Origin of the sequence: Cupriavidus sp. KK10 (assembly GCF_018223725.1) — a bacterium.
Lineage (GTDB): Bacteria > Pseudomonadota > Gammaproteobacteria > Burkholderiales > Burkholderiaceae > Cupriavidus > Cupriavidus necator.
Window position 1 is genome coordinate 6,617,725 of the sequence record NZ_CP073677.1, and the last position, 57,671, is coordinate 6,675,395.

General features: G+C 67.9%; 47 protein-coding genes (2 of these 47 only partly in view). 30 read left to right on the forward strand and 17 right to left on the reverse strand.

Annotated features, from left to right (window positions below):
• A protein-coding gene (gene fmt / locus KB879_RS30870; protein WP_211980456.1) for a methionyl-tRNA formyltransferase crosses the window boundary here: on the reverse strand, nt 1-720 show its 5' portion. The gene continues 294 nt to the left of window position 1, outside the view; only the first 720 of its 1,014 coding nucleotides appear in the window; the start codon lies at nt 718-720; its stop codon lies off the left edge, out of view.
• A gap of 152 nt (nt 721-872) precedes the next feature.
• Nucleotides 873-1,379 (reverse strand): peptide deformylase, encoded by a 507-nt coding sequence (gene def, locus KB879_RS30875; RefSeq protein WP_013958444.1) that lies wholly within the window; start codon nt 1,377-1,379, stop codon nt 873-875.
• Between the two features lie 160 nt (nt 1,380-1,539).
• Between def and KB879_RS30880 the strand changes: the two genes are divergently transcribed.
• The 5 genes from KB879_RS30880 to KB879_RS30900 all read left to right on the forward strand — a co-directional run bounded on the left by KB879_RS30880 (nt 1,540) and on the right by KB879_RS30900 (nt 6,914).
• Nucleotides 1,540-2,721 (forward strand): LysM peptidoglycan-binding domain-containing protein, encoded by a 1,182-nt coding sequence (locus KB879_RS30880; protein WP_211980457.1) that lies wholly within the window; start codon nt 1,540-1,542, stop codon nt 2,719-2,721.
• A 53-nt stretch (nt 2,722-2,774) separates the two neighbouring features.
• The gene (locus KB879_RS30885; protein WP_249221217.1) at nt 2,775-3,299 is read left to right on the forward strand and encodes a DNA-processing protein DprA; all 525 of its coding nucleotides are present in this window, start codon (nt 2,775-2,777) and stop codon (nt 3,297-3,299) included.
• A gap of 29 nt (nt 3,300-3,328) precedes the next feature.
• Complete coding sequence (locus KB879_RS39550; RefSeq protein WP_249221218.1) at nt 3,329-3,700, forward strand: hypothetical protein; 372 nt, start codon at nt 3,329-3,331, stop codon at nt 3,698-3,700.
• On the forward strand, nt 3,675-4,079 hold the full coding sequence (locus KB879_RS30895) for a thioredoxin domain-containing protein (RefSeq protein WP_153956046.1): 405 nt from the start codon (nt 3,675-3,677) through the stop codon (nt 4,077-4,079). The genes KB879_RS39550 and KB879_RS30895 overlap by 26 nt, the downstream gene beginning before the upstream one ends.
• A gap of 147 nt (nt 4,080-4,226) precedes the next feature.
• A complete protein-coding gene (locus KB879_RS30900) occupies nt 4,227-6,914 on the forward strand; it encodes a DNA topoisomerase III (protein WP_211980458.1) in 2,688 nt (895 codons plus the stop codon).
• Nucleotides 6,915-6,987: 73 nt separating this feature from the next.
• On the opposite strand, the gene KB879_RS30905 is transcribed toward KB879_RS30900, so the two are convergent.
• Nucleotides 6,988-7,935, reverse strand: a complete 948-nt coding sequence (locus KB879_RS30905) for a LysR family transcriptional regulator (protein WP_013958449.1) — start codon at nt 7,933-7,935, stop codon at nt 6,988-6,990.
• A 200-nt stretch (nt 7,936-8,135) separates the two neighbouring features.
• On the opposite strand from KB879_RS30905, the gene KB879_RS30910 reads away from it, so the two are divergent.
• Nucleotides 8,136-8,390 carry a hypothetical protein gene (locus KB879_RS30910; RefSeq protein WP_211980459.1) on the forward strand — a complete coding sequence of 85 codons (255 nt, stop codon included), beginning with the start codon at nt 8,136-8,138 and terminating at the stop codon, nt 8,388-8,390.
• Between the two features lie 294 nt (nt 8,391-8,684).
• Here the strand turns inward: KB879_RS30910 and KB879_RS30915 are convergent, their stop codons facing one another.
• The 3 genes from KB879_RS30915 to KB879_RS30925 all read right to left on the reverse strand — a co-directional run bounded on the left by KB879_RS30915 (nt 8,685) and on the right by KB879_RS30925 (nt 11,645).
• On the reverse strand, nt 8,685-9,134 hold the full coding sequence (locus KB879_RS30915) for a hypothetical protein (RefSeq protein ID WP_013958451.1): 450 nt from the start codon (nt 9,132-9,134) through the stop codon (nt 8,685-8,687).
• A gap of 223 nt (nt 9,135-9,357) precedes the next feature.
• The gene (locus tag KB879_RS30920) at nt 9,358-9,552 is read right to left on the reverse strand and encodes a YbdD/YjiX family protein (protein WP_013958452.1); all 195 of its coding nucleotides are present in this window, start codon (nt 9,550-9,552) and stop codon (nt 9,358-9,360) included.
• Nucleotides 9,553-9,575: 23 nt separating this feature from the next.
• Nucleotides 9,576-11,645: a carbon starvation CstA family protein gene (locus KB879_RS30925; protein WP_211980460.1), complete on the reverse strand. Its 2,070-nt coding sequence runs from the start codon at nt 11,643-11,645 to the stop codon at nt 9,576-9,578.
• Nucleotides 11,646-12,053: 408 nt separating this feature from the next.
• Between KB879_RS30925 and KB879_RS30930 the strand changes: the two genes are divergently transcribed.
• Nucleotides 12,054-13,460, forward strand: a complete 1,407-nt coding sequence (locus KB879_RS30930; protein ID WP_211980461.1) for a cache domain-containing protein — start codon at nt 12,054-12,056, stop codon at nt 13,458-13,460.
• Entirely contained in the window at nt 13,457-14,131 is a 675-nt protein-coding gene (locus KB879_RS30935) for a response regulator transcription factor (RefSeq protein ID WP_013958455.1), read from the forward strand. Before KB879_RS30930 ends, KB879_RS30935 begins: the two co-directional genes overlap by 4 nt.
• Nucleotides 14,132-14,191: 60 nt before the next feature.
• Here the strand turns inward: KB879_RS30935 and KB879_RS30940 are convergent, their stop codons facing one another.
• Nucleotides 14,192-16,048 (reverse strand): phosphoenolpyruvate carboxykinase (GTP), encoded by a 1,857-nt coding sequence (locus tag KB879_RS30940; RefSeq protein ID WP_211980462.1) that lies wholly within the window; start codon nt 16,046-16,048, stop codon nt 14,192-14,194.
• Nucleotides 16,049-16,509: 461 nt separating this feature from the next.
• On the opposite strand from KB879_RS30940, the gene KB879_RS30945 reads away from it, so the two are divergent.
• The 13 genes from KB879_RS30945 to KB879_RS31005 all read left to right on the forward strand — a co-directional run bounded on the left by KB879_RS30945 (nt 16,510) and on the right by KB879_RS31005 (nt 33,093).
• The gene (locus tag KB879_RS30945; RefSeq protein WP_211980463.1) at nt 16,510-17,535 is read left to right on the forward strand and encodes a D-2-hydroxyacid dehydrogenase family protein; all 1,026 of its coding nucleotides are present in this window, start codon (nt 16,510-16,512) and stop codon (nt 17,533-17,535) included.
• Between the two features lie 226 nt (nt 17,536-17,761).
• A complete protein-coding gene (locus KB879_RS30950; protein WP_041228251.1) occupies nt 17,762-18,934 on the forward strand; it encodes an MFS transporter in 1,173 nt (390 codons plus the stop codon).
• A gap of 138 nt (nt 18,935-19,072) precedes the next feature.
• A complete protein-coding gene (locus KB879_RS30955; RefSeq protein WP_249221219.1) occupies nt 19,073-19,738 on the forward strand; it encodes an MOSC domain-containing protein in 666 nt (221 codons plus the stop codon).
• 260 nt (nt 19,739-19,998) lie between these two features.
• Nucleotides 19,999-21,237 carry an efflux RND transporter periplasmic adaptor subunit gene (locus KB879_RS30960; RefSeq protein WP_211980464.1) on the forward strand — a complete coding sequence of 413 codons (1,239 nt, stop codon included), beginning with the start codon at nt 19,999-20,001 and terminating at the stop codon, nt 21,235-21,237.
• Nucleotides 21,238-21,240: 3 nt separating this feature from the next.
• Complete coding sequence (locus KB879_RS30965) at nt 21,241-24,438, forward strand: efflux RND transporter permease subunit (protein WP_211980465.1); 3,198 nt, start codon at nt 21,241-21,243, stop codon at nt 24,436-24,438.
• Between the two features lie 163 nt (nt 24,439-24,601).
• On the forward strand, nt 24,602-25,450 hold the full coding sequence (locus KB879_RS30970) for a ChaN family lipoprotein (RefSeq protein WP_211980466.1): 849 nt from the start codon (nt 24,602-24,604) through the stop codon (nt 25,448-25,450).
• Between the two features lie 326 nt (nt 25,451-25,776).
• Entirely contained in the window at nt 25,777-26,745 is a 969-nt protein-coding gene (locus KB879_RS30975; protein WP_013958464.1) for a tripartite tricarboxylate transporter substrate binding protein, read from the forward strand.
• Between the two features lie 215 nt (nt 26,746-26,960).
• Nucleotides 26,961-27,434: a tripartite tricarboxylate transporter TctB family protein gene (locus KB879_RS30980; protein ID WP_153955222.1), complete on the forward strand. Its 474-nt coding sequence runs from the start codon at nt 26,961-26,963 to the stop codon at nt 27,432-27,434.
• Nucleotides 27,435-27,466: 32 nt separating this feature from the next.
• Nucleotides 27,467-28,981 carry a tripartite tricarboxylate transporter permease gene (locus tag KB879_RS30985; RefSeq protein WP_013958466.1) on the forward strand — a complete coding sequence of 505 codons (1,515 nt, stop codon included), beginning with the start codon at nt 27,467-27,469 and terminating at the stop codon, nt 28,979-28,981.
• Nucleotides 28,982-29,105: 124 nt separating this feature from the next.
• A complete protein-coding gene (locus KB879_RS30990; protein ID WP_013958467.1) occupies nt 29,106-30,164 on the forward strand; it encodes an AbrB family transcriptional regulator in 1,059 nt (352 codons plus the stop codon).
• 50 nt (nt 30,165-30,214) lie between these two features.
• Nucleotides 30,215-30,637 carry a PaaI family thioesterase gene (locus KB879_RS30995; RefSeq protein ID WP_211980467.1) on the forward strand — a complete coding sequence of 141 codons (423 nt, stop codon included), beginning with the start codon at nt 30,215-30,217 and terminating at the stop codon, nt 30,635-30,637.
• A gap of 22 nt (nt 30,638-30,659) precedes the next feature.
• Nucleotides 30,660-31,556: a patatin-like phospholipase family protein gene (locus tag KB879_RS31000; RefSeq protein ID WP_211980468.1), complete on the forward strand. Its 897-nt coding sequence runs from the start codon at nt 30,660-30,662 to the stop codon at nt 31,554-31,556.
• A gap of 67 nt (nt 31,557-31,623) precedes the next feature.
• Nucleotides 31,624-33,093 carry an NAD(P)/FAD-dependent oxidoreductase gene (locus KB879_RS31005; protein ID WP_013958470.1) on the forward strand — a complete coding sequence of 490 codons (1,470 nt, stop codon included), beginning with the start codon at nt 31,624-31,626 and terminating at the stop codon, nt 33,091-33,093.
• A 3-nt stretch (nt 33,094-33,096) separates the two neighbouring features.
• On the opposite strand, the gene KB879_RS31010 is transcribed toward KB879_RS31005, so the two are convergent.
• Both KB879_RS31010 and KB879_RS31015 read right to left on the reverse strand, forming a co-directional pair.
• Complete coding sequence (locus KB879_RS31010; protein WP_249221220.1) at nt 33,097-34,563, reverse strand: sensor histidine kinase; 1,467 nt, start codon at nt 34,561-34,563, stop codon at nt 33,097-33,099.
• A gap of 2 nt (nt 34,564-34,565) precedes the next feature.
• On the reverse strand, nt 34,566-35,240 hold the full coding sequence (locus tag KB879_RS31015) for a response regulator (RefSeq protein WP_013958472.1): 675 nt from the start codon (nt 35,238-35,240) through the stop codon (nt 34,566-34,568).
• A 296-nt stretch (nt 35,241-35,536) separates the two neighbouring features.
• On the opposite strand from KB879_RS31015, the gene KB879_RS31020 reads away from it, so the two are divergent.
• On the forward strand, nt 35,537-36,631 hold the full coding sequence (locus KB879_RS31020) for an ABC transporter substrate-binding protein (protein WP_194946867.1): 1,095 nt from the start codon (nt 35,537-35,539) through the stop codon (nt 36,629-36,631).
• Between the two features lie 9 nt (nt 36,632-36,640).
• On the opposite strand, the gene KB879_RS31025 is transcribed toward KB879_RS31020, so the two are convergent.
• On the reverse strand, nt 36,641-37,384 hold the full coding sequence (locus KB879_RS31025; protein WP_153955225.1) for a TetR family transcriptional regulator: 744 nt from the start codon (nt 37,382-37,384) through the stop codon (nt 36,641-36,643).
• Between the two features lie 617 nt (nt 37,385-38,001).
• Here KB879_RS31025 and KB879_RS31030 point away from each other — a divergent pair.
• The 3 genes from KB879_RS31030 to KB879_RS31040 all read left to right on the forward strand — a co-directional run bounded on the left by KB879_RS31030 (nt 38,002) and on the right by KB879_RS31040 (nt 43,960).
• Nucleotides 38,002-39,252 (forward strand): efflux RND transporter periplasmic adaptor subunit, encoded by a 1,251-nt coding sequence (locus KB879_RS31030; protein ID WP_211980469.1) that lies wholly within the window; start codon nt 38,002-38,004, stop codon nt 39,250-39,252.
• A gap of 65 nt (nt 39,253-39,317) precedes the next feature.
• The gene (locus KB879_RS31035; protein ID WP_211980470.1) at nt 39,318-42,470 is read left to right on the forward strand and encodes an efflux RND transporter permease subunit; all 3,153 of its coding nucleotides are present in this window, start codon (nt 39,318-39,320) and stop codon (nt 42,468-42,470) included.
• Between the two features lie 2 nt (nt 42,471-42,472).
• Nucleotides 42,473-43,960 (forward strand): efflux transporter outer membrane subunit, encoded by a 1,488-nt coding sequence (locus KB879_RS31040; protein WP_013958477.1) that lies wholly within the window; start codon nt 42,473-42,475, stop codon nt 43,958-43,960.
• 64 nt (nt 43,961-44,024) lie between these two features.
• Here KB879_RS31040 and KB879_RS31045 read toward each other — a convergent pair whose 3' ends face one another.
• The 7 genes from KB879_RS31045 to KB879_RS31075 form a co-directional block, all read right to left on the reverse strand.
• Nucleotides 44,025-44,864: an OmpW family protein gene (locus tag KB879_RS31045; protein ID WP_013958478.1), complete on the reverse strand. Its 840-nt coding sequence runs from the start codon at nt 44,862-44,864 to the stop codon at nt 44,025-44,027.
• Between the two features lie 87 nt (nt 44,865-44,951).
• Nucleotides 44,952-46,232, reverse strand: a complete 1,281-nt coding sequence (locus tag KB879_RS31050) for a DUF2957 domain-containing protein (RefSeq protein WP_211980471.1) — start codon at nt 46,230-46,232, stop codon at nt 44,952-44,954.
• Nucleotides 46,233-46,269: 37 nt separating this feature from the next.
• The gene (locus tag KB879_RS31055) at nt 46,270-47,622 is read right to left on the reverse strand and encodes a DUF2957 domain-containing protein (RefSeq protein ID WP_211980472.1); all 1,353 of its coding nucleotides are present in this window, start codon (nt 47,620-47,622) and stop codon (nt 46,270-46,272) included.
• Between the two features lie 249 nt (nt 47,623-47,871).
• Nucleotides 47,872-48,768 (reverse strand): DUF1571 domain-containing protein, encoded by an 897-nt coding sequence (locus tag KB879_RS31060; RefSeq protein ID WP_211980473.1) that lies wholly within the window; start codon nt 48,766-48,768, stop codon nt 47,872-47,874.
• 206 nt (nt 48,769-48,974) lie between these two features.
• Nucleotides 48,975-49,949: a TetR/AcrR family transcriptional regulator gene (locus KB879_RS31065; RefSeq protein WP_211980474.1), complete on the reverse strand. Its 975-nt coding sequence runs from the start codon at nt 49,947-49,949 to the stop codon at nt 48,975-48,977.
• 268 nt (nt 49,950-50,217) lie between these two features.
• A complete protein-coding gene (locus KB879_RS31070) occupies nt 50,218-51,813 on the reverse strand; it encodes a GMC family oxidoreductase (protein ID WP_211980475.1) in 1,596 nt (531 codons plus the stop codon).
• Between the two features lie 8 nt (nt 51,814-51,821).
• The gene (locus KB879_RS31075; protein ID WP_211980476.1) at nt 51,822-52,427 is read right to left on the reverse strand and encodes a hypothetical protein; all 606 of its coding nucleotides are present in this window, start codon (nt 52,425-52,427) and stop codon (nt 51,822-51,824) included.
• 115 nt (nt 52,428-52,542) lie between these two features.
• Between KB879_RS31075 and KB879_RS31080 the strand changes: the two genes are divergently transcribed.
• The 5 genes from KB879_RS31080 to KB879_RS31100 form a co-directional block, all read left to right on the forward strand.
• Complete coding sequence (locus tag KB879_RS31080; protein WP_211980477.1) at nt 52,543-53,616, forward strand: AraC family transcriptional regulator; 1,074 nt, start codon at nt 52,543-52,545, stop codon at nt 53,614-53,616.
• Nucleotides 53,617-53,875: 259 nt separating this feature from the next.
• Entirely contained in the window at nt 53,876-55,450 is a 1,575-nt protein-coding gene (locus tag KB879_RS31085) for an NAD(P)/FAD-dependent oxidoreductase (RefSeq protein ID WP_211980478.1), read from the forward strand.
• 61 nt (nt 55,451-55,511) lie between these two features.
• Entirely contained in the window at nt 55,512-56,402 is an 891-nt protein-coding gene (locus KB879_RS31090; RefSeq protein WP_211980479.1) for an SDR family oxidoreductase, read from the forward strand.
• Entirely contained in the window at nt 56,399-57,361 is a 963-nt protein-coding gene (locus KB879_RS31095; protein ID WP_211980480.1) for an alpha/beta fold hydrolase, read from the forward strand. Before KB879_RS31090 ends, KB879_RS31095 begins: the two co-directional genes overlap by 4 nt.
• A 47-nt stretch (nt 57,362-57,408) precedes the next feature.
• On the forward strand, nt 57,409-57,671 hold the beginning of the coding sequence (locus tag KB879_RS31100; RefSeq protein ID WP_211980481.1) for a metal-dependent hydrolase. The gene runs 613 nt beyond the window's last position; the window shows 263 of its 876 coding nt (coding positions 1-263); it begins with the start codon at nt 57,409-57,411; the stop codon falls past the right edge of the window.

Sequence of the window (57,671 nt, forward strand, 5' to 3'; positions counted from 1 at the left end):
CACCTGGTTGGCCAGCGCCGCGGCCGGGCGGCGCAGGTCCAGCGGCGCCTCGTCCTTGGCGATCTTCTCGGCGTAGGTGACGCCTTCGGCCGGCTGCGGCGTGGCGGCCAGCGCGCGGCCGGCGGCCAGTTCCTGCAGCGCTGCCACGGTCATGCGCGCGCCCAGCGCGGCCAGGGTGTCGTGCAGCTTGCCGGTGGTGTCGTCCGGGCCGATCGGCACGGCCTCGCGCGTGAGCATGTCGCCGGTGTCCAGGCCTTCGTCCATCTGCATCAGCGTGATGCCGGTCTCGGCATCGCCCGCTTCGATGGCGCGGTGGATCGGCGCTGCGCCGCGCCAGCGCGGCAGCAGCGAGCCGTGGATATTCAGGCAGCCCAGGCGCGGCAGGGTCAGCACCTCGGCCGGCAGGATCAGGCCGTAGGCGGCCACCACCATCACGTCGGGGGCGGTGCCGGCGAGCGCGTCGATGGCCGCGGCGGCGTCTTCCGGGTACTTGCCCTGGCGGCGCAGCGAGCGCGGCTGCAGCACTGGTCCAAGGCCGCTGGCGGCGGCAAACTGCTTCACCGGGCTGGCCTGCAGTTGCATGCCGCGGCCGGCGGGGCGGTCAGGCTGCGTCAGCACCGCCACGACGGGAAAACCGGCGGCGTGGATGGCTTCCAGCGCGACGCGCGCGAACTCGGGCGTGCCGGCAAAGGCGACACGCAGGGGTCTGGCTTGGGACATGGCAGGTTCCGTGGCCTGAAGCAGCACCGGCCGCTATCGCGGCCGGTGCTTTTGTTCTTCGGAAGTCATAAAGATAACAGACCCCGCGCGGGTGCCGCGCGCTGGCGCCGGGATTCCGGGCGGGCTGTTACATCTTTGTGGTAGGACGCCGCTTACATGCGGGTGCGCTCGCGCTTCTGCAGCCTGCTCTTGATGCGGTTGAGCTTGAGCGGCGACAGGTACTCGACAAAGACCTTGCCGCGCAGGTGATCGATCTCGTGCTGGATGCAGACCGCCAGCAGGTCGTCGGCTTCGAGCTCGAAGCTTTCGCCCTTCTCGTTGAGCGCGCGCACGCGCACCCGGTCGGGGCGCTCGACGCGGTCATAGACCTCGGGCACCGACAGGCAGCCCTCTTCCCACACCTTGCGGTTGTCGCTGGCCCAGATGATCTCCGGGTTGATAAAGACCTGGAGCTGGTCGCGCGTTTCCGAGACGTCGATCACCACCACCTGCTCGTGCACGTTGACCTGCGTGGCGGCCAGCCCGATGCCGGGCGCTTCGTACATGGTTTCAGCCATGTCCTTCACCAGCTGGCGGATACGGTCGTCCACCGCCGCAACGGGTTTGGCAACGGTGTGCAGGCGGGGATCGGGGTAGGTCAGGATATCGAGTTTTGCCATGATGCTCAGGCGCAACGCCGGCTGCTGCCGGCAACCGGACCGCGTTGCGGCGGCCGGTGTTTACATGCAGAATCGGGGCGCAAGTACAAAAATTCAAGGCGCGCCGCAACAGGCGCGCTCTCCCGGGTCAATCCGGCCGAACCACCGGCCGGTCAGGAAAATGCGCGATCTTACCAAAGAACACCAGGCGGCGTCGGGCCGCAGGCTGCACGCGTTCACCCCTAAGTTTGCTTGTGCGTTGTTGAGTGCTGCTGGCTTCACTGCCGCGGCCACGCTTCCGGCCCTGGCCGCGGACCTGACGGTCACGCCGGCACAGCAGGCCGAAGCCCAGCGCACGGCCCAACAGGGTATCCCCGTTTCAGAACTGTCTCCCAATGCGCCGTCGCAGTACACCGTGCGCATGGGTGACACGCTGTGGGGGATCTCGGGCCGCTTCTTGCGCCAGCCATGGCGCTGGCCTGAGCTATGGGGCATGAACCGGCAACAGATCCGCAACCCGCACCTGATCTATCCGGGACAGATCCTGTACCTGATCCAGCGCGACGGCCGTGCCTGGCTGTCGACCACGCCGGGCGGCAGCGGCACGGTGCGCCTGTCGCCACAGATGCGCGGCGGCGCCGCCGATGGCGCCGCCATCCAGAGCATCGCGGCCGCCGATATCGAGCCCTTCCTGATCCGGCCGCTGGTGGTCGACCAGGACACGCTGGCCACCTCAGCGCGCATCGTCGCCGTGTCCGAGTCGCGCGTCATCCTTGGCCGCGACGACACCGGCTACGCGCGCGGCATCCCCGCCGACGCGCCGCAAGGCAGCGACTGGCAGGCCTACCGCCCGGTCACCCCGGTGCGCGACCCCGTCACCAATGCCGTGCTCGGCTACGAGGCCGAATACGAAGGCAACGTGCGCCTGGCGCGCGGCGCGCAGGGCCCGGACGCGGTCTCGACTATGCAGGTCACGCAGGCCAGGCAAGAGATGGGCGTGGGCACGCTGCTGATGCCGCAGCCCGCGCGCGAAGCGCTGCGCTACGTGCCGCACGCGCCCGATACGCAGTTCGACGGCCGCGTGGCCAAGGTCTATGGCGGGGTCGAGTTCGGCGGCGCCAGGCAGGTGGTGGTGCTCAACCTCGGCAGCCAGGCCGGGGTGGAGCCCGGGCATGTGCTGGCGCTGTCGCGCGCCGGCGAGACCGTGGCCGACAAGACCGACAGCAACCGCGCCATCCGCCTGCCCGACGAACGCTACGGCCTGGCCTTTGTCTTCCGCGTGTTCCCGGGGGTGTCGTATGCGCTGGTCACCGACGCCTCCAACGTGATCGCGGTCGGCGACCGGGCGACCTCGCCGCGCTGAGCCGGTCTTGGCGACATCGCAGGCGGCCCCGGCGGCCGCCGCTTCCCTTTGCCATGCCGGCGCTGCCGGCACTGGTCGAACGCACCCTCGCCTGGCTCGGCACACCCGGCAACCATGTGGTCACGATCGGCGACGACACCTACCCTGCCCGCCTGTTCGACCTGCCCGACCCGCCGCCGCTGCTATATATCAAAGGCGATCCCGCGCTGCTGGCGCGTCCTTCGGTGGCCATCGTCGGCGCGCGCGGCGCCACCGAGCAGGGCAGGCGCGATGCGCAGGCCTTCGGGCGGGCGCTGTCCGAGTCGAGGCTGGCGGTGGTTTCGGGGCTGGCGCTGGGCGCGTCGATGCCGCCGCCCATGCCGGCGGGCTGCAGGGCTGCGGCGGTACCGTCGCTGTTACGGGTACGGGGGCCGGCCGGGTCTATCCGGCCGAGAACCTGGCGCTGGCGTACCAAGTGGCCCCGCGCGGCGCGCTCGGGCTCGCTGATCACCGCACGGCTTGCGGCGAGCTGGCGCGCGAGGTATTTGCGGTCCCGGGCTCGATCCACGCGCCGCTGTCAGCAGGCTGCCACCTGCTGATCCGCCAGGGCGCCAAGCTTGTAGAGCGCGTGGAGGACGTGCTGAAAGAGATCAACCTGCTGCCGGCACCTGCCTGCCCGGCTGCCAGGCGCGTTTCCGCGTCCGTACCGGAGCAACCAGATCTTTCTGACTTTGCTGGCTACGCCGACCCCCTGCTGGCCGCTCTCGGCTACGATCCGGTTACGCTGGATGCACTGTGCGAGCGCAGCGGCCAGCCGCCGGAAGCCGCCGCGGCGCGCCTGCTGGAACTGGAACTGGCCGGGCCGCCGAGCGTCTACCGGGAAACCTGTTCCGGCGGCTTGGGTGAGCCGCAGCGCAATACCGATACAATCGCCGGCAGCCCGCGTGTCGCGGGCGCCTCATGTTTCCGATGCCATGACCGTTTACTTTCCAGAACGTGACGCCGGCGCCATTGCCGGGTGCCTGGCGGCGCGGCCGCAGGGCCGTCTGGTGGCCTGCCTGTGCGCGCAGTGGTGCGGCACGTGCCGGGACTACCTGGCGGCGCTGACGGCGCTGGCCGCGCGCCATCCAGAGGATTGCTTCGTCTGGATCGACATCGAGACGCATGCGGATGCGCTTGGCGATATCGATATTGAGAATTTCCCGACGCTGCTGGTGCAGCCTGCGTCGGGTGGCACGCCCCAGTTCTATGGCACCCTGCTGCCGCACATCGAGGTGCTGGAACGCATGCTGAGCCGCAGTGCGGCGATGCCGGCGAGTGCCGAAGACGTGCCGCAGGTGCTGGACTGGTTGCTTGCCGGGGGGAGCAGCGCCGCCTAGGCGGCGCCAAGGGCGGCGGCGGAGCTTGCTTGCACCGCCGTTGAAACCGCGCTTATTATTGGCGCCTCATAGCCCCCCGGCGTTCTGATTACTTCGTTTGTAGTGCAATTCGCGGGTTGCCGGATGCAGCTCGCAAGGACCCTTCCCATGTCAAAAGCCCTCATCATCGCGGAAAAACCGTCGGTCGCGGCGGATATCGCCCGTGCCCTCGGGGGGTTTACCAAGCACGACGAGTATTTCGAGAGCGACGACTACGTGCTGTCCTCTGCCGTCGGCCACCTGGTCGAGATCGCCGCGCCGGACGAATACGAGGTCAAGCGCGGCAAGTGGAGCTTCGCCAACCTGCCGGTGATCCCGCCGCATTTCGACCTGCGCCCGATCGCCAAGACCGAGTCGCGCCTGAAGGTGCTGAACCGGCTGATCAAGCGCAAGGACGTCACCGCCCTGATCAACGCCTGTGACGCGGGGCGCGAAGGCGAACTGATCTTCCGGCTGATCGCGCAACAGGCCAAGGCCAAGCAGCCGGTGCGCCGGCTGTGGCTGCAGTCGATGACGCAGCAGGCGATCCGCGATGGGTTCGCCAGCCTGCGCGAAGACGAAGACATGCTGCCGCTGGCCGACGCCGCGCGCTGCCGCTCCGAGGCCGACTGGCTGGTCGGCATCAACGGCACCCGCGCCATGACTGCCTTCAACAGCAAGGGCGGCGGCTTCTTCCTGACCACCGTGGGCCGCGTGCAGACGCCGACGCTGTCGATCGTGGTAGAGCGTGAAGAGAAGATCAAGCACTTCGTGCCGCGCGACTACTGGGAAGTGCGGGCCGAGTTCATCGCCGCCGCCGGCTTATATGAAGGCCGCTGGTTCGACCCCAAGTTCAAGAAGAGCGAGTTCGATCCCGAGGCGCGCGAATCGCGCCTGTGGAGCGAGGCCGAGGCCAAGAGCATCGTCGCCGCCTGCCGCGACAAGACCGGCACGGTCACCGAGGAATCCAAGCCGTCGACGCAGCAGTCGCCGGCGCTCTTTGACCTGACCACGCTGCAGCGCGAGGCCAACTCGCGCTTCGGCTTCTCGGCCAAGAACACGCTGGGCCTGGCGCAGGCCCTGTATGAGAAGCACAAGGTCCTGACCTACCCGCGTACCGATGCGCGCGCGCTGCCCGAGGACTACCTGGACACGGTCAAGCAGACCATGGACATGCTGGCCGACAGCTCGCCCAACTACCTGCCGCACGCCAAGAAGATCCTGGCGCAGGGCTGGGTCAAGCCGAACAAGAAGATCTTCGACAACAGCAAGATCAGCGACCACTTCGCCATCATCCCGACGCTGCAGGCGCCCAAGAACCTGTCCGAGCCGGAGCAGAAGCTGTACGACCTGGTGGTGCGCCGCTTCCTGGCGGTGTTCTTCCCGGCGGCCGAGTTCCAGGTCACCACCCGCATCACCGAAGTCGCCGGCCACCACTTCAAGACCGAAGGCAAGGTGCTGGTCAACCCGGGCTGGCTGGTGATCTACGGCCGCGAGGCGCAGGGCGACAAGGACGCCGCCAACCTGGTGCCGGTGGCCAAGGACGAGAAGGTCAAGACCGACAAGGTCGAGAGCGTCGGCCTGACCACCAAGCCGCCCGCGCGCTACAACGAAGCCACGCTGCTGTCGGCAATGGAAGGCGCCGGCAAGCTGGTGGACGACGACGCGCTGCGCGAAGCTATGGCCGGCAAGGGCCTGGGCACGCCGGCGACGCGCGCGGCCATCATCGAAGGCCTGCTGACGGAAAAATACCTCGTGCGCGAAGGCCGCGAGCTGATTCCGACCGCCAAGGCGTTCCAGCTGATGACGCTGTTGCGCGGCCTGGGCGTGCTGGAACTGACGCAGGCCGAGCTGACAGGCGAATGGGAGCACAAGCTCTCGCAGATCGAACGCGGGCGCATGAAGCGCGACGAGTTCATGCTTGAGATCGCGCAGATGACGCAGCAGATCGTCAAGCGCGCCAAGGAATACGACAGCGACACCATCCCGGGCGACTACGCCACGCTGGACACGCCGTGCCCGCAATGCGGCGGGCAGGTCAAGGAGAACTACCGCCGCTTTGCCTGCACCGCGTGCGAGTTCTCGATCAGCAAGATCCCGGGCGGGCGCCAGTTCGAGATCGAGGAGGTCGAGGAGCTGCTGCTGAAGAAGGAAATCGGTCCGCTGCAGGGCTTCCGCAGCAAGATGGGCCGTCCGTTCGCCGCCATCCTCAAGCTGGGCAAGGACGACGAAGGCCATTACAAGATGGAATTCGACTTCGGCCAGAACGACGACGACAACGACGGCGAGCCGGTCGACTTTAGCGGCCAGGAGCCGGTGGGCACCTGTCCGAAGTGCGGCGGCTCGGTGTTCGAGCACGGCATGAAGTATGTCTGCGAGAACAGCACGACCAGCCCCAAGAGCTGCGACTTCACCACCGGCAAGATCATCCTGCAGCAGGAAATCAGCCGCGAGCAGATCGGCAAGCTGCTCACCGACGGCAAGACCGACCTGCTGACGGGGTTCAAGTCGTCGCGCACCGGCCGCAACTTCAAGGCCTTCCTGGTCAAGCAGCCGGACGGCAAGATCGGCTTCGAGTTCGAGGCGCGCGAGCCCAAGGCGGGCGCCAAGACGGCGGCGAAGACCACGGCCAAGGCGGCGTCGAATGGCACGGCCGAGGCGGCGCCGGCAACCAAGACGGCAGCGAAGGCCGCGGCCAAGACGCCGGCCACCAAGGCACCGGCCACCAAGGCACCGGCCAAGAAGGCGGCGGCCAAGAAGGCTCCCGCCAAGACCGCCGCGGCCAAGAAGTCGCGCGCGGCAGCCGCCGGCGAGTAAGCGTCAGCGCGTCACGGCAAAACGCCCGGCATCGCCGGGCGTTTTGCTTTGGGTGGCTCGGCCAGGCAGGCGCTCAGGTGCGCACGGCTTGCGCGCCGTGGCTGGCGGATGGCGCCGGCTGCGCTTCCTTGCCCCGTACCTGCCCTTCTTCGAGAAGGAAGTCGATAAAGGCGCGCACCTTGGTCGGCAAGAACTTGCGGCTCGGATAGACCACGCTGACATCGCGCCGCGGCAGCTGGTATTGCGGCAGCACGTGCACCAGCTTGCCGGATTCGATATTGGGGCGCGCCAGGTAGGACGACAGCATGGCCACGCCCATGTCGGCCAGCGCCGCCTGGTGGGCCAGCTCGGCATTGCTGCACATCAGCCCGGGGCGGATCGGCACGGTCACCTCGCCTTCCGGGCCCAGCAGCGTCCATTCGTGCTCGGCGCTGGGCAGGCGCATGGCAATGCAGCGGTGGTGGCTGAGTTCATGGGCATGGCGGATCGGCGCATGCGCCGCCACGTAGCCCGGCGACGCGCACAGGATCACCTCGGCCGACAGCAGCGGGCGCGCCACCAGGTGCGAGCCCAGGCCCAGGTCGGACAGCATCACGGCGACGTCGCGGCCTTCTTCGACGATATCGACGTTGCGGTCCGACAGGATCACGTCGAACACCACGTCCGGGTACAGCCGCTGGAAGCGCGCCAGCAATTCCGGCAACAGGTGCAGGCCGAACATCACCGGGGTGACCAGCCGCAGCGTGCCGGACAGCGACTGGCTGCGCGCCGTGACTACGCTTTCGGCTTCTTCCACGTCTTCCAGGATCTGCTGGCAGCGCTGCAGGTAGGTTTCGCCGGCGTCGGTCAGCGACAGGCTGCGGGTGGTGCGGTTGAGCAGGCGCGTGCCCAGATGACTCTCCAGGTCGGCCACGTAGCGCGTCACCACTGCGTTGGACATTTCCAGCTGCTGCGCTGCACGCGCGAAGCTTCCCAGTTCCACCACCTTGGAAAACACACGCATCGATTGCAGGCGATCCATGACACAGTCTCCCGGTTCTGCGCTGAATTCTTACGTAATCAGCCTATTTTATTGTTCGAATCAAAACTAATCATTGTGGATCCTGATATTTATTGATATGAGGGAAATGCCTAATATCTAGCCATCGGATGCCGCAACGCAACATAGTCTTTCGTAGAAGTGACGGTTAAGGCATCCATGCAATAGAGAAGGCCTGAATCATGAAAACCAACCGCTACGCCCTGATCGCTGTCGCCACCCTCGCCGCCGCCCTGTCGGCCGCACCGGCTTTTGCCAAGAACGGCAAGTTCGATGTGTTCACCGACGGCGCCAAGGCAGCCAAGTTCGATCCGTACACCGACGGTGCCCGCGCCGGCAAGTTCGACACGTTCGCCGAAGGCGCCCGCACCGGCAAGTTCGATACCTTCGCCGAAGGCGCCAAGTACGACACCACTACCGATCGCGCGCCGCTGTAAGGCTGCCTGGCTGCCTCTGGCCCGCCTCCCCGGGCGGCCTGGCAGCGCGATCCCGGGGCCGCTTCCTCCCCTTGTGCGGCCCCGCCTGCTTCAAACCTGGTCTCCACAGGTCCTTGGGGGAGCGCCTCGCAGCCTCTCCGCCTCTATTGGAGAAGAAGCCCGCACCGGTTCCGGTTGCGGGCTTCTTTGTTTCTGCATCCGGCGGGTTTGCAACCACTGGCGAATGATTATGCCAGACGCCGCAAATGAAAAACGGGCCATGACGGCCCGTTTTGATGACCCACCTACGACTTCTTAGTCGTCGTAGTGGTGATGATGCTTGTGCTTCTTGCGCTTGTAGTTGCTGTTGTAATAGCGGCGGTCATTGTCGTACGAGTTGCTGCGCGAGACATTGCCGCCCAGCGCCGCACCCGCGCCGCCGCCAAGGCCGGCGCCGATCAGGCCACCGGTGCGGCCGCCCATGGCGTTGCCAGCTGCGGTGCCGGCACCACCGCCCAGCGCGCCGCCGATGATGGCACCGGTGCGCTCGCGGCGGTTGGAGGTCACTGCGCCACCGGCGCCGCCGCCTACTGCACCACCGATCACTGCGCCGGTGCTGCCGCCCAGCGCGCCGCCCACCGCGGCACCGGCGACGCCGCCGAGTGCGCCGCCCAGGGCGTTGTTCATGTCGCTCGCGACGGCCGGCAGCGCGCAGGCCGCCAGGGCGAGGGCAATGGTCAGGTTGCGAACGGGATGGCGAGTCATATCTTTTTTCCTCTAATTGCCATGATGTGTCGCAAGTGTAGAGAGGGAGCCGCGCCCTTGCTGTAACCACCTGTAAAGGCCTGTAACCCGCTACAGAAACGGTATCCGTGCATTACAAAAGCGCGGCAAACACGCAACACTTCATAAAAAGACAGGCGATCATGTGATCGCCTGTCTGCTTTGTATGCCGCCAGCCCGCAGGACGGCTGCGTTCAGCGTGTGCTCAGCAGCACTTGCCCTGCCCGCCGCCGTAGCGTGCCTCCTGGCGCTCGCGGAAGAAGGCTTCGTAGCTCATCGGCTCGCGGTCCGGGTGGGTGCTTTCCATGTGCGCGACATAGGTCTGGTAGTCGGGCAGCCCGACCATCAGCCGCAGCGACTGCCCAAGGTAGCGTCCCATGGTTCCGAGTTGTTCCAGCATGGCGGGCTCCTGTGATCCCTGGGTTACTGGGCCGAGGCGCCCGAAGGCAGCGGCTCGAACGGCGTTTCCTTGGCCGTCGGGCGGGCGGCGGCGCGCGCCTGCATCGCTGTCTTGAAGCCGTAGAACACGATCGACAGCACCACCAGCATGAACAGCGCGCACAGGCCGGCGTCCAGGTAGTCGTTGAAGACGATGCGGTGCATCTGCTCCATCGACTTGGCCGGGGCCAGCACCTTGCCTTCGGCGATGGCGGCGCTGAACTTGGCGGCGTGGGTCAGGAAGCTGACCTTGGGGTCGGCGTGGAACAGCTTCTGCCAGCCGGCGGTCAGCGTGCAGATCAGCAGCCAGATGGTCGGCACCAGCGTGACCCAGGCGTACTGGCCGCGCTTCATCTTGACCAGCACGCAGGTGCCCAGCACCAGCGCCACCGCGGCCAGCATCTGGTTGGAGATGCCGAACAGCGGCCACAGCGTGTTGATGCCGCCCAGCGGATCGACCACCCCTTGGTACAGGAAGTAGCCCCAGGCCGCCACGCACAGCGCGGTGGCGGTCAGGTTGGCAACCAGCGAGTCGGTCTTGCGCATCGACGGGATAAAACTGCCCAGCAGGTCTTGCAGCATGAAGCGGCCGGCGCGGGTGCCCGCATCGACGGCGGTCAGGATGAACAGCGCCTCGAACAGGATGGCAAAGTGATACCAGAACGCCATCATGGCCTGGCCGCCCACCACCTGGTGCAGGATGTGGGCGATGCCCACCGCCAGCGTGGGCGCGCCGCCGGCGCGCGAGATGATGGTGTTCTCGCCGACATCCCTGGCGGTCTGCACCAGCACGTCCGGGGTGACCACGAAGCCCCAGGTCGAGACCGCGTGCGCCACCGCTTCCGGCGTGGTGCCGATCACGGCGGCCGGACTGTTCATGGCGAAGTACACGCCCGGCTCGATCACCGAGGCGGCCACCAGGGCCATGATGGCGACGAAGGACTCGGCCAGCATCGCGCCGTAGCCGATAAAGCGCGCGTGCGACTCATTCTCCAGCAGCTTGGGCGTGGTGCCCGACGAGATCAGCGCGTGGAAGCCCGACACCGCGCCGCAGGCGATGGTGATGAACAGGAACGGGAACAGGTTGCCCGACCACACCGGCCCGCCGCCCTTGGCGAACTGCGTGAAGGCCGGCATCTTCAGCTCCGGCGCGACGATCAGGATGCCGATGGCCAGCGCGATGATGGTGCCGATCTTCAGGAAGGTCGACAGGTAGTCGCGCGGCGCCAGCAGCAGCCACACCGGCAGCACGGCGGCGATAAAGCCGTAGATGATCAGCATCCAGGTCAGCGCCTTGCCGTCGTACGTGAACAGCGGCGCCAGCGTGGCGCTTTCATGCACGTACTGGCCGCCGATGATGGCCAGCATCAGCAGCACGAAGCCGATCACCGACACCTCGCCGATGCGGCCCGGGCGGATATAGCGCGTGTAGATGCCCATGAACAGCGCGATCGGAATCGTCACCGCCACGGTGAAGGTGCCCCACGGCGAATCGGCCAGCGCCTTCACCACGATCAGCGCCAGCACCGCCAGGATGATGATCATGATCATGAAGCAGCCGAACAGCGCGATCATGCCCGGCACCGTGCCCATTTCGGACTTGACCAGGTCGCCCAGCGAGCGGCCGTCACGGCGCGTGGAGATGAACAGCACCATGAAGTCCTGCACCGCGCCGGCGAACACCACGCCGGCCAGGATCCACAGCATGCCTGGCATATAGCCCATCTGCGCGGCCAGCACCGGGCCGACCAGCGGGCCGGCGCCGGCAATCGCCGCGAAGTGGTGGCCGAACAGCACCGCCTTGTTGGTCGGCACGTAGTCCAGGCCGTCGTTGTGGCGCCAGGCGGGCGTCATGCGTTTGGGATCGAGCTGCATCACCTTGTCGGCGATAAAGCGGCTGTAGTAGCGGTAGGCGATCAGGTAGATGCAGAGCGCGGCAACCACGATCCACAGCGCGCTGACGGCCTCGCCGCGCGCCAGCGCGACGGTGCCGAAGGCAAACGCGCCGAGCACGGCGACGGCCAGCCACACCAGGTGTTCTCCGATGCGATTCATAGTGAAGGTCTCCTCAGACCGGGATGTCTTGGATAGCCTGCGGCGGCGAAGGACTGGTAACAGGCAACTGGCAGGATCGGCAGCGAGGTTGCGCCGAGGGCGGGCAGCGGGGGGCAATCCGGCGGTGAGGGTGTCTCCTGGGATAGCTGCTGCGCGCCCGGTTGTGTCGTCGTTTCCGGATCTCGTCTTGCAGGCAGGCGATGCACCGTCCGGGTGTGGACAGTGCACCAGCTGCGTCCGCGCATGCGCCCTGCTGGGGCGGCGGCGCGTCCGGCGTGTAGTATTGACACCCGCCAAACCCCGCACAAGCGCGTAACTACGCAGCACTTCTGCGTAGTACTACGCAAATCGACGGTGGCATGCCGCCTGCGCGGCATCGGTGTTTACCCCCGGGTCCCCCTCACTTGTATGAAACTCCGCCAGAAGATCCTATTGCTCGCCGTGGCGCCGTTGGCGGTGGCCATGCTGGGCATCGCGCTTGCCGTGCGCTTCCAGGCCACGCAGCTGGCGCAGCATGAACGCGCGCTGGTCGAGGCCGCCTACCTGCAGAGCAAGGAAACTGAGCTGCGCCACTACGTAGAACTGGCGCAGAGCGCGATCGCGCCGCTGGTGCGCTCCGGGCGCAGCGACGCCGCCACCCGGCAGGCTGCGATGGAAGCACTTGCGCGCCTGGACTACGGCCCCGACGGCTACTTCTTCCTGTACGACCTGCAGGGCCGCAACCTGATGCACCCGCGCCAGCCCGAACTGGTCGGCCAGGACCTGTGGACGCTGCGCGACCCGCAGGGTGCGCTGACCATCCAGCAGCTGATCGCCGCGGCCAAGGGCGGTGGCGGCGCGGTGCGCTACCTGTGGAGAAAGCCCTCGTCGCAGCAGCTGGCGCCCAAGCTTGGGTATGTGGTGGCAGTGCCCGAATGGGGCTGGATGCTCGGCACCGGCATCTACCTGGATGACGTGGAAAGCACGCTGCGCCAGCTGGATGCGCGCGCCGAGACCGATATCCGCGCGACCATGGCCTGGATCGGCGTGATCGCCGGCATCAGCATCCTGCTGGTCGCCGCCAGCGGCCTGGCGCTGAACGTCAGCGAGCACCGCGAGGCCGACGCCAAGCTGCGCCAGCTGGCGCAGCGCGTGGTGCAGTCGCAGGAAGAAGAGCGCGCCCGGCTCTCGCGCGAGCTGCACGACGGCATCAGCCAGCTGCTGGTGTCGGTCAAGCTGGTGCTGGAAACCGCCACCAACCGCCTGCGCCTGGCCCCGGCCGAAGGCGCCGCGGTGGCGCCGGTGCTGGGCATGGCGCTGAACCGGCTCGATACCGTCTTCAATGAAGTGCGCCGCGTGGCGCGCAACCTGCGCCCCGCCCTGCTCGACGACCTGGGCCTGTACGCGGCACTGCAGCACCTGGCGCGCGAGATGCAGGGCGGCAGCGGGCTAGAAATTGCAGTGACCGAGAGCGGCACCCCGCGCGAACTGCCCGACGAGCAGGCCACGGCGCTGTTCCGCATCGCGCAGGAAGCCTTGACCAACGTCGAGCGCCATGCCGGCGCGCGCCGGGTCGCGGTGGCGCTGGCCTTTGATGCCGATGCCACGCGCCTCACCGTGCGCGACGACGGGCATGGCTTCGACGTGGCGCGCATGCAGGAGGACCCGCAGCGCGGCATCGGCCTGCGCAACCTGCGCGAGCGCATCGCCGCGCTGTGCGGGCAGTTCGACATCGTTTCGGGCATGGGCGGCACCCAGCTAGTCGCTTCACTGCCGCTGGCCAGGCCCGCGGCCATTGTGCACGATCCCGTTTCAGCAGGACCCTCGCCGTCATGACCCAGCTAGCCGACTCCGCCGAAGTGCCCGCCCGCGTATTGCTAATCGACGACCATGCGCTGGTGCGCGACGGCATGCGCATGCACCTGGCGCTGCAGCCCGGCCTGCGCGTGGTGGGCGAAGCCGACGATGGCGAAGCCGCGCTGGCGTGGCTGGACCGCGCCGGCGCCGCCGAGCTGCCCGACCTGGTCATCACCGATATCGGCATGCGCGGCATGGGCGGCATCGCCCTGGCCGCGGCGCTGCATGACCGCTATCCGGAACTGGCGGTGCTGATCGTGTCGATGCACGACAACCTGGAGTATGTGCGCCAGGCGGTGCGCGCCGGTGCGCGCGGCTATGTGCTCAAGGACGCGCCCGCCGACGAGTTGATGGCGGCGATCCAGTCCGTGCTGGCCGGACGGGTCTTCTACAGCGCCCGCATTGCACGCGGCATGGCCGAGCAGAGCCCCGCCGCAGGGCCGCTGGATGCGCTGACGCCGCGCGAGCGCGACATCCTGCGCGGTATCGGGCGGGGCCTGGCCAACAAGGAGATCGCGGCGCAGCTGGGGGTGTCGGTACGCACGGTGGAGACGCACCGGCTGAACCTGAAGCGCAAGCTTGGGATCGAGGGGCGGGCGGGCCTGGTGAAGTATGCGGTGGAGACGTTGGGGGACAGCGAGAGGGAATAAAAAAACGCCCGTCTCTGAAGAGACGGGCGTCTTTATCGCAAGCTGCGCGAACTGTGGCGATCAGCCGTCCAGCCGCTTGCCCAGCGCCGCGCGCACTTCGGCCAGCGACTGCGGCAGCCGATGCCGCAGCTTGGTGAACAGCTCGTCATGCAGCGCCAGCTCCTGCTGCCACGCATCGCGATCGATCGAGGTCACCTGCGTGAACTGCGCCGGCGTGAAGTCCACGCCATTCCAGTTCAGGTCCTCGTAGCGCGGGGTGGTGCCGAACATGTGCTCGGCGCCCTGCCCCTTGCCTTCGACGCGGTCGATCATCCACGACAGTACGCGCATGTTCTCGCCAAAGCCCGGCCACACGAACTTGCCGTCGGCGTCCTTGCGGAACCAGTTGACGCAGTAGATCTTCGGCAGCTTCGCGCCCGCGGCTTCCAGCTTCTGGCCGAGTTGGAGCCAGTGGCCGAAGTAATCGCTCATGTTGTAGCCGCAGAACGGCAGCATGGCGAACGGGTCGCGGCGCACCACGCCCTGCTGGCCGGCGGCCGCGGCGGTGGTTTCCGAACCCATGGTGGCGGCCATGTAGACGCCTTCGGTCCAGTTGCGGGCCTCGGTCACCAGCGGCACGGTGGTCGAGCGGCGGCCGCCGAAGATGAACGCATCAATGGGTACGCCGGCCGGGTTGTCCCAGTTCTCGTCGATCGACGGGCACTGCGACGCCGGCGCGGTGAAGCGGGCGTTCGGGTGCGCTGCCTTGGCGCCGGTGGCCTTGGCGATTTCCGGGGTCCAGTCCTTGCCCTGCCAGTCGACCAGGTGCGCGGGCGCTTCCTTGGTCATGCCTTCCCACCACACGTCGCCGTCGTCGGTCAGCGCCACGTTGGTGAAGATGACGTTTTCCTTGAGCGTCGCCATCGCGTTGAAGTTGGTCTTCTCGCTGGTGCCCGGGGCCACGCCGAAGTAGCCGGCTTCCGGATTGATCGCGCACAGGCGGCCGTCCTGGCCCGGCTTGATCCAGGCGATGTCGTCGCCGATGGTGGTGACCTTCCAGCCCTCGAAGCCCTTGGGCGGAATCAGCATGGCGAAGTTGGTCTTGCCGCAGGCCGACGGGAAGGCCGCTGCCACGTGGTACTTCTTTCCCTCGGGCGAGGTCACGCCCAGGATCAGCATGTGCTCGGCCAGCCAGCCTTCATCGCGGCCCATGGTCGATGCAATGCGCAGCGCGAAGCACTTCTTGCCCAGCAGCGCGTTGCCGCCGTAGCCCGAGCCGAACGACCAGATCTCGCGCGTTTCCGGGAAATGGACGATGTACTTGGTCGGGTTGCACGGCCAGGCCACGTCCTGCTCGCCGGCGGCCAGCGGCTTGCCGACGGTGTGCACGCACGGCACGAACTCGCCGTTGGAGCCCAGGACGTCGTACACCGCGCGGCCCATGCGCGTCATGATGCGCATATTGACCGCCACGTACGGCGAATCGGACAGTTCCACGCCAATATGGGCGATCGGCGAGCCCAGCGGGCCCATCGAGAACGGAACCACGTACAGCGTGCGGCCGCGCATGCAGCCCTCGAACAGGCCGTTCAGCGTCTGGCGCATCTCGGCGGGTTCGGTCCAGTTGTTGGTGGGGCCGGCGTCTTCCTGCTTTTCGGAGCAGATAAAGGTGCGATCTTCCACCCGCGCCACGTCCGAGGGGTCCGACAGTGCCAGGAAGGAATTCTTGCGCTTGGCCGGGTTCAGCCGCTTCATGGTGCCGGCGGCGACCATCTGCTCGCACAGGCGGTCATATTCTTCCTGCGAGCCGTCGCACCAATAGATATGGTCGGGCTTGGTCAGGGCGGCGATTTCAGCGACCCAGGCCACCAGCTTGGGGTGCTTGACCCAGGCCGGCGCATTGACGGGCGCCGTACCTTGCATCGTGGGGTGGTTCATACTGCAGACTCCAGATTCGTAAAGGGAAGGAAGGGAAGGAATCCTTGCAAAGCCTGGCCAGCGGGCAGATGGGGCCGTCACACCCCCGGAGTGATGTCACACTCGGATCGACACATCCCGTTACAACTCCGCGGCGGCCTCGTTTATGCAAAAGGTCGCGGCGGTCCCTGCGGCTGCGCTACAGTTGCGCTTCGCGCGCGCAGGGGTGGCTGCGCGGGCTGGCCGGACTTTGTCCGGGTGCGATCGCGTGACGGGAGCAAGGCTCGACCGACAATCCGCGGCGGCACCGGAACGGGCAAGGATACCACTGGCGCACCCCCCTGTTTTTTGCTGTGCAACAATCGCTGCCACCGGCCGGCGTGGGGTTTTTCGATATTTCTCAACAATACTGTTGGCCGGCGCGCAGCTTGGTGGCCGCGCGCACCAACCGGCACAAGACCGTTAGACAACCAGAGTTGCCGATGAAGATTGCCGTACTCGACGATTACCAGGATGCCGTGCGCAAGCTGCCTTGCTTCAGCTTGCTGGAGGGGCACGACGTCAAGGTGTTCAACAACACCGTCAAGGGCGTGGGCCAGCTGGCCGCACGCCTGTCAGACGTCGAAGCCGTGGTGCTGATCCGCGAACGCACTCGCATCACCCGGCAACTGCTGGAAAAACTGCCCAAACTCAAGATCATCAGCCAGACCGGCCGGGTCGGCGCCGGCCCCGGCAACCATATCGACCTGGACGCCTGCACCGACCGCGGCGTGGCCGTGCTCGAAGGCGTGGGTTCACCGGTGGCGCCGGCCGAGCTGACCTGGGCGCTGATCATGGCCGCCCAGCGCCGCATCCCCCAGTATGTCGCCAGCCTGAAGCACGGCGCCTGGCAGCAGTCGGGGCTGAAATCGACGACGATGCCGCCCAATTTCGGCCTGGGCCAGGTGCTGCGCGGCCAGACCCTGGGGATCTGGGGCTATGGCAAGATCGGCCGGCTGCTGGCCGGCTATGGCCGGGCCTTTGGCATGAAGGTGCTGGTCTGGGGCCGCGAGGCGTCGCTGGAAGGCGCCCGTGCCGACGGGCTGGGCGTGGCCGAATCCAAGGAGCAGTTGTTTGCCGACAGCGATGTGCTGTCGCTGCAGCTGCGCCTGAACGACGACACCCGCGGCATCGTCAAGCAGACTGACCTGACGCGGATGAAGCCCACGGCACTGTTCGTCAACACCAGCCGTGCCGAACTGCTGGAAGAGAACGCGCTGGTCACCGCGCTGAACCGCGGCCGCCCGGGCATGGCGGCGATCGACGTGTTCGAGTCCGAGCCGATCCTGCAGGGCCACGCGCTGCTGCGCATGGAAAACTGCATCTGCACGCCGCACCTGGGCTATGTGGAGCGCGACAGCTACGAGCTGTACTTCCGCACCGCGTTCCAGAACATCCTGGACGTGCTGGCCGGCAACCATGACTGCATCGTCAACCCGAAGGCGCTGGCGCCGGTGCTGACGCGCTGAGTCACCAGCGGCCGGATTCCCTCCGGACAGCCCGCCCCGACACCACCCCTGTTCCGCCATGCGGGACAGGGGTGTTTCACATCTGGCCGGGCATTTCCTCCGGGAAACGCGATTTCCACGAAACCGCTACACTCCGGACTTCCCTTACCGCCCGGTCAGTCAGCCCGCGGCAGCCCAGACAACAACAAGGCGCCCTCCTGCGCCAACCCCTATTCCCAAGGCCGGCATGGACCCCAGGCTAGTGACGCTCTGCGTCGGCAATTTCGTCATTGGCACCGGTGCGATGATCGTTACCGGCATGTTGAACGACATTGCCGCCGATTTCGGGCTGGGCGCGGCCAGCGCCGGGCAGCTGATCTCGGTGTTTGCGCTGGCCACCTGCATTGGCGCACCGCTGTTCGCCACGCTGGGCTCGCGCATCGACCGCCGGCTGCTGCTGGCCGGGTCGCTGCTGGTCTATGGGGTGATGCACCTGGCCGCCGCGTTCGCGCCCAGCTTTGCGGCGCTGATGGCGATCCGCTTCCTGACCGCGATCGGCGCGGCCATCTATACGCCCCAGACCGCCGCCACGCTGCCGCTGCTGGTCAACGCGCAGACGCGCGGGCGCGCCATCAGCTTCGTGTTTCTTGGCTGGAGCATCGCCAGCGTGGTGGGCGTACCGCTGGGCACGTGGATTTCCAGCACGCTGGGCTGGCGCGTCAGCATGGCGCTGGTCGGTGCCCTGGCGCTGCTGGTGTCGGCGGCGGTCTGGCGCGCGCTGCCGCGGGGGCTGATCGTGCCGCCGGCCGGGCGCGAGGCCTGGGGCGCGGTGCTGCGCCACAAGCCGATCATGCTGGTGGTGCTGACCACCATGATCTCGTCGGCGGGCATGTTCACCGTGTTTACCTATATCGCCCCGCTGATGCGCGATGTGTACGGCATCAGCGGCGGCGCGCTTAGCCTGATGTTCCTGGCCTACGGCGCCTGCGGCGTGTTCGGCAATGCCATGGCGGCGTCGCGCATGGACCGGGTCACGCCCAGCCGGATCGTGCAGGTCACGCTGCTGACCTCGATCACGGCCATGGTGCTGTGGCCGCTGGCCGGGCTGGGCAGCGTGGCGCTGGTGCTGCTGTTCATGCTGTGGGGCGTGGGCGGATTTGCCACCAACAGCGCGCAGCAGGCGCGGCTGGTGCTGCTGGCGCCTGAGCGGGCATCGGTGTCGATCTCGCTGAATTCTTCGTCGATCTACCTGGGCCAGGCGGCCGGCGCCATGGCCGGGGCTGCCATCTATACGCTGGCCGGCGCCGATACGCTGCACTGGGGTGCGGCGGCGCTGATGCTGGTGGCGCTGGCGGTATCGCAGCGCGCCCGGGCGCTGGGCTGCCAGTGGCAGCGGCCGCAGGCGGCGCAGCAGGCGTGATGCCGGGCTGAACCCCGAGGCGGCTCCCCGCCGCCGGGTTCCTTGTGAGGGACCGCACCAAGCACTTGTCCACAGTGTTATCCGCCCCGTTATCCTCAGGCATATCCGCAGCTTATCCACAGCCCTTTCCACAACCGGATGAACAACCACGAAGCGGGGGCGCACGTGAGCGAATCCAGACCTCGGCCGGGCCTTGCGCGTGTGCTGGCGGTCAGCATGGCCAAGGCCATCCCGTTGGTGGTGGCCGGGGCGGGCACCGAGGCGGTGGTGCTGTCGGGCATTCGCAAGCACCCTGTCAGCACCCTGCTGCACCCGTTGCGGGTACAGGTGCAGCCGCTGGGCCTGGCCGGCGACGAACAGGGCGACCTGACCGTGCACGGCGGGCTGGACAAGGCGGTCTACGCCTATCCTTTCGAGCACTACCCGTGGTGGAATGCGCGCCGCCGCGCCTGCGGGCAGCCCGAGTCAGGCCCACCGTTGCCGTTTGGCGCCATGGGCGAGAACCTGACCCTGGAGGGGCTGCTTGAATCCCAACTCTGGATCGGCGACCTGGTGCGCGTGGGCACGGCCCTGCTGCGGGTGGAGTCGCCGCGCAAGCCCTGCTACAAGTTCAACGCCGCGCTGGGCTACCGCCACGCGGTGCGCGACATGATCCAGAGCGGCTACTCCGGGGTCTACCTGAGCGTGGTGCTGAAGGGAGAGGTGCGCGCCGGCGATGTTGTGGTTGTGCAGGCCGGGCCACGCGAACTGTCGGTGGACAGCGTCAATCAGTGGCGCCGCGATGGCCGGCGGCAGCTTTTCTGATAATGTTTGTCTAACCATACAAGCGCCCCGCTACACACATCTCCGGCTTCCCCTGTGGCCCGGACGGCGTTTGCCGGCGCCGGGCATTACCAGACCCTTGCAACCCTGTAACGGACTGTAATACGCGGCGCTGGCTCCGGCGGGCGAAGCGCGGTATCAGTAGAGTCTTTGCGCGACATGCACCGGCAACATCTGGACACAACCAGCCGGGCGATCACGGGGGAGTGGCGCGAAGACGCGGTGCAGAGGGTCCACACAATATGAAATCTGACAGGATCGACCAGCCCAAGGGCTTCGTCGACAGCAACTGGAGGGCGGCCACCGGAACCGGGCGCGGCCGCGTGTCGCCGTGGGCGGTGGTGGCCGTGCTGCTGGTCATTGCCGGGCTGGGCTGGTTTGCGTGGCGTACCTGGTTCGCGCCCAAGCCGGCGCCCAAGGCGCCGGCAGCCGTGGTGGTGTCCACCGCGCGCGTGCAGCAGGGCGACGTGCCGCTGCAGGTCACGGCCAACGGCAATGTCACCGCGCTGTCCACCGTCGAGGTGCGCCCGCAGGTGTCCAGCACCGTGCGCACCGTCCATATCAAGGAAGGCCAGACGGTCAAGCCGGGCGACCTGCTGTTCTCGCTCGATACCCGCATGGACGAGGCCAACCTGGCCAAGGCGCAAGCCCAGCTGCTGCGCGACCAGGCTGACCTGGCCGATGCCCGCCGCACGCTCGCGCGCAGCCAGGAGCTGCTGCAGCGCAACTTCATCTCCAAGAGCGCGGTCGACACGGCCCAGGCCAAGGTGGATGGCTTTGCCGCCACCGTGCGCGCCGACCAGGCCGCCATCGACGCCAGCCGCGTGGCGGTCAGCTACGGCGCCATCCGCGCCACCATCAGCGGCCGCACCGGCGTGATCAACGCCTTCCCGGGTTCGCTGGTGCTGCCCAACAGCACCCAGCCGATGGTCATCATTGCCCAGGTGCAGCCCATCGCCGTCACTTTCAGCCTGCCCGAGCGGCAACTGGGCGCGCTGCGCGAGGCGCTGCACGCGGGTCCGGTGCAGGTCACCGCGCTGCCCAACGACGGCAGCAAGACGCCGGTGACCGGCAGGATCACCTTTGTGGATAACACCGTCGATCCGCAGTACGGCACCATCCGCGTCAAGGCGCAGTTCGACAATGATGAGCAGCGGCTGTGGCCGGGCACCTATGCCAACGTCAACGCCGTGGTGCAGACCCTCAAGGGCGCGCTGTCGGTGCCGCCGCAGGCGGTGGTGACCGGCCCGGAAGGCCGCTTTGTCTATGTGGTCCAGCCCGACAGCAAGGTCGCGCGCGTGCCGGTGCAGGTGGTGACCACCACGGCCGCCGCCGCTGTGGTCGAGGGCGTGCAGCCCGGCGCCCGCGTGGTGGTGGAGGGCACGCAGAACCTGCGCCCCGGCGCGCTGGTGCGCGAAGCCCCGGCCGCCGGTGCCTCGGCCGCCGCCGCCCGCCCGGCCAGCGCCACCGCGGGGCACTGAGCCATGACGCTGTCTGAACTCTGCATCCGCCGTCCGGTGATGACGGTGCTGCTGTGCCTGGCCGTGGTGGTCACCGGCATCGTGCTGTACCCGACCATCCCCATCGCCGCGCTGCCCAGCTTCAATTCGCCGGTGATCCAGGTCACCGCGACCCTGCCCGGGGCCAGCCCCGAGACGATGGCGGCATCGGTCGCCACGCAGCTGGAAAAGCAGTTTGCGACGATCCCGGGCGTGTCGGTGATCAGCTCGTCGAACACGCTCGGCAACTCCAGCGTCACCATTGAATTCAACAACGACCGCGATATCGACGACGCGGCCGTCGACGTGCAGGCGGCGCTGTTCCGCGCCCAGCGTTCGCTGCCGATCGAGATGACGGTGCCGCCGTCGTACCGCAAGGTCAACCCGGCCGATGCGCCGGTGCTGCTGCTGGCGATCAACTCGCCGGCGATGAGCCTGGCGGATCTGAACGCCTTCGGCGACAACCTGATCTCGCCCACGCTGGCCACGCTGCCGGGGGTGGCGCAGGTGCAGATCTTCGGGCAGAAGCGCTTTGCGGTGCGCGTGCGCGCGCACCCGGATGCGCTCGCCGCGCGCGGGCTGACGCTGGACGAGCTGGCCACGGCGCTGAACCGCGCCAACGCCAACACGCCGGTTGGCACGCTCGACAGCGCGCGCCAGACCCTGACCATCCAGGCCAACCGGCAGCTGACCAGCGCCGACGCCTTCCGCAACATCATCGTCGCCAGCCAGCCCAACGGCGCGCTGGTGCGGCTGTCCGACGTGGCCGAGATTGAGGACAGCGTCGAGACCATCAAGACTGGCAGCTGGCTCAACAACGAGCGCTCGATCGTGCTGGCCGTGCTGCGCCAGCCCGACGCCAACACCGTGGCGGTGGTCGATGCCATCAAGGCCGCCCTGCCCCGCCTGATCGCGCAGATGCCGGGCTCGGTCAATGTCGCGGTGGTCAACGACCGCTCGAACTCGATCCGCGAATCGATCCACGACGTGCAGTTCACGCTGGCGCTGACGGTGGCGCTGGTGGTGATGGTGATCTTCCTGTTCCTGCGCCGCGCCGCCGCCACGCTGATCCCCACGGTGTCACTGCCGATCTCGCTGATCGGCACGGTGGCGCTGATGAAGGCGTTTGGCTACAGCCTGGACAACGTCTCGCTGCTGGCCATCACGCTGGCGGTGGGCCTGGTGGTGGACGACGCCATCGTCATGCTCGAGAACATCGTGCGCCATATCGAGGACGGCGTGGCGCCGCTCAAGGCCGCGCTGGTGGGTTCGCGCGAGATGGGCTTCACCATCCTGTCGATCTCGATCTCGCTGGTGGCGGTGTTTATCCCGATCTTCTTCATGCCGGGCGTGATCGGGCTGTTGTTCCATGAGTTCGCGGCGGTGGTGTCGCTGGCGATCCTGGTGTCGGCGCTGGTGTCGCTGACGCTGATCCCGATGCTGTGCGCACGTTTCCTGTCGGCCGAGAACGTGCCGGTGGATGAATCGCACCATGCCTACGGCGACCACGTGCCAGCGCAGCCCGCCATCGCGCAGAAGCAGACCTTCGGCATGCGCTCCACGCAGTGGTTCGAGAACCTGTTCGAGTTCACGCTGCACCGCTATGCGCGCGGACTGGACTGGTGCCTGACGCATCGCCGCACCGTGCTGGCGGTCGCAGGGCTGACGTTCGTGCTGACCGCGGTGCTGTTCGTCACCATTCCCAAGGGCTTCTTCCCCGAGGAAGACATCGGCCAGATCCGCGTCAACGCCGAAGGCCCGCAGGACATCTCCTTCGACGCCATGGCCGAGCGCCTGCGCGACGCCGCCGAGCGCATGCGCGCCAACCCCGCGGTCAAGAGCATCGTGGTCGCCATCGGCGGCGGCCCGTCGCCGGCCATCAACACCGGGCGCATGTTTGTCGAACTGAAGCCACGTGGCGAACGTGAGGTCATGCCCAGGGTGATCGAGTCGCTGCGGCGCGATGTTGCCGGGGTGCCGGGGCTGGCGGTGTACTTTGCGCCGGTGCAGAACCTGCAACTGGGCGGGCGCCAGAGCAAGAGCCGCTACCAGTACACATTGCAGAGCGTGAAGGCCGGCCAGCTGCAGGACTCCTCCGACAAGCTGATGGCGAAGATGCGCGCCGATCCGATCTTCCGCGACGTCACCAGCGATTCGCAGCAGTCCGGGCTGGAGGCGCACCTGTCGATCGACCGCGACAAGGCCAATGCGCTCGGCGTGCAGATGCAGGACGTGCGCACCGCGCTGTATTCCGCTTTCGGCGAGCGGCAGGTGTCGACCATCTACACGCCGATCGACAACTACTACGTGATCCTGCAGGCGGCCGATGTCGACCGCACCGACGAGAGCGCGTTCTCCAAGCTCTATGTGCGCAGCAAGACCGGCCAGATGGTGCCGATCTCCGCCTTCGCCACCACCGAGCGCCGGGTCGGGCCGATCGCCGTCAACCACCAGGGACAGCTGCCTTCGGTGACGGTGTCGTTCAACCTGGCGCCGGGCGCGGCGCTGGGCGATGCTTCGGCGCGCATCGACCGCTACCGGCAGGAGATCGCCATGCCCAGCTCGATCTTCACCAGCTGGGGCGGCGACGCGGCAGTGTTCCAGTCGTCGCAGACCACGCAGATCGTGCTGCTGGTGGCGGCCATCGCGGTAATCTACACGCTGCTGGGCGTGCTGTATGAAAGCTATATCCACCCGCTGACCATCCTGGCGGGTTTGCCCTCGGCGGCGGTGGGCGCGTTGCTGACCTTGTTTATCTTCAACGTGGAGCTGTCGCTGATCGCGGTGATCGGCGTGCTGATGCTGATCGGCATCGTCAAGAAGAACGCCATCATGATGATCGACTTCGCGCTGGCCGCGCAGCGTGAACAGGGCATGCCGCCGGCCAAGGCGATCCGGCAGGCGTGCCTGCTGCGCTTCCGGCCGATCATGATGACGACCTTCGCCGCGGTGATGGGCGCGCTGCCGCTGGCGCTGGGCCTTGGCGCCGGTGCCGAGCTGCGCCAGCCGCTGGGCCTGGCCGTGGTTGGCGGCCTGCTGTTCTCGCAGGTGATTACGCTGTTCATCACGCCGGTGATCTACCTCGCGCTGGACCGGTTCTCCGGGACGGGGCCGCTGCAGATCGATTCGGAGGGGAACAAGCTGCCGGAGAAGGCGCCGGGCGAGACGGTACACCAGCACTGAGGCACCGGCAGGCAAGAGGTGGCCGCAGCTTTGCTGCGGCCTCTTTGCTTTCGAGGTGCCGGCCAGGGTCGACGACGTGACCATCATCACCAACCCGGGAAACAAGCGGGAGCGCAGGCCGCCAACCCCGCCACGACAACGAGGTAAGGAAAGGAACCGCGTGATGTCACTCCGTTTTCCTGTCGCAAACATGCGTGCCGGCATGCTGGCCGCCGCTGTCGCTGTGCTCGCCACCGGCTGCGCGGCCACCCGCCCCGCGCCCGAGGCGGTCAGCGCCGCCTTTGCCGGCAAATCTTACGTGCTGTTGGGCGAGGTCCACGATAACGCCGCCGCGCAGCAGCAACGCCTGGCCGCGCTGACGCGTGCCGTCGAGCAAGGCTGGCGCCCGGCCATCGCCATGGAGCAGTTTGACCGCGAGCGCCAGGCGGATATCGAGCGCGCCCGCCGCGAGCGCCCGCGCGATGCTGACTACCTGATCGCCCAGGCCGGCGGCGGTGCCTGGCAATGGCCGCTGTACCGGCCGGTGGTGGCGCTGGCGCTGCAGTACGACCTGCCGCTGGTGGCGGCTAACCTGTCGCGCGCCGACGCCGGCAAGATCGTGCGCGGCGGACTGGACAGCCTGTTCCCGGCCGGCGAGCGCCAGCAACTGGGCCTGTCCGGTGCGCTGCCCGACGACCTCGTGGCGGCGCAGACGGCGGTGCTCGACCTGGGCCACTGCGGCAATTTCCCAAAGGCCATGCTGCCCGGGATGCTGGCGGCGCAGGCCGCGCGCGATGCGGTGATGGCGCAGACGCTGCGCCCCTACGCGCTGCGCGGCGCGGTGCTGATCGCAGGCAACGGCCACGTGCGGCGCGACATCGGCGTGCCGCGCTGGCTGGGGGCGGGCGTGGCGCAGGTGGTCAGCGTGGGGTATGTGGAAAACCCGCCGGCCGACGGCGAGTTCGACATGGCCGTGGTGGTGCCGGCGGTGGCGCGCAAGGACCCATGCCTGCAGGCGAAGCCGGCGGGTTGACGGGCCTGCGCCCGCGCTGCAATGCGCCATCCACGTAAACCCCGACCCATTCTCCCCCCAATTGACAGCCTTTTGACAGTTTCCGCCGCCTAGAATCCGCCCCATGACCGGTAATTCCGGTCTGACGTTCACCAAAAATCCAAGAACAGTCCCGGCCACGCCCCGCCGCGCCGGACAGGAGACAAGCACCGGCACTGCGCCTTTCGCACAGTCCCCCCGGGCTACCTTCCCGTCCTCGCAACGCAGTGGCAGCCGGAACGCCCGGGTCGGATCGCGGCTGCCAGCAGGCTGGCACCGCGCATCCCCGGTACAACCAGGAGACCGCTATGCGCCGTACCTATTCCCGCCTGGCCCATGCCGTGATGGCATCGGCCGCCGTTGCCGCCACCTTCGCCGCCGCGCCAGCCTTTGCGCTGGACAGCGTCAAGGTCATGATCGGCGCCAACCCGGGCGGCGGCTTTGACCAGACCGGCCGCTCGCTGGGCGCCGCGATGATTGCCGCGGGCACGGCCAAGACCGCCTCGTATGACAACAAGGGCGGCGCCGGTGGCACCATCGCGCTGACCCAGTTCGTCAATACCGACAAGGGCAACCCCAATGCGCTGATGGTGGTGGGCGCCGTGATGGTGGGCGCGATCGAGACCAACAAGCCGCCGGTCACGCTGAAGAACGCCACCCCGATCGCGCGCCTGTTCGCCGACACCATGGTCATCACCGTGCCGGCCAGCTCGCCGATCAAGTCGGTCAAGGACCTGACCACGCAGCTCAAGGCCAACCCGGGCAGCGTCAGCTGGGGCGGCGGCTCCAAGGGTTCGATCGACCACATCCTGGCCGGCCTGATTGCCAAGGAATCGGGCGTCGATCCCAAGAAGATCAACTACGTACCCTTCCAGGGCGGCGGCGAAGCCTCGGCCTCGATCATGGGCGGCCACGTGACGGTGGGCATTGCCGGCGTGTCGGAATTCCTGCCCTTCATCAAGAGCGGCAAGATGCGCGCGCTGGCGGTGACCTCCAAGGACCGCACCGCCGATATCCCGACGCTCAAGGAGCAAGGCGTGAACGTCGAGATCTACAACTGGCGCGGCGTGTACGGCGCGCCCGGCATCAGCGCCGAGCAGCGCAAGGCCATGATCGACGCCGTGGTCAAGGCCACCGAGAGCAAGTCCTGGAAGGACACGCTGCAGAAGAACGACTGGACCCCGTTCCTGCTGACCGGAGACGAGTTCGGCAAGTTCGTCGACAGCGAATCGGCCCGCCTGGGCGGCTCGCTGCGTGAACTGGGCGTGGCCAAGTAAGAACCGCCCGCAGCACCGCTTCAACCCGCTTTACCTGTCGTGCCTGCCAACCCCGCCGGTGAACCCGGCGGCAGGAAAACGGCGCAGGGCCCGGTGTCCACCTGCGATACCAGACAAATAACCATACGTCGCCGGGCCCTGCCGCCGCGCGGGCAGCACCTGCCAGCGTCGCGGACGCCAGCGCCCCTGCTGGCGACAAAGGCCAAGGAGTCTCCATGAAACCCTCGCACCTCGCCATCGGCATTGCCGTGCTGGCGCTCTCGCTGTTCTTCTTCCTCGGGCTGTCCGGCATTTCCGGCGAAGAGGGTTATGCCGGCCTGTCGCCGCGCTTCATGCCCACGCTGGTAGCCGTCGGCCTGGCGGTGTGCGGCGCGCTGCTGACGTGGCAGGGCGTACGCGGCGGTTTCCGCAACATGCCGGAAGAAGATGCCGAGCTGCCGGACGCGCCGCACAACTTCGGCGGCTTCCTGTGGGTGGCCGCGGGCCTGGTGCTGAACATGGCACTGATCGGCACGCTTGGCTTCGTGTTCGCTTCCACACTCCTGATGGTGTGCGTGGCGCGTGGCTATGGCAGCCGCCGCATCGTGCGCGATGCGCTGATCGGCCTGTGCATCACGGTGCCGATGTGGGCACTGTTTGAATTCCTGCTCGGCATCAACCTGCCGCTGCTGCCCATCGCTGGCTTCTGAGCCCGCCCGCCCGACCAGCAAGGAGTCTTCGAATGGATACCCTCAACCTGCTGATGCACGGCTTTGCCGTCGCGATCACGCCAATCAACCTGATGTGGGCCCTGGTGGGCTGCTTCCTCGGCACCGCCATCGGCGTGCTGCCCGGCATCGGCCCCGCGTTGACGGTGGCGATGCTGCTGCCGCTGACCGCCAAGGTGGAACCAACCGCGGCGCTGATCATGTTCGCCGGCATCTACTACGGCGCGATGTACGGCGGCTCGACCACCTCGATTCTGATGAACACCCCGGGCGAGTCTTCCACCATGGTGACAGCCATGGAAGGCAACCTGATGGCCAAGAACGGGCGCGCCGGCCCGGCGCTGGCCACCGCGGCGATTGGCTCGTTCGTGGCGGGCACCATCGCCACCGTGCTGCTGTCGATGTTCGCGCCGGTGGCGGCGGACGTGGCGCTGCAGTTCGGCCCGGGCGAGTATTTCATGATCATGCTGCTGGCCTTCACCACGGTCTCGGCCGTGCTGGGCTCGTCGCTGCTGCGCGGCATGACCGCATTGTTCCTGGGCCTGGGCATCGGCCTGATCGGCATGGATTCGCTGTCGGGCCAGACCCGCTATTCGATGAACGTGCAGGAGCTGTACGACGGCATCGACATCGTGGTGGTGGCGGTGGGCCTGTTCGCCGTGGGCGAGGCGCTGTTCAACGCGTTCTTCCCGCAGCCGGCGGGCACGTTCAACAAGCTCAGCTCGGTCCACATGAACAAGTCGGACTGGAAGCGCTCGGTCCCGGCGTGGATCCGCGGCACCCTCATCGGCTTCCCGTTCGGTCTGATCCCCGCCGGCGGCGCCGAGATTCCGACCTTCCTGTCGTATGCCACCGAGAAAAAGCTGTCGGACCACAAGGAAGAGTTCGGCAAGGTCGGCGCGATCGAAGGCGTGGCCGGCCCCGAAGCCGCCAACAACGCCGCAGTGACCGCGACGCTGGCGCCGCTGCTGACGCTGGGCATCCCGACCTCGAACACCACCGCGATCCTGCTGGCCGCGTTCCAGAACTACAACCTGCAGCCGGGCCCGATGCTGTTCCAGACCTCGGGCGACCTGGTGTGGGGCCTGCTGGCGTCGCTGTATATCGGCAACGTCATGCTGCTGGTGCTGAACCTGCCGGCGATCGGGCTGTGGGTGCGCATGCTGCGCGTGCCCACGCCGCTGCTGTACGGCGGCATCCTGATCTTCGCGGGGCTGGGCGCCTACGGCATCCGCCAGTCGTGGTTCGACCTGCTGCTGCTGTTCGTGGTCGGCCTGCTGGGCATGGTGATGCGCCGCTTCGATTTCCCCACCGCGCCGGTGATCGTGGGCATGATCCTGGGGCCGATGGCCGAGAAGCAGCTGCGCAATGCGCTGTCGATCGGCCAGGGCGACTGGACCCTGTTCCTGCGCCAGCCGATCTCGGCCACCATCCTGGCGCTGACCGTGGCGGTGGTGGTGATCCCGCGCCTGTTGCGCTGGCACGCGACCCGCACCTCGGCGCACGCGCAGGCCGACAACGCGGCATGATGCGCGCGATCTTGCGGTAAGCTTTGCGAGGCCCGCACGCCAATGGTGTGCGGGCCTCTTGTCTTTCGTCGTCCGTCTTCCAGAACAACAAGCCGCCGGCGCTCCCGCGCCAGGCCGCTGCACCATGCGTCTCTTCTCCAACCCTTGGCTATCCGCGCTGCCCACGCTGGCACTCGGGCTGGCCGCCGCCCTGCTCTGCACCGCGCTGCATACCCCGCTGCCGTGGATGATCGGCCCGTTGCTGTCCGTGGCCGCCGCGCGCATGGCCGGGGCCGATCTGCGGGCGCCGTCGCAGGCCCGCAATGCGGGCCAGTGGGTGATCGGCGCGTCGCTCGGGCTCTACTTCACGCCGGACGTGGTGGCGCGGCTGGTGGAGTACCTGCCCTACATCATTGCCGGCTCGCTGTTCGCGCTGGTGCTGGGCGCGGGCGGCGCCATCCTGCTGCGGCGGACCACCGGCGTGGCCTTCAAGACCGCGTTCTTCTCCACCGCCATCGGCGGCGCCTCGGAGATGGCCAACCTGGCCGAGCGCAACGGCGCGCGCATCGACCAGGTGGCGGCCGCGCACTCGCTGCGGGTGCTGATGGTGGTGGTGACCGTGCCGGCGATCTTCCAGTACGGCGGCATCCACGGGCTCGACCCCTATATCCCCGGCCCGCGCGTGGTCAGCGCGCCGGGGCTGCTGGCGCTGATCGCCATCACGCTGGGCGTGGCGCTGCTGGTGAAGCGGCTGAACATGCCCAACCCGTTCGTGATCGGCACGCTGCTGGCCGCGGCGGTGTTGACTGCATCCGGGATCGAACTGTCGGCCATCCCCACCTGGATGAGCCGTGCCGGCCAGTTGCTGATCGGTGTCTCGCTGGGGGTGCGCTTCTCGCGCGAGTTCCTGCATACCGCGCCGCGCTTCCTGTCGGGCGTGGCGCTCTACACGGTGCTGGCGCTGGTGGTATCGGCGCTGGTGGGCTGGGGGCTGTCGGCGCTGTCGGGCGCGCACCCGGCCACGGTGATCCTGGGCACCACGCCGGGCGGCATTGCCGAGATGTGCATCACCGCCAAGGTGCTGGAGGTGGGGGTGCCGCTGGTGACGGCGTTCCACGTGATCCGGATGGCCTTCGTGGTGCTGGCCACCGGCCCCCTGTATCATTGCCTCAAACATCGCGTCGCGCCGGAGGAGACAGAGTAGCGGTCCGCCACAGGACGGCTACGGTGCGGCCAGCCAGAACCAGGAGCGCCATGTCCGAAGCCGCACCGCAATTCAGCCTCGCCGAGATCGAAGCCACGCTGGAGCGCGTGCTGGCGCCATGGGTGCGCCAGCTCGGCCTGCGCGCCGAAGCTGTCGATGCCCAGGGCGTCACGCTGCGCCTGCCGTTCAGCGAATCGTTCCGCCATGCGGGCGGCGTGGTCTGCGGCCAGGTGCTGATGTCCGCCGCCGATACCGCCATGATCGTCGCCGTGGCCAGCGCGCTGGGCGCCTTCCGCCCGATGACCACAGTCACGCTCACCACCAACTTCATGCGCCCGGTGATCGACGGCGACGTGCTGGTGCGCGCCAACGTGCTGCGCATGGGCAAGACCGTGGTGTTCGGCGAGATCGAGCTGACCGGCCCCGACGGCAAGCTGGCGGTGCAGGCCACCACCACCTACGCCCTGCTCTGAACCCCTCGCAACGCCAGCGTCCATGACCTCCGGCCACGCCAATCCCTTCGACCAGATCGTCTTTGCCGGCGGCGGCAACCGCTGCTGGTGGCAGGCGGGTTGGTGGGACACGGTCGCGCCGGAACTGCAGCTGCGCCCGCGCGTGATCGCCGCGATCTCGGCCGGCGCGGCGACGGCGTGCATGGTCTATGCGCACGACTCGCACCAGACCATGGACTACTACCGCGAGGTGCTGTCCAACAACCGCCGCAATGCCTACTGGGGCAACCTGCTGCGCAATGAGCGCGTGTTCCCGCATTACGGCATCTACCGCACCGCGCTGCTGACGATCTTCGCCGACGGGCGCCTCTCGCACCTGCAGCAGGCGCCGGAAATCCGCATCGGCGTGGCCCATATCCCGCGCTGGAGCGGCCCGCGCCTGGCGGTGGCAGCGGGGCTGCTGGCGTACAACATCGACAAGCATGTGCTCAAGACGCTGCACCCGCGGCTGGGGCGCAAGCTGGGCTTCCGCCCGGAGTTCGTGCGCGCGCAGGACTGCGCCTCGCCCGAGCAACTGGCCGACCTGCTGCTGCAGTCGGCCTCCACGCCGCCCTTCACGCCGGTGCTGCGCCGCGGCGGCCGCCCGGTGCTGGACGGCGGGCTGGTCGACAATGTGCCCGTGGACGCGCTCGATGCCACCCCGGGCAATGTGCTGGTGCTGGTGACACGGCTGTATCCGCGCCCGCGCCGTTTCGTGGTTGAGCAAGGCGGCCAGCGCCGCCTGTACCTGCAGCCCTCGCAGCGCGTGCCGATCTCGAGCTGGGACTACACCCGGCCCGATGCCATGACGCACGCCTATGAGCTGGGCCGCCGCGACGGGGAAACTTTCCTGCGCGAGTGGCCGTCGATCCTGAATACCGAACTGCGGCCCGCTGCCTAGTGTTTCGTTTGCTGGCGCTGGCCTGATTGTTGTCGATGCGGCCCGCGTGCCGCGACAGGAGGCATGGATGACTAAGCGCCAGACAACCCCCGCCGGGGCCAAGGAACCGCGGCGCGCCCGCGAGGTCAGCGCGGCGCCGCCGGTGGAGCAGGTGCCGCGCGTGCGCAACGGCCGCACGCGGCGCAACGACAAGGTGCGCAAGGCAGACCTGGTGGTGATCGGCGGCGGCTCGGGCGGCGTGGCCTGCGCGCGGCGCGCCGCCGCGCACGGCGCACGCGTGATCCTGGTCGAGCGCGATGCCATCGGCGGCACCTGCGTCAACCGCGGCTGCGTTCCCAAGAAGATGCTGTCCTACGGCGCCGGCTGGTCGGCGATCCTGTCGGGCTGCCTGTCGCACACGGGCGGGCATGAGGACTGGCGCGACGCCATCGTCCGCGTCAACGCCGAAGTCGCGCGGCTGAACGCGGGCTACACCCAGCGCCTGCACGAATCCGGCGTGGAAATCCTGCGCGGCGATGCGCTGGTCACCGGCAAGGGCGAAGTGCGAGTCGGCGACGAGACCATCCACGCGCGCCGCATCCTGATTGCCACCGGCGCGCGCCCGCGCGCGCTCGAAGTCCCCGGCGGCGAACTGGCCGCCAGTTCCGACGACGTCTTCACCTGGCAGACCGTGCCGGGTTCGATCGCGGTCATCGGCGGCGGCTACATCGGCGTGGAGCAGGCCTCGATCCTGTCGCGCTACGGCGTCAAGGTAGACCTGATCGTTGCCGGCGACCGGCTGCTGCCCCACTTCGACCACGACATCTCCCGGTCGCTGGCCGATGCACTGACCGCGCGCGGCGTGCGCCTGCACCTGAACGCCAGGGTGCACCTGCTGAGCCAGGCCAACGGCGCGGTGGAAGTCTGCTACCGCCCCACCGACCGCCCCGGCCAGACCGAGGCCGTGCGCGCGCAGGCCGCGCTGGCGGCGATCGGGCGCATTTCCAACGTGCAGGGCTTCGGGCTGGAGGCGGTTGGCGTGGACTTTGGCGACAAGGGCGGCATCCGCGTGGACCGCCAGTTCCGCAGCAACGTGCGCGGCATCTACGCGCTCGGCGACGCCATCGACGGCCTGCACCTGACACCGGTGGCCACCGCGCAGGGCCGCTGGCTGGCTGACCGCCTGTATGGCCGGCGTGGCGAACGCGCCGATTTCGACTTCGTGCCCACCGCGGTGTTCTGCGAGCCCGCCATCGGCGCCGTGGGCCTGACCGAGGCCCAGGCGATCGCAGCCGCCGGCAAGCCCGAACGCATCCGCACCGTGGTCAAGCGCTTTGTCTCGCTGGAAAACCGCTTTGGCGGCACGGCCCACCAGTCGATGTTCAAGCTGGTGCTGAATGCGCGCAGCGGGCGCGTGCTGGGTGCGCACCTGATGGACGACGCCGCGCCCGAGATCGTGCAGACGCTGGCCGTGGCGTTGCGGCTGGGCGTGCGCGAATCGCACCTGGAGACCACGGTGCAGCTGCATCCGACGGTGGCAGAAGAGTTGTTTGGTTAGGCGTTATTCACCGATGGGCAGCTTCAGCACCGCGCGCACGCCGGTGCCCTGCAGCCCATCGCCAAGCTCCACCGTGCCGCCAAACCGTGCCGCCATCTCGCGCGAGATGGCCAGCCCCAGCCCGGAGCCCGGCTCCGCATTGCCCACGCGCCGGTAGAAGCGCGCGAAGACTTTTTCGCGCTCTTCGGCCGGAATGCCCGGGCCATCGTCTTCCACCACCAGGCAGGCGGTCTGGTCGGCGCGCGTGGCCGACAGCGTGATGCGGCTGCCGCGCGGCGAGTACTGGATCGCGTTGTGGACCAGGTTGGCCAGCGCCTCGCGCAGCAGCGCGGGGTCGGCGCGCACCGGCAGCTTCAGCCCCGCCACCGGCTCCCAGCCGAAGTCCTGCTGCTTGCCGCGCGCCAGCGGCAGGTAGTCCAGCGCCACCTGTTCGGCCACGGTGACAGCGTCGATGATGTCGATGCCATCGGCTTCCTGGGCGGCTTCGCCGTGGTGCTGGCGTACCCGCGCCAGCGCCAGCAGCTGGTTGGTCAGGCGCGCGGCCTGCTCCAGCTGGGTGACGATGCCGCCCACGGCTTCGCCGGCGGCCTGGCGCGCGGCCTCGGGGTCGGGCGCGCGCAGCTGGCGCTGGGCGTATTCGGCCTGGGTCTTCAGGATGGCCAGCGGCGTGCGCAGCTGGTGCGCGGCATCGGCGATGAACTGGGCCTGCGACTGCGCCATTGCCGCCGAGCGCGACACATGCAGGTTGACCGCGTCGACCAGCGGGCGCACCTCGGCGGGCACGCGCTCGAACGTAAGCGGCGCCAGGTCGTCCGGCGAACGCGCTTCCACATCGTCGCGCACGCGCGCCAGCGGGCGCAGCACGTAGGTGACGCCGCCCACCAGGATGCCGGCGCTCAGCAGGATCAGCAGCAGGTCGCGCGCCAGCGCGCTGCGCCAGACCGTACCGATCAGCGTGGTGCGCGGCTCGGCGGTCTCGGCCACCTGGATGATCACGCGCATGCGCGCATCCGGCCGGTACACCGGCCGCGCCATGGCGGCGATGCGCACGGCCTCGCCCCGGTATTCGGCGTCGTAGAAGCGCGGCTGGTTGTTGACGAGGTTGCCGGCCGGCAGCGGCAGGTCGTCGTAGCCGGTGACGGTCTCGACCTGGCCGGCGCGCTCGGTCGACACGCGGTAGAACACATGGGTCTGCGCCGCGGTCTCGAACATCTCCATGGCGGCGTCGGGCAGGGTGAGCTGGACGCTGTCGCCGGCCATGCCGATGGCATTGTCGATGGCGCGGATCGAGCCATAGAGCGAGCGGTCATAAGCCGTGTTGGCGGCGTCGCGCAGGGTGCCGTAGGTGAGCCAGGTGTCGATCGCCATCATCGCCGCCAGCGCCGGCACCAGCAGCAACAGCAGTTGCCGGCGCAGGCTGCCGCGGCGCCACAGCAGCACCGGATGGCGCGGCCACATCCGCAAGTGCATGATTAGCGCCCGGCCTCAGGCTCCAGCAAGTAGCCGAAGCCGCGCAGCGTGACGATGGTGACGCCGTGCCCGGCCAGCTTCTTGCGCAGCCGGTAGACCAGCACCTCGATCGCGTCGGGAGAGACATCGGCGTCGAGCGAGAACACCTTGTCGAGCAGCTGCGCCTTGGTCAGCGGCTGGCCGCTGCGTGCCAGCAGCGCGCCCAGCAGGGTCGATTCGCGCGGGGTCAGCGCCAGCGGAGCGCCGTCCAGCGTGAAGCTGCGGGTCTCGCCGTCAAACACCAGCGTGCCGCACTGCAGGCGCGGATGCGCGCGCCCGCGGCTGCGCCGGATCAGCGCCAGCAGCCGCGCTTCCAGCTCGGCAATGGCAAAAGGCTTGGGCAGGTAGTCGTCGGCGCCAAGGTTCAGGCCGCGCACGCGTTCGTCCAGCGTGTCCTGCGCAGTCAGGATCAGCACGGGGGTGCGGTCGTCGCGCCCGCGCATGGACTTGAGCACGGCCAGCCCGTCCTTGCCGGGCAGGCGCAGGTCGAGCAGCACCGCGTCGTATTCCTCCGCCTGCAGGCGGGCCTCGGCCTGCAGCCCGTCGGCGACGTGCTCGATCACAAAGCCGCCCTGCTCCAGCGCGCGGGCGACCCAGCGTGCCAGTTCGATTTCATCCTCCACCAGCAGGATGCGCATGCCGGTCTCCTCCTCTGCCGGTTTGGTCCATATTTCGGTTGCGGCGGCGGAAAACGTCCGGATAACAGGGGGCTGCACCGATGGAGCGTGCCCGCCGCGGGCGCCTATAATACCCCCGCCCCGCTGGTCCCGGCGCGTGTTGTCCGCGCGCCCGCTCCCTTCCACAGGCAGTTCTTCCGTTTGCGACCACCGTGCCCACGCGTCCACCCCCGCCGTCCCTGCTATGCGCTTGTGAGCCGCCTGCCTCGGCGCAGCGCCGCCGCCTGCTGGGCGCGTCGCTGCTGGCCGGCGCCACCTTGCCGGCCGCATGGCCCCTTCATGCCCAGTCTAGGCCGCCGGCGCCGCCGCCGGGGTATCCGTCCGGGTATGACGCCACCATCGCCGGCGCCATGCGCGAAGGCATGGTCACGGTCTATGCATCGACCGACCTGAAAGTGGCGCAGCCGCTGATCGCCGCGTTCGAGGCGCGCTACCCGGGCATCCGCGTGCACTACCAGGATCTCAACACGATCGATCTGAACCAGCGCTTCCTGGCCGAGACCGCGGCGCTGGGCGGCAAGCGGCCCGCGCCCGATGCGGCCTTTGCCGACGTGCTGTGGAGCACGGCGATGGACCTGCAGATCAAGCTGGTCAACGACGGCCATGCACAGCGCTACGCCTCGCCCGAGCGCGCCGGCCTGCCCGGCTGGGCGGTGTGGCGCGACGAGGCCTGGGGCACCACCTTCGAGCCCGCGGTGATTGTCTACAACCGCCACCACCTGGCCGGCATGCGCCCGCCGCGCAGCCGCAGCGGGCTGGCGCGGCTGCTGCAGGAACACGCGCCGCGCTGGCATGGCAAGGTGGTGACCTATGACGTGGAGCGCTCGGGCGTGGGCTACCTGCTGGCGCAGCAGGACGCGCGCATGGGCAGTGAGTTCTGGTACCTGGCGCAGGCGCTGGGGCGCGCCGGGGTGCAACTGTCGGCGTCCACGGCCGAGATGATCGAGCGCATCGCCAGCGGCGAGCTGGTGATGGGCTACAACCTGCTGGGTTCGTACGCGCTGTCGCTGATGGAGCGCGGCGCGGCCATCGACGTGATCGCCCCGCGCGACTACACGCTGGTGATGTCGCGGGTGGCCTTTATTGCCCGGCGCGCGCCGCGGCCCAATGCGGCGCGGCTGTGGCTGGACTACCTGCTCTCGCGCGAGGGCCAGGCGCTGCTGGCCAAGTCCACCTCGCAGCTCTATACCATCCGCACCGATACCGACAGCGTGCACACCGCGGCGGCATTGTCGGAGCGGCTGGGCTACGCGCTCAAGCCGATCAGCGTCGGCCCGGGCCTGCTGGCCGCGCAGGACGCGATGCGCAAGCGCGCCTTCCTGGCGCGCTGGCGCGAGGCCATGCGCGGCTAAGCGCGGCGCTCAGGGCACCAGGTCGCCGGTTTCGAGCCCGCCCGGTTGGGCGTTCGGGCAGGCCTGCTGGCACAGCGTGGACAGTTCCCGGTCCAGCGCCGCCATCGGGCGCGGCACGTAGCCATGGCGCAGCGCCGGTGAGAACTTCAGGGTATCGATAAAGGCGTCGGACATGCGCTCGGCGTTGGCGTCGAGGTCGAAGTCCTGGGGCGAGAACAGCCAGTGCGCCAGCACCCCGCCGATGGCGGCATGGAAGGCGTTGACGGCCAGGTCCAGGTCCAGGTCGGCGGGCAGCTGGCCGCGCTCCAGGGCCAGGCGCAGGTGCTCGCGCATCTTGATCAGACCGTCCTGGTGCGACTGGCGCTGGCGCTCGAAGATGGCGCCGTTGTCCTGCACCATTTCACACTTGTGGAAGATGATCTCGAACACCCGGCGCCAGCGCGGGTTGACCACGGTCTGGCGCATCACATAGGCGCAGATGTCGCGGATGCCGCCCAGCGGGTCTTCCTGGCGCGCGAGCCGCTCGGGGTCGCACAGCGCTTCCACGGGCAGGTTGACGCGGTCGCACATGGCGGCGAACACATCGCTCTTGTTCTTGAAGTGCCAGTAGATCGCGCCGCGCGTGACACCCGCCGCCTCGGCGATGTCGGCCAGCGACGGGCGTGCCACGCCGCGGGCGTGGAACACGGCTTCGGCCGCGTCGAGAATCCGGTGGCGCGTTTCAAGCGCCTCTTCCTTGGTACGTCTGACCATTTTTGTCTCTGGTGCCGGCGGCACGACGCAATGGGGGCGTCATGGCCAGCCTTGTTAGTTCTCCCTGGGTGCGGCCCCGCTGTGGCAGCCGCACGGGCCGGCGCACGCGCCGGCGGGTCGTTGTCGTCACATGCCAATGCGCTTGCAGTTTGCGAGCCGACACGACGGCGCGCATCCTAACCCGAGCCGGCGGTTTGCGCCGTGATTCCGAACGGGTAGGAGGCAATTCGGACCGGCCGGTTGGGTCTGACCGGGCCGGGATCCGTATTGCCGCGGCCCTGCGGCACGGGTTGTGCGCCGAAAGGCCCTTCTGCAACATCAACTTAACATACATGCTTGAATGTATATATAATACGCCCTTGCCCGGCGTTCGGCCAGCCGCCTTCTGTGACATACCCAGCACAGCTGGCAACCCCTGCCGCAGGCCAGCCGGTCATGAATCCAGTCGTTACATAAAAGCCGCCGTTCGTCGCATTTGACATTGCGACGTCGCGATTTGTGGCTAGCATCACGCTTTTGTCCGCCGCAAACCGTGCGGCGTGCTGTGTCGTTTCCGTTTGTCGGATGACAGGTCGGGACGATGCGGCAGATCTCAAATTGCCATCATGGGGTTATCGATGAGGAAGTCCCAACGTATCCGTTGCGTTGCAGCCTATGCACTAGCGGCGCTGTCTGCCGTGGCGCTTGTTGCCTGTGGCGACAAGAAGGCCGAAGGCGGCCCCCCGCCCCCGCCGGAAGTGGGTGTGGTGACCGTGACGCCGTCGCCGGTCGCCGTCGTCAATGAACTGCCGGGCCGCCTGGAAGGCATCCGCACAGCCGAAGTGCGTGCTCGCGTCGAAGGCATCGTGCTGTCGCGCAACTACACCGAAGGCGGCGAAGTGAAGGCCGGCCAGGTGATGTTCCGCATCGACCCGGCGCCCTACCAGGCCACGCTGGCTTCGGCGCAGGCCGCGCTGCAGCGCGCCGAGGCCAACGCCGTGTCGGCGCGCCTGAAGGCCGAGCGCTACAAGCCCCTGGTGGCCGTCAACGCGGTCAGCAAGCAGGAGTACGACGACGCCGTGGCCTCCGCCGGCCAGGCCAATGCCGACGTGGCCTCGGCCAAGGCGGCGGTGCGCACCGCCCAGATCAACCTGGGCTACACCACCGTGACCGCACCGATCAGCGGCCGTGCCGGCCGCGCGCTGGTGACCGAGGGCGCGCTGGTGGGCAAGGGCGAGGCGACCAAGCTGGCGCTGGTGGAGCAGGTCGACCCGATGTGGGTCACCTTCACCCAGCCGGCTTCGGAAGTCACGCGCCTGCGCCGCGCCATCGAGTCCGGCATGGTCAAGGGCATGAACGGCGGCGCCAAAGTGCACCTGTACGTCGAAGACGGCCGCGAGTACGAACAGACCGGCAAGCTGCTGTTCTCTGACATGACCGTGGACCCGACCACCGGCGCGATCACGCTGCGCGCGCAGTTCCCCAACCCGAAGCGCGAGCTGCTCTCGGGCACCTTCGTGCGCGTGAAGATCGAGCAGGGCGTGGATGAGAACGCACTGACCGTGCCGCAGCGGGCGCTGATCCGTGGCGCGCAGGGTGCCAGCGTGATGGTGGTGGGTACGGACGGGAATGTCGCGGCGGTGCCGGTCAAGGCGCCGCAGGCCATTGGCGACAGCTGGGTGGTGACCGAAGGCCTGAAGGGCGGCGAGAAGGTGATCGTCGAGGGCCTGCAGAAGATCAAGGTCGGTGCGCCGGCCAGGGCCGTGCCGTTCAAGCCGGCCGGGGCCTCGGCACCGGCCGCGGCGACGGCCTCCGCCCCGGCGACGCCGGCCTCGGCCCCCAAGGCCGAGAGCCAGCAGCAAGCCGAGTCTGACGCCAAGCAAGGCTGAACCCTGCCGTACCACCAATACGGCAAATAACGGCTAGACCGCTAGACCAAGAGGGAGCCAGTTTTATGGCCAAGTTTTTTATCGACCGGCCGGTGTTCGCGTGGGTGCTCGCGCTGATCATCGTGCTGGGCGGCATATTGGCGATCCTGCAGTTGCCGATCGCGCAATATCCGAACATCGCCCCGCCGACGATCTCGGTCACCGCCACCTACCCGGGTGCGTCGGCCAAGACGCTGGAGGATTCCGTCACCTCGGTGATCGAGCAGGAGCTTAACGGCGCCCCTAACCTGCTCTACTACAACTCCACCAGCGAGTCGTCCGGCCTGGCGAGCATCACCATCGCCTTCGCGCCGGGGTCGAACGTCGACCTGAACTCGGTCGAAGTGCAGAATCGCCTCAAGCGCGTGGAAGCGCGCCTGCCGGCAGAAGTGCGCCAGCAGGGCGTGCGCGTGGACAAGGCCGGGAACAACTACATGATGTTCCTGACCGTGTCGTCCAAGTCCGGCGCGGCTGATGCGATCCAGCTCGGCAACTATGTCTCGGCGCAGGTGATCGACTCGATCCGCCGCGTGCCGGGCGTGGGCCAGGCCGACCTGTTCGGCACCGAGTACGCCATGCGGATCTGGCTGGACCCGGCCAAGCTGACCGGCTACAACCTGACCCCGACCGACGTCACCGCCGCGGTGGGCGAGCAGAACATCCAGGTCGCCGTGGGCGAGCTGGGCGGCACGCCCTCGCCCAAGGGCACCGAGCTCAACGCCACCGTCACCACCGAAAGCCGCCTGACCACGCCGGAGCAGTTCGGCAACATCCTGCTGCGCACCAACCCGGACGGGTCGTCGGTGCGTATCAAGGACGTGGGCCGCGTGGAGCTGGGCGGCGCCGATTACTCGACGCTGGCCCGCACCAACGGCAAGCCGTCGGCGGCCATCGCCATCAAGCTGGCTCCGACCGGCAACGCGCTGGCCACGGCCACCGCGGTGCGCGCCAAGATGGAAGAGCTGTCCAAGACCTTCCCGGCGGACTACCAGTACTCGGTGCCTTACGACACCTCGGCCTTCGTCAAGATCTCGATCGAGGAAGTGATCAAGACGCTGCTGGAAGCCGTGGTGCTGGTGTTCCTGGTGATGTACCTGTTCCTGCAGAACTTCCGCGCCACGCTGATCCCGACCCTGGTGGTGCCGATCGCGCTGCTGGGCACGTTCGGCGCGCTGCTGGCGTTCGGCTTCTCGATCAACGTGCTGACCATGTTCGGCATGGTGCTGGCCATCGGTATCTTGGTGGACGATGCCATCGTGGTGGTCGAGAACGTCGAGCGGATCATGAGCGAGGAAGGACTCTCGCCACGTGAAGCCACGCGCAAGGCCATGGGCCAGATCACCGGCGCCATCATTGGCATCACGCTGGTGCTGACCGCGGTGTTCATCCCGATGGCGTTCTTCTCGGGCTCGGTGGGCAACATCTATCGCCAGTTCTCGCTGTCGCTGATCTCCTCGATGGCGTTCTCGGCGCTGCTGGCGCTGACCCTGACCCCGGCACTGTGCGCGACGCTGCTCAAGCCCGTCGAAGCCGGCCATCATCATGAGAAGACGGGCTTCTTCGGCTGGTTCAACCGCACCTTCGCGCGCGCGTCGACCAGCTACCAGGGCGTGGTGGCGCGCATCCTCAAGCGCACCGGCCGCTACCTGATCATCTACGCGGTCATCATCGTCGGCGTGGTGGTGCTGTTCAAGCGCCTGCCGTCGTCGTTCCTGCCCGACGAAGACCAGGGCTACATGATCACCGTGGTGCAGCTGCCCAACGGCGCGACCCAGGACCGTACCATCGGCGTGCTCAAGCAGATCGAGGACTACTACCTGCAGAAGGAAAGCAAGGTGGTGGACCAGATGATCACGGTGGCGGGCTTCTCCTTCTTCGGGCGCGGCCAGAACGGCGGTATCGCGTTCGTACGCCTGAAGGACTGGAAGGAACGCACCGGCGCCGGCGAGACCGCGCAGGCGCTGGTCGGCCGTGCCTTCGGCGCGCTCTCGTTCATCAAGGACGCGATCATCTTCCCGCTCAACCCGCCGGCGATTTCCGAGCTGGGCAACTCCTCGGGCTTTGACTTCCGCCTGCAGGACCGCACCGGCCAGGGCCACGCCAAGCTGATGGAAGCGCGCAACATGATGCTCGGCATGGCGGCCAAGAGCCCGGTGCTGATGGGCGTGCGCCCGGAAGGCCAGGAAGACGCGCCGCAGCTGCAGATCGACATCGACCGCGAGAAGGCCAAGGCGCTCGGCGTCACGGTGGCCAGCATCAACTCGACGCTGTCGATTGCGTTCGGCTCCAACTACGTCAACGACTTCATCTATGAAGGCCGGGTGCGCAAGGTGATCGTGCAGGCAGAAGGCTCAGACCGCCGCCTGCCGGACGACCTGACCAAGCTGCGCGTGCGCAACAGCAACGGCGACATGGTGGCGTTTGCCGCGTTCGCGACCTCCAAGTGGGTGATGGGCTCGCCGCGCCTGGAGCGCTACAACGGCATGCCGGCGGTGAAGCTGGCGGGCCAGGCCGCGCCGGGCCGCAGTACCGGTGAAGCCATGCGCGTGATGGAAGAGAACTTCGCCAAGCTGCCGCCGGGCTTCGGCTTCGAGTGGTCCGGCCAGTCTTATGAAGAACGCCTGGCCGGCTCGCAGGAACCGATCCTGTACACGCTGTCGCTGATCATCGTGTTCCTGTGCCTGGCCGCGCTGTATGAAAGCTGGTCGATCCCGTTCTCGGTGCTGCTGGTGGTGCCGCTGGGCGTGCTCGGTGCGCTGCTCGGCGTGACGCTGCGCGGCATGCCCAACGACGTGTACTTCAAGGTGGGCCTGATCGCCACCATCGGCCTGTCGGCGAAGAACGCCATCCTGATCGTGGAATTCGCCAAGGACCTGCAGGCGCAGGGCAAGGGCCTGATCGAAGCCACGCTGGAAGCGGTGCACCTGCGTTTCCGACCGATCCTGATGACGTCGATGGCGTTCATCCTGGGCGTGCTGCCGCTGGCGATCGCCACCGGCGCGGGCTCGGGCAGCCAGCGCGCCATCGGTACCGGCGTGATGGGCGGGATGATCACGGCCACGGTGCTGGCGATCTTCCTGGTGCCGGTCTTCTTCGTCGTGGTGCGCAAGCGCTTCAAGGGCAGTGCGCGCCAGCGCATGCTGGACCAGAAGTGGCACGAGCCGAAAGAGGAAATCTGAATATGACCAAGACTCTGACCACACTGCTGCTGGTGGCCGGCGTTCTGACGGGGTGCACGCTCGCGCCCCACTATGACCGCCCCGCCCCGCCGGTGGCAGACAGCTTCCCGGTGGCGCCCGAGGGCTACGCCACCGCCGAGGCGAAGAGCGGCGAGACCCGCCGCGCTGTCGACATCGGCTGGCGCGAGTTCTTCCGCGACCCGCGCCTGCAGTCGCTGATCGCGACCTCGCTGGAAAACAACCGCGACCTGCGCACCGCCGCGCTGCGCATCGAGGAAGCGCGCGCGCAGTACCAGGTGCAGCGCGCCGACCTGCTGCCGACGGTGAACGCGAATGCTGGCTATACTCGTGCCAGCACCAACGCTGCCACGGGGGTATCGGTTCTGGGCCAGCCTGCGGTATCGCAAGTCTACTCGGCCAGCCTCGGCATCTCGTCCTACGAGCTGGACTTCTTCGGCCGCGTGCGCAGCCTGTCGAACGCGGCGCTGGCGCAGTACTTCTCCACCGAAGAGGCGCATCGTTCAGCGTATATCTCGCTGGTGTCGGAAGTGGCCAAGGCCTACCTGTCCGAGCGTTCCTTCGCCGAGCAATACGAGATTGCTCGGGACACACTCAAGGCGCGCGAGAGCACCTATGGGCTCGCCAAGCAGCGCTTCGACGTCGGCGCCACGTCCGCGCTGGACCTGCGCGACAACGAGTCGCTGGTGGCCCAGGCGCGTGTCGCCGCCGCGCAGCTCGCACGCCAGCGCGCGCAGGCGCAGAACGCGCTTGAAGTGCTCGTGGGCAAGCCCATCGGCAGCATCGAGAACCTGCCCGAGCCGATGCGCCTGTCCGACGAACGCATCATCAGCGATATTCCCGCGGGCCTGCCTTCGGACCTGCTGGAGCAACGCCCGGACATCCGCCAGGCCGAACAGCAGTTGCTGTCGGCCAACGCGAATATCGGCGCGGCACGCGCGGCGTTCTTCCCGCGCATCACGCTGACCACCAGCATTGGCACGATCAGCCCGACGTTCTCGAACCTGTTCGATGCCGGCACTAAGGCGTGGTCGTTCGCGCCGCAACTGACGCTGCCGATCTTCGACTATGGCCGCAACAAGTCCAACCTGGACCTGGCCAATGTGCGCAAGAACATCCAGGTGGCCAACTACGAGAAGACCATCCAGACGGCCTTCGCGGAAGTGGCGGATGCGCTGGTGGCGCGCGGCACGCTGGAAGACCAGGTGGCCGGCCAGGAAGAAGTGCGCAATGCCGAAGCCGCGCGCTACGAACTGGCGCGCGTGCGCTTCCGCAGCGGGATTGCCAGCTACCTGGACGAGCTCGATGCGCAGCGCCAGCTGTTCACCGCCGAGCAGGCACTGATCCAGGCGCGGCAGCTGCGGCTGAACAACGCGATCGATTTGTACCGGTCGCTGGGTGGTGGTTTGCAGGAGAGCGGTGCGGTGGCGCAGCAGGGGACGCCTGCGCAACAGGGGACGGTGACGCAGTAAGGGTTGCCGCTTGCCGTTGCAGCAATAGAATACGACGCGCTCAGGCGCGTCGTTTTTTTTAGCGTCAGAACTTATACGAAGCCGCCAAAAAAAACACCAGCGGATTCGGCTCCAGCTTGGTCTTCGACGTCGACAACACCGTCCCGTCGGACGCCTTGATCGTCATCGACGACGTCGACTTCAGCGGGATATAAGTCACCGCCGCCGTCACGCCCCAATGCTCGTCAAAGTTATAGGTGCCACCGATATTGAACACCGGCGCCCATGACGACGACGCATCCGCACTCACCGATGTCGGCCCCGGGATGCCCGCCCCCGCCGCCAGGATCGCGCCGAGGTTGTTGTTGACCGAACTCGCAAACGCCGGATTGACCTCGATGTTGGTAAAGAAGTTGTACGATACCCCCAGCCCCAGGAACGGGCGGAAACGCGTGCCCGGATCCAGGAAGTGGTACTGCACCATCGCCGCCGGGCTCCACTGCCGCGCCTTGGTGATGATGGGGTTCAGCGCGGGGTCGCCCAGGCTCTGGCGGCCGAGCGCGCCGGCCGGGCCCGGCGGAATCAGTTCGCCGTGGCCATAGAGCTTGAACTCCGGCGGGATGCCGCCCACCGCGGTGACCGCGATATGGTCGGTGACGAAGTGGCTGAAGGTCAGCCCCAGCGTATTGGCATTGGACGACGAGAGGCTGCTGCCCGGCGCGGTGAAGCTGGACGGCAGGCCCAGCGGGTAGTTGATCGGCACGTCCAGCAAGGTGGTGGTCAGCGGACCGCTCTGGCCATGGGTCTGGATATAGAACCAGCCGGCGGATACCACGTTGTCGCCCTTCTTCTGGGCATGGGCAGGCAGGGCGAAGCTGGCCAGCGCGGCCAGCATCAGCGTGAGCGTGAGGCGTATGGTTTTCATCTTGTGTCCCCCGGCAGTGGATGTCTTTGTTTGGTCGAGTCGTGGTGCAGTGGCCCGGGCTGCGATGGCCCGGGCCTGGTAGCGTGCTTACTGCACGAATGCGCCGACGGTGAAGTACGGGCCGCTGTCGCGCTGTTCCAGGAAGCCGAACACGCCGCCGGTGAACATCAGCTTGCCGGTCGGCGCCGAACCTGCGGGCGCCTCGCGCCGCGACGTACGGACCACGCCCGGCACTTGCTGCGAGTAGTCCAGCCGGTAGGGAATCGCCAGCGACGCATCGGACGGCCGGAACGGATCCATCATGGTGGCGGCGGCGCCGACCAGCGCGGTCACGCGGTAGTTGAAGTTGCTGTCGACGCCGACGTATTCGCCGTTGACCGCGCCTTCGGTGACCGCCACCGCCGGCGCCATCATGCCGATGCCGATCTCGTCATCGGCACCAAGCGGGCCGTTGGCGAGCGAGTCATTGGCATAGCCCACGCGGATCATGACCGGCACCAGCTGGCCGCGCAGCTTGCCCACGATCAGGTAGGCCTTGCCCAGCGTGTTGCCCAGCGTGGGCGGCTGGCTCTCGGCCTTGTAGTTGGTCGACAGCAGCGCGCCGTTGGCCTGCGGCACGAAGTTGTTGCCCTTGCGCTCGCACGTGTTGGTGGCGTTGTCGCAGACGGTGAATGAACCATCCGCGGCCAGCGCCATGCGGTAGTCCTGCGCCACCGTCTTGAACTGCTTGGACGGCACCTCGTGGAAGCCCGTGCCGTTGTATTGCCCGGCGATCTTCGACAGGTCGGTCTCGGTCTGCGCGAAGCCGATGAACTGGAAATACGGGAAGGTGGTATCCGGCACCGCGCCGGCGCCCAGCACGCCGTTGAACTGGATGCGCGCGCCGGGGATGGTGCCGCCCATCACGCCCTCGCCGACGAAGAGCTTGGCGGGACGGTTCGGATCGAGGCTGGCCCCGCTCAGCTCGAACGCGCACTGGTTCAGCTTCTCGGTCGGCAACCCCGTCTCTGCCTTCAGCGTGCCGCGCATCACGTTCTGGCCGTTGGTGGGGTCGCTGCGCGTGGGCTGCACGGTGCCGGTCTGGCGCGGCACGGAAGAATCGAGGAAGGTCACCTGCCAGGTCTTCCTGGTGGTGTCGATCTGCACCTTCACCAACTCGCCGGAGCCGGTGCCGCCGGTGAAGGTCGTGGAGTAGTCGAGCGATGCCGGGCACAGCCGCGTTTGCACCGCGGCCGGCGTGGACGGCGCCTCATCGCCGCCGCCGCCGCCGCAAGCGGCGAGCATGGCAGTGGCGGCCACGGCCAGCGCACGCGCCGGCACCGTGGATGGGCGCGAGGCCCGCGGCAGGATCATTCGATGGGGTTGCATGGTGTGGTCTCCTCGGTCTTGTGTCTTCTTGGTGGACTCAGGGTGCTGCCAGCACGCCGACGCGGAAGGTCGGGCTGGCGCTGCCGGTGCCGGACAGGTGGCTGAACACGCGCCCGCTGGCGATCAGCGCACCGCTGGTGCCGCTGTTGTCGGTGGTGGCGATCATGCCCGGCGCGTTCTGCGTGAAATCGAGCTGGAAGGCGCCGGTCTGGTTCATCGTCATCGGGTCCAGCAGCTCCACGCGCGCGCCCTTGACCAGCGAGGCGGTGTAGACAAAGTCGCTGCCCGAGCCGATATAGCCGCCGTCGAGCTGGCCGCTGGCCAGCGACTTCGCCGGCGCCATCAGTGCGAGCCCCGACTCGTCGTCGACATTGACCGTCAGCGGCAGCAGCGAGATCTGCGCGTAGCCGGTGCGCACCAGCAGTGGCACCAGCGCGCCGTTGAGCTTGCCCACCACCATCAGGCCCTTGGCGCGGCTGGCGTTGTTGTTGGTGATGGCCGCACTCTGGAACGACGGGTAACGGCGGCTGCCATCAGCATTGCTGCTTTCAAAGGCGCCATCGGCGCTGCGAAGCTTCCAGCTGTTGCCGGTGCTGAGGCAGCTGCCGGCCGCGACGGTGCAGCTGCCGTCGGCGTTGAGCGTCTCGGTGGTCTGCGCGGTCGCGGGCGTGAAGTGGCTCGATGAAGTTAGCGAGCCGCCGGACGGCACCTGGTGGTAGCCCAGCAGGTTGTAGCTGCCGGCCACCCTGGTGAAATCGGTCTCGGTCTGTGCGAATGCCAGTACCGGGTAGAACGGGAACGTGGTGGCCGGGATCGCGCCCAGCCCAAGCACGCCCGGATAGGAGATGGTGGCACCCGGGATGCCGCCGCCGGCGACGCCATTGCCCAGGAAGATCACCGGCGGCCTGGCACTGTCGATATTGGCCTGCGAGGTGCCGTCGGACGCCGTGGCTGTCTGCAGCGCAACCGCGCAGCGGTTCTGCTCGGCGGTCGGCAGCGAGGTCATGTTGGCAAAGGTGCCAGTAAAGGTCACGCCCGCGCGCGTCGGGCTCACGCTGCCGGGTTGCTTGGGCACCGGCGATTCGATGATCTCCAGCTGGTAGGTGCGGGCCGCGGTGTCGAAGCGCAGCTTGACCAGTTCGCCCGCGCCGGAGCCGCCGGTGAAGGTGGTGCTGTAGTCCAGTGCCGCCGGGCACAACGACCCCGGCGGGCCGCCGATGGTGACCGGTCCCTGCGTGGGGCACGTGCCCGTGTTCGCGCATTGCGGCGGTGCCTGCGTGCTGGCGCGCGGCGCCTCTTCATCGCCGCCGCCACCGCATCCGGCCAGTGCCGCGGCAAGGCTCACCCCTGTCAAAACCAAAGTGCTGCGTCGAAGCATCGACATGGTCATTGCCTGTCTCCTGATTTTTTTGGCGACCCCTGGTTCTGGATCTGGTGTCCGGCTCTGCGGCCGGATCCCTCCCGGGTGCGGCGACTCTCGCCGCTCGCGTGTTTTTGCGTCAATAGAGCGGCCGTTCCAAACAGACGCGCCTGGCGTGCATGCCGCATGTGGCGGTGGATTGCGGGTGTTGCACGGACTGCGCGGCAAAGCGGCGCGGCCACCGATTCAAACGCACGATGCGCGCCGTTTTGCCACATTTCAGAAGCGATAGTCAGGATTGGCGGGATCGAATGCCGAGGCCTCGAAGGTCTTGCGCACCAGCTTGTCGAACACGATCTTCTCGACCATGTTGCCGTCGGCATCCCAGGCGGTTTCCACACGGATATACGGATGCTTCAGGTCCAGCATCAGCTGCACCTTCTTGGCGTAGTACTGCGGCGCGCCGGCCGGCAGGTCCCAGGTCAGCGCCACCATGCGCACGCCCTGCTCCTGCACGATCTCGGCCTTGCTGTATTTCTCGGGCAGGCCGGCGGCACGCAGCGACTTTGCGTCGCGCTCCAGCATCGACAGCACGAACTGGAAGCCCAGGTCGCGCACAGTGTGGTTGGACTGCGAGCGCGCCAGCGTGCCGTCCAGTCCGATCCACATCGAGGTGAAGCCCAGCACGCCGCCCAGGTGGCCGTACATCTCGTCCTTGCGGCGGGTTTCGTCGTAGATGATTTCCTGGCCCGACTGCGCGCCGCCGGGCAACCACTTCGCATAGAGCTGGCGCGGCTGATGGCGGTAGCGGATCTGCATCTTCGCGGGCTGGTCCTGCCACTGGTTGTTGAGCCGTTCCTGGCGCGACATCCAGTACTCGTACTCGGGATAGCGGTTCATCTCGGCGCGGGCCCATTTCAGCAGTGCATCCGGCTGCAGCGCCTGGAACACGGCCAGCACCTGCTCATCGGACAGCCGCGCGAGTTCGCCGCTGGCGACCTGGCGCGAGAACAGTGCGGCTTGCTGTGCGGATGTCTGGCCGTCATAGCCCGTGCCCGCGGCGGCGGTGGTTGTGGCCGTCTGGGCCATGGCCACGGGGGGTATGGCCAGTGGCGCAGCCAGCAGTCCGATGACGGCACCGGCGACGGCGGCAAGGTAAAGCGGTTGGATCGACATGGCAGCTTCCTCCTCAAGATGTCCGCCAGGAGGCGGAGCGCGGGCAGCGCAGGGCGAACGGGACCACCGCCGCGCTCTTGGAAAATCCGATAAGGCGCACGGGGTCCGCGGGGCCTGTGCGTGGCCTCGCTGAATGGATCGACGATTCAGTTTTTGCGTGAGCGCGGTGGCGCCGGCCCGGCGGTAACCGGGCGCGGCGCGCGCCGCTATGTCCTGGTGCGCATTCGCATCCAGTCATCCAGCGGGTTGCTGGGGAAGCTCACGGATTGCTCGCGCGCGCGGACCGGCATGCTGGTCACGGCTGAGCGTTTGGTGCCCTCATTGCGCACGGTGCGTGCGCTGATGCGGGCCTTGCCGAGGGCGGCGGCGGTTTGGCTGGCTGCATCGCCCATGGTTGCCGCCATCGCGGCGCAACTGGCACTCAGTTCATCGGCAGACTGCGCCGCGGCCAGCCTGCTGGCGCGCTGCTCGGCCTGCTGCTGCTCGCCGAGCTCGAATACCGACTGCAGGGCCGAGAAGTCGTCCGCACTGGGTTGCGCCACGTTCAGCACGGCTTCCACCATGGCAGTGAGCTGCGCCAGCACGTGCGCATCGCTCATCTGCCGGCCCTGCGTGAACACCGGCAGCAGGCTGGTGAGCTCTTCGCCGGCCAGCACGCCGGCCAGCGCCTTGAGCGCAAACTGCAGGCGCCAGCCGAGCTCATGCCGCGGCAGCCCCGGAATGGCGCGCGAGAAGGCGTCGAAGAAGCGCCCGTACACCGGGGCGTAGTGCTCCAGCAGGTATTGCTGGATAAAGGGCGAGGTGTCCGAATACACGCGCCCGAGCAGCCGCAGGAACGACGGCCCGCCTACCGACGGGTCGCGTGCCATTTGCAGCGCGGGCACGAACAGTGCACCCATCACGTGCTCGCAGCGGATGCTGTTGCCGGGCCAGCGCGCTTCGCACGCATCGAGCAGCGCCAGGCGCCGCGCGTTGAGCGGATCCAGCCGCCGGCTCAGTACCGCGTGCATCATGATGTCTTTGCTGCGGAAGTGGTAGTTCACGGCGGCCAGGTTGACGATGGCGCGCGACGTGACTTGCCTGAGCGAGGTGGCTTCATAGCCGACCTCGGTAAACAACTTTTCCGTGGCGTCGAGAATCCGGGCCTTGGTGTCTCCAGCCGAGCTTTTGCCGGTCTTCATGGGGGCGTCTCTCTTCGTTGCTGCCGTAAACCCCTTAGCAATTTGCTACGCTGTTCCGCTCCCTGCTCTGACGGCATACGGATGCTTGAAACAGCTGTACGAAGCCTATCCACCGCTTCGAGCGTTTCACAAGAGCTGAATTGGAGTGGGCATTCTAATTGCGCCGCTGGTGTGGGGAATCGCACAACAATGTCGCCCGCCGCCTGCATGGAGCAGGCATGCCGGATGCCTGCAATGCAGGACATTGCGGGCTTGCGCGGCCAATACCTCATGACGTGAGGCTCCGTGCCAGCGCGTCCGCATTCTGCGCCGTCAGCGCGAACACTGACAATTGGGGGTTGGCCCCCACGCTGGTCGGAAACACCGAACCGTCGAACACCGACAGGTTGGCCAGCTGGTGGTGGTTGCCATGGCTGTCCACCACGCCACCGCGCGCATCGTCGCTCATGCCGCAGCCGCCCATCAGGTGCGCGGTGAACAGCGCGGTGCGGAACGGCTTGAGCGGCAGCTGCGCGATGGCGTCGCGCGCCTCGGGCCAGCTGCGGTACTCGGCGGCGTCCAGGTGAGCGGGCCGCACGCGCGCCGCACCGGCGGCAAACTGCGCCTGCGCCATGCTCAGCCACGCACGCCGCACGCCGTCCCAGGCGTAGTCGCTCATCTCATAGTCCAGCAGCGGGCTGCCGTCGGCCGCCAGCCGCACGCGCCCGCCCGTGCTCTCTGGCACAAAGCCGTCGCGCAGCAGTGCCAGCATGGCGTTGGTATGGGGCAGTTGCGCCATGTCGCGGCGCAGCGCCTCGCCCACGCCGTTGACCACGCCCGCGCTGATGCCGGGGAACAAGGGCGGCACCTCCAGCTTGTAGCCCATCGGCCCGGTCGCGCCATCCTTCCACTGGAAGTGGTCGGAAGCGATCGACTGCGGTGCGCCATAATAAGGATCAATGCGCTCCGGCATTTTGGCGATGCTAATATTCACCGGATGGATAAACGTGCGCAATCCCAGCCGCTCATGCGGGTCCGGCACGCGCGAGCGCAGCAGCAGCGCCGGCGTGTTGATGGCGCCGCCGGCGGCGATGAAGTGCCTGGCCCGCACGATCACGCCGACGCCGGTGGGCGTGTAGCCATCGGCGCCCAGCGCCTCGCCCGTGACCGACTGCACGCGCTTGCCGTCATGGTCCAGCGTGCGCACGCGAACGCGGTGCACCAGCGTCGCACCGCTGGCCAGTGCCGCGGGGATGGTCGATACCAGCATCGACTGCTTGGCATTGACCGGGCAGCCCAGCCCGCAATAGCCGGAGTTCCAGCAGCCCTTCACATTGCGCGGGATCACATGCCATTCCCAGCCTAGCGTCTCGCAGCCGCGCTTGAGCACATCGTTGTTGGGATTGGGCGCCATCGCCCAGGGCGCGATGCCCAGGCGCTCTTCCACTTTCCTGAACCACGGCGCCATGTCGGCCTCGCTGTGGCCGGTGACGGCATGATGCGTGGCCCAGTGCGCCAGCGTCTGCGGCGGCGTGCGGAAGCTCGATGACCAGTTGACCGTGGTGCTGCCGCCGACGGAGCGGCCCTGCAGGATGGCGATGGCGCCGTCGGCAGTGGTGCGGGCCGCGGCCTCCTGGTACAGCTCGCGATAGGCGCGATTCTCGTCCATGTCGCGGAAGCTGTCCGAGGTGCGCAGCGCCCCCTCTTCCAGCAGCACCACGCGCAGGCCCGCGCGGCTGAGCGCCTCGGCGCTGATGCCGCCGCCCGCGCCGCTGCCGACGATGACGACGTCGGCATCCAGCGTGCGCGTGGTGGTTAAGGTTGCAGCGTCCAGTACCTTCCAGCCGGCGGCGATGCCGGCATCGTAGAGATTGTCGATGGCCATGTCGGGGATCAGGCGTGCAGCGCCTTGTAGACGGCCGCGTTGGGGCCGGGATAGCCGCTGCCAGCCCACGCGGCCGGCAACACGTAGTAGCTCACGCTGGTGAGCTTGACCAGCACCACCGCGCCGGCATTGAGCGTGGCCAGGCGGCTGGCGCGCCAGCGCGCCAGGAAGGCCTGCACCTGCGTGGGCGTGGCCGCGCTCCAGTCCTGGCGGATGCCGGTCAGCGCCCAGCGCAGCGGCATGCTGGCAAGCAGGCCGAACAGCTTGCGCAACTCGGCTTGCGCGCCCGCGCCCATCGCGGCGCAGGTTGCGTCGATATTGCGCAGCGCGTCCTGCTCAAGGGTCGCGCGCCGCTGCGGCGGGGATTCGGCCAGTTCGGTGACGATGGCCGGCAGCAGCGCGCGGAACATCGCCACGTCTTCCGGGCGCAGCCAGGTCATGCCGGCCTGCGGCGCGGGATGGGCCGACGAGCAGCCGGCCAGCGACGGCACCAGCGCGGTACAGGCCAGCGCGGCCGAGAAGCCGAGGCCGACTTTCAGGAAGCCGCGCCGCGTCAGCGCGTGCAGCGCCTCGGCATCGGCATCCGCACGGCGGTGTGGATAGTTGGGGGGCATATTGTCTCCATGCGTCGGTCTCTTGTATTCAGGCGGGGGCAGGCCCGCATTGACGCTACCCGGAGTTTGGATAAAGATCGGTGCCCGGTCTTGATCCCGCACGACAGGTGATTTGATGCCACGCGCCAACCAGCCCGACGGCGGTGCCAGTGGTGCGCCAGCGGGCACCGCATCGGGCACCGTCTCGCTTGCCTACCTCCGCGCCGTGCTCGACCACGGCGCGCGCCAGGGCATTGCCCCGGCCGAACAGCTGCGCGCCGTCGGCGTGCCGCCCGAGCTGCTGCACGCCACCGGTGCGCAGACCGCCACGCGCATTCCCGGCGCGGCCTACCTGGCGCTGCTCGACTGGCTGGAGCAGGTCACCGGCGATCCCGATGTCGGCCTGCGCGCCGGCGCCGCCTTCGCGCCGCGCCACTATGCCGAGATGGGCTACGTGGTGCTGACCACGCCCACCGTGCGCGACGCCATCCTGCAAGGCATCCGCTATGAGGTGCTGGCCAACGATATCGGCGGCACCCGCCTGATTGAAACGCCGCATGCCGCCTGCATGACCTGGGAAGCCCGGCATGGCCCGCTGTCGCGCCATGCGCATGAGCTGCACATGGCAACCTGGGTGGTGTTCGCGCGCTGGCTGATCGGTGAGCAGCACGTGGCCACGCAGGTGGAATTCCCGCATCCCGCGCCCGCCGATACCCGGCTGCATGCCGAGGTGTTCGGCTGCCCCGTGGTCTTCAACGCCGCGCGCCATGCCATGCATATCGAACGGGCCTTGCTGGACCTGCCATCGCTGCAGGCCGACGCGGGCATGCAGGCGCAGATGACGCGCATCGCCGATACCCAGCTGCAGCAGATCGTGCCGGCCGGGGCCGACGCATTGGCGCAGGCGCGTGCCTATATCAGCGGGCGGCTGCCGCAGGGCGAACTGCCGATTGCCGACGTGGCAGCGCACTTAGGCATGCCCGTGCGCACCCTGCAGCGGCGGCTGCAGGCGCAGGGCATCAGTTATTCACAGCTTGTGGATAACGTGCGGCGCGCGCTGGCGCAGCAGTATCTTGCCGATCCCGGCATCAGCCTGGCGCAGTGCGCGATGCGGCTCGGCTATTCCGAGCAGAGTGCCTTCACCCACGCCTTCAAGCGCTGGACCGGTGAAACGCCGCACGGCTGGCGGCGCAAGGGGCAAGCGGCCTAGCGCCCCCAATGTTGCGGCCACGCCTTCGTGATCCGCGAAGCCTGAAAAAAATCTCCCGGTTTCAAACGCACGACCGAATTCCACAGCGCAAGCGCCTGCGGGGTGGCATCGCCTTGTTTCATGTGCGCCAAACGCCGCTGGAAATCCCCAAAAATTAGAACCATCCTTCAACTCACGGCATTGACCACCTGCCCGGCGCTTCCTACGATGACATCCATCAATGTCACAATAAACACTGTAATAACGGTGAGGAGCGCCCATGAATGCACCCGCGGAGCTGCCGCAGCAGACATCCCCTGCCCTTGAGCACACAGACATTGCCATCATCGGCAGTGGCTTTGCCGGCCTCGGCATGGCGATGCGGCTGCGCGAGCGCGGCGAGCGCAACTTCCTGATCTTCGAGAAGGCCGGCTCCGTCGGCGGCACCTGGCGCGACAACCATTACCCGGGCTGCGCCTGCGATGTGCAGTCGCACCTGTATTCCTTTTCCTTCGCGCCGAACCCGGACTGGTCGCGCATGTTCTCGACCCAGCCGGAGATCCGCGCCTACCTGGAAGGCTGCACCGACCGCTTCGGCCTGCGCCCGCACCTGCGCCTGCATCATGAACTGCGCCACGCCGCCTGGGACGAAGCCGCGCAGGTGTGGCGCCTGGAGATGGCCGACGGCAAGGTGGTCCGGGCGCGCGTGCTGGTCTCCGGCATGGGCGGGCTGAGCCGGCCTTCCTACCCCAATATCCCCGGTCTGGACTCGTTCGAGGGCGAGTGCTTCCACTCGCAGCACTGGAACCACGCCTATGCGCTCGCCGGCAAGCGCGTGGCCGTAATCGGCACCGGCGCCAGCGCGATCCAGTTCGTGCCGCAGATCGCGCCGCAGGTGGCGCAGCTGGACCTGTACCAGCGCACCCCGCCGTGGATCATGCCCAAGCCGGACCGCGAGGTCAGCGCGACCGAGCGCTGGCTGTTCCGCCGCCTGCCGTTCACGCAGACGCTGGTGCGCACCGGCATCTACTGGATGCTGGAATCGCGCGTGCTGGGCTTTGTGCTGCATCCAAAGATCATGAAGGTGGTGGAGCGCGTCGCGCGCCGCCATCTGGCCAGGCAGGTGCGCGACCCCGCCTTGCGCGCAACGCTGACGCCGGACTACACCATCGGCTGCAAGCGCGTGCTGATCTCCAACGACTACTACCCGGCACTGACGCGCGACAACGTGGACGTTGTCACCACCGGCATCGCCCGTGTGGAGCGCGACGCGGTGGTGCTGCGCGACGGCACGCGCCGGCCCGCGGACTGCATCATCCTGGGCACCGGCTTCCATGCCACCGACCCGATGCCGCGCGGCGTGATCTCCGGCCTTGACGGCGTGGACCTGGTCGATGCCTGGCGCGACGGCGCGCAGGCCTACCTGGGCACCACCGTGGCGGGCTTCCCCAACCTGTTCTTCGTGGTCGGCCCCAATACCGGCCTGGGCCACAGCTCGATGGTGTTCATGATCGAGTCGCAGGTGGCCTACATCGTCGACGCCCTGCAGCAGATGCGCCGCGACGGCGTGCAGGCGGTGGACGTGCGCGAGCCGGTGCAGCGCCGCTTCAACGAACGGCTGCAGGCGCGGCTGGGCCATGCGATCTGGTCCGCCGGCGGCTGCGCCAGCTGGTACATCGACCCGCGCAGCGGCCGCAACACCACGCTGTGGCCGGGCTTCACCTGGCAGTTCCGCCGCGCCACGGCCAGCTTTCGCATGACCGACTACGACCTGTACCCGGTGCGGCGCGCATTGCCGGACGAGACCGCAATGCAGCCCGGGTCGGCCGATATCGCCACGGTCGCCGGTGCCTGACGCACACGCATTCCCCCTGACTCACACCCAAAAGAACGACATCACCGGAAGGAGACCGGACATGAAGGACTTCCGCAACAAGGTTGCCGCGATCACCGGCGCCGGCTCGGGCATCGGCCGCGCGCTAGCGATGGCGCTGGCACGGCAGGGCTGCCACCTGGCGCTATCAGACCGTAACGAGGCCGGGCTGGCGCAGACGGTGGCCCAGGCCATGGCCGCCGCACCGCAGGCCCGCATCACGCAGCACACCGTGGATGTGGCCGACCGCGCCGCGGTCTACGCGTGGGCCGCCGCGGCCGCCGAGGCCCACGGCCGCATCAACCTGATCTTCAACAACGCCGGCGTGGCGCTGTCCAGCACCGTCGAGGGCATGAGCTACGACGACCTGGAATGGATCATGGGCATCAACTTCTGGGGCGTGGTGTACGGCACCAAGGCCTTCCTGCCGTACCTGAAGGCCAGCGGCGACGGCCACGTGGTCAATACGTCGAGCATCTTCGGCATCTTCGCCCAGCCCGGCATGGGCGCCTACAACGCCAGCAAGTACGCGGTGCGCGGCTTCACCGAATCGCTGCGGCAGGAGCTGGACCTGATGGACTGCGGCGTGTCGGCCACCACCGTGCACCCGGGCGGCATCAAGACCAATATCGCCCAGGCCAGCCGCGTGTCATCCAGCGTCAACGGCTTCCTGGTGCGCGACGCGCAGCACGGCAAGGATGAATTCGAGAAATTCTTCATCACCTCGCCCGACAAGGCCGCGCGCGTGATCCTGGAAGGCGTGCGCCGCAACCGCCGGCGCGTGCTGATCGGACCCGACGCCTACGCCGCCGATGCCATGGCGCGGCTGTTGCCGGCCGCCTACCAGTCGCTGGTGGTGCGCGAGACGCGCCGCAAGCGCGATCTGGGCCCGGTTGCGGCACCGGCCTCGGTCGGCCAGGGAGAGCGCCCGTGAACCGGCTCGCGATCGAACAGGATGCTGCGCTGCTGGCGCCACCGGGGGCACTGACGCGCTGGTTCGGGCAAGGCCGCGTGGGGCTGTTCAGCCTGTCGCGCGCTACGCTGGCGCAGCGCCATGCGCTGCCGGCCTCGCGCTGGGTGCGCGTGCTGGATGCGATGGTGCACTACACCGATGAAGGCCCCGCCGACGGCGAGACCCTGGTGCTGATCCACGGCTTCGGCGCTTCGCTGCATACGTGGCAAGGGATCGTGCCGGCGCTCGCGCAGCGCTATCGCGTGCTGCGGCTGGACCTCGCCCCGTTCGGCCTGACCGGGCCGCTGCGCGATGCGCGCGGGCGCATCGAAACCATGGACGTGCACCGCTACCGCGATTTCATCGATGCCTTCCTGGCTGCGGTGAACGTGCGCCGCGCCAGCATCATCGGCAACTCGCTGGGCGGGCTGATCGCGTGGGACCTGGCGGTGCGCCGGCCCGATGCGGTCGACAAGCTGGTGCTGATCGACGCCGCCGGCTTCCCGATGCGGCTGCCGATCTACATCGACCTGTTCCGCCATGCGCCGGTGCGCTGGTCGGCACCGTGGATGCTGCCCGAGTTCATCATCCGCGCCGCCACGCGCGATGTCTATGGCGATGCCTCGCGCGTGCCGGAGTCCACCTTCCGCCGCTACGTCGACTTCTTCTACGCCGAAGGCAGCCGCGAGGCCGTCGGCAAGATGGTGCCCAGGCTCGACTTTGCCCAGCTTGACACCCACCTGCTCGGCAGCGTGCGCGCGCCCACGCTGGTGCTGTGGGGCGAGCGCGACCGCTGGATCCCGCCCGCGCACGCGCAGGCCTTCACCGAGCGGATCCCCGGCGCGCAGCTGCGCCGCTACGCGGGGCTTGGCCACGTGCCGATGGAAGAAGACCCGCAACGCGTGGCCGCAGACCTGCTGCCGTTCCTGGCAGCCCAATGAATTCCCACCGGCGCAACACGCGCCGGCCTTCACCCAAGGAGACCGCCATGATGCCAGTCCGCCGCGACGTGCATCCCCACCTGCCGCCAGAACGCATCAGCGACTGGCACGAACGGGGCCGTCACGTCACCCATTTCATCAACGCGCTGTCGATCTTCTTCCCCGCCGGGGAGCGCTTCTTCATGGACAGCGTGCGCAACTACCGCGACCAGGTGAAAGACCCCGAACTGAGCCGCGCCATCGCCGGCTTTATCGGCCAGGAAGCGATGCACACGCGCGAGCACATCCTCTACAACCGGCTGATGGAAGA

Bases quoted from the DNA above. Each gene is read 5' to 3' on its own strand.
- KB879_RS31040 (WP_013958477.1), top strand. From the start codon at position 42,473: ATGACCAAGACTCTGACCACACTGCTGCTGGTGGCCGGCGTTCTGACG.
- KB879_RS31055 (WP_211980472.1), bottom strand. From the start codon at position 47,622: ATGACCATGTCGATGCTTCGACGCAGCACTTTGGTTTTGACAGGGGTG.
- KB879_RS30935 (WP_013958455.1), top strand. From the start codon at position 13,457: ATGACCCAGCTAGCCGACTCCGCCGAAGTGCCCGCCCGCGTATTGCTA.
- KB879_RS30895 (WP_153956046.1), top strand. From the start codon at position 3,675: ATGACCGTTTACTTTCCAGAACGTGACGCCGGCGCCATTGCCGGGTGC.
- KB879_RS30970 (WP_211980466.1), top strand. From the start codon at position 24,602: ATGTCACTCCGTTTTCCTGTCGCAAACATGCGTGCCGGCATGCTGGCC.
- KB879_RS31070 (WP_211980475.1), bottom strand. From the start codon at position 51,813: ATGGCCATCGACAATCTCTACGATGCCGGCATCGCCGCCGGCTGGAAG.
- KB879_RS30950 (WP_041228251.1), top strand. From the start codon at position 17,762: ATGGACCCCAGGCTAGTGACGCTCTGCGTCGGCAATTTCGTCATTGGC.
- def (WP_013958444.1), bottom strand. From the start codon at position 1,379: ATGGCAAAACTCGATATCCTGACCTACCCCGATCCCCGCCTGCACACC.
- KB879_RS31025 (WP_153955225.1), bottom strand. From the start codon at position 37,384: ATGGTCAGACGTACCAAGGAAGAGGCGCTTGAAACGCGCCACCGGATT.
- KB879_RS31085 (WP_211980478.1), top strand. From the start codon at position 53,876: ATGAATGCACCCGCGGAGCTGCCGCAGCAGACATCCCCTGCCCTTGAG.
- KB879_RS31090 (WP_211980479.1), top strand. From the start codon at position 55,512: ATGAAGGACTTCCGCAACAAGGTTGCCGCGATCACCGGCGCCGGCTCG.
- KB879_RS30995 (WP_211980467.1), top strand. From the start codon at position 30,215: ATGTCCGAAGCCGCACCGCAATTCAGCCTCGCCGAGATCGAAGCCACG.
- KB879_RS30985 (WP_013958466.1), top strand. From the start codon at position 27,467: ATGGATACCCTCAACCTGCTGATGCACGGCTTTGCCGTCGCGATCACG.
- KB879_RS31075 (WP_211980476.1), bottom strand. From the start codon at position 52,427: ATGCCCCCCAACTATCCACACCGCCGTGCGGATGCCGATGCCGAGGCG.
- KB879_RS30900 (WP_211980458.1), top strand. From the start codon at position 4,227: ATGTCAAAAGCCCTCATCATCGCGGAAAAACCGTCGGTCGCGGCGGAT.
- KB879_RS30945 (WP_211980463.1), top strand. From the start codon at position 16,510: ATGAAGATTGCCGTACTCGACGATTACCAGGATGCCGTGCGCAAGCTG.
- KB879_RS30925 (WP_211980460.1), bottom strand. From the start codon at position 11,645: ATGAATCGCATCGGAGAACACCTGGTGTGGCTGGCCGTCGCCGTGCTC.
- KB879_RS30930 (WP_211980461.1), top strand. From the start codon at position 12,054: ATGAAACTCCGCCAGAAGATCCTATTGCTCGCCGTGGCGCCGTTGGCG.
- KB879_RS30980 (WP_153955222.1), top strand. From the start codon at position 26,961: ATGAAACCCTCGCACCTCGCCATCGGCATTGCCGTGCTGGCGCTCTCG.
- KB879_RS30920 (WP_013958452.1), bottom strand. From the start codon at position 9,552: ATGCTGGAACAACTCGGAACCATGGGACGCTACCTTGGGCAGTCGCTG.
- KB879_RS31010 (WP_249221220.1), bottom strand. From the start codon at position 34,563: ATGCACTTGCGGATGTGGCCGCGCCATCCGGTGCTGCTGTGGCGCCGC.
- KB879_RS31035 (WP_211980470.1), top strand. From the start codon at position 39,318: ATGGCCAAGTTTTTTATCGACCGGCCGGTGTTCGCGTGGGTGCTCGCG.
- KB879_RS30885 (WP_249221217.1), top strand. From the start codon at position 2,775: ATGCCGGCGCTGCCGGCACTGGTCGAACGCACCCTCGCCTGGCTCGGC.
- KB879_RS31045 (WP_013958478.1), bottom strand. From the start codon at position 44,864: ATGAAAACCATACGCCTCACGCTCACGCTGATGCTGGCCGCGCTGGCC.
- KB879_RS30905 (WP_013958449.1), bottom strand. From the start codon at position 7,935: ATGGATCGCCTGCAATCGATGCGTGTGTTTTCCAAGGTGGTGGAACTG.
- KB879_RS30915 (WP_013958451.1), bottom strand. From the start codon at position 9,134: ATGACTCGCCATCCCGTTCGCAACCTGACCATTGCCCTCGCCCTGGCG.
- KB879_RS30990 (WP_013958467.1), top strand. From the start codon at position 29,106: ATGCGTCTCTTCTCCAACCCTTGGCTATCCGCGCTGCCCACGCTGGCA.
- KB879_RS31060 (WP_211980473.1), bottom strand. From the start codon at position 48,768: ATGTCGATCCAACCGCTTTACCTTGCCGCCGTCGCCGGTGCCGTCATC.
- KB879_RS30955 (WP_249221219.1), top strand. From the start codon at position 19,073: ATGAACAACCACGAAGCGGGGGCGCACGTGAGCGAATCCAGACCTCGG.
- KB879_RS31000 (WP_211980468.1), top strand. From the start codon at position 30,660: ATGACCTCCGGCCACGCCAATCCCTTCGACCAGATCGTCTTTGCCGGC.
- KB879_RS31030 (WP_211980469.1), top strand. From the start codon at position 38,002: ATGAGGAAGTCCCAACGTATCCGTTGCGTTGCAGCCTATGCACTAGCG.
- KB879_RS30910 (WP_211980459.1), top strand. From the start codon at position 8,136: ATGAAAACCAACCGCTACGCCCTGATCGCTGTCGCCACCCTCGCCGCC.
- KB879_RS30960 (WP_211980464.1), top strand. From the start codon at position 19,999: ATGAAATCTGACAGGATCGACCAGCCCAAGGGCTTCGTCGACAGCAAC.
- KB879_RS30975 (WP_013958464.1), top strand. From the start codon at position 25,777: ATGCGCCGTACCTATTCCCGCCTGGCCCATGCCGTGATGGCATCGGCC.
- KB879_RS30940 (WP_211980462.1), bottom strand. From the start codon at position 16,048: ATGAACCACCCCACGATGCAAGGTACGGCGCCCGTCAATGCGCCGGCC.
- KB879_RS31005 (WP_013958470.1), top strand. From the start codon at position 31,624: ATGACTAAGCGCCAGACAACCCCCGCCGGGGCCAAGGAACCGCGGCGC.
- KB879_RS31050 (WP_211980471.1), bottom strand. From the start codon at position 46,232: ATGCAACCCCATCGAATGATCCTGCCGCGGGCCTCGCGCCCATCCACG.
- KB879_RS30880 (WP_211980457.1), top strand. From the start codon at position 1,540: ATGCGCGATCTTACCAAAGAACACCAGGCGGCGTCGGGCCGCAGGCTG.
- KB879_RS31015 (WP_013958472.1), bottom strand. From the start codon at position 35,240: ATGCGCATCCTGCTGGTGGAGGATGAAATCGAACTGGCACGCTGGGTC.
- KB879_RS31080 (WP_211980477.1), top strand. From the start codon at position 52,543: ATGCCACGCGCCAACCAGCCCGACGGCGGTGCCAGTGGTGCGCCAGCG.
- KB879_RS30965 (WP_211980465.1), top strand. From the start codon at position 21,241: ATGACGCTGTCTGAACTCTGCATCCGCCGTCCGGTGATGACGGTGCTG.
- KB879_RS31065 (WP_211980474.1), bottom strand. From the start codon at position 49,949: ATGAAGACCGGCAAAAGCTCGGCTGGAGACACCAAGGCCCGGATTCTC.